Annotated in this window: 53 protein-coding genes and 3 tRNA genes (2 of these 56 only partly in view); 25 read left to right on the top strand and 31 right to left on the bottom strand. The window is 65.6% G+C overall.

Annotation, left to right across the window (positions count from 1 at the left end; all coding sequences use genetic code 11):
* Nucleotides 1-929 carry the 3' portion of a hypothetical protein gene (locus ACNJYD_RS15300; RefSeq protein ID WP_439366807.1) on the top strand. The gene continues 532 nt to the left of window position 1, outside the view, so only the last 929 of its 1,461 coding nucleotides appear in the window; its start codon lies off the left edge, out of view; the stop codon is at nucleotides 927-929.
* 52 nt (nucleotides 930-981) lie between these two features.
* Here the strand turns inward: ACNJYD_RS15300 and ACNJYD_RS15295 are convergent.
* Both ACNJYD_RS15295 and ACNJYD_RS15290 read right to left on the bottom strand, forming a co-directional pair.
* Nucleotides 982-1,055: transfer RNA gene (locus ACNJYD_RS15295), tRNA-Gly, on the bottom strand.
* Nucleotides 1,056-1,387: 332 nt separating this feature from the next.
* Complete coding sequence (locus tag ACNJYD_RS15290; protein WP_439366805.1) at nucleotides 1,388-3,790, bottom strand: ATP-binding protein; 2,403 nt, start codon at nucleotides 3,788-3,790, stop codon at nucleotides 1,388-1,390.
* 329 nt (nucleotides 3,791-4,119) lie between these two features.
* On the opposite strand from ACNJYD_RS15290, the gene ACNJYD_RS15285 reads away from it, so the two are divergent.
* A complete protein-coding gene (locus tag ACNJYD_RS15285) occupies nucleotides 4,120-4,833 on the top strand; it encodes a substrate-binding periplasmic protein (protein WP_172783151.1) in 714 nt (237 codons plus the stop codon).
* A gap of 11 nt (nucleotides 4,834-4,844) precedes the next feature.
* On the opposite strand, the gene ACNJYD_RS15280 is transcribed toward ACNJYD_RS15285, so the two are convergent.
* Both ACNJYD_RS15280 and ACNJYD_RS15275 read right to left on the bottom strand, forming a co-directional pair.
* A complete protein-coding gene (locus tag ACNJYD_RS15280; RefSeq protein WP_212260352.1) occupies nucleotides 4,845-5,048 on the bottom strand; it encodes a hypothetical protein in 204 nt (67 codons plus the stop codon).
* Between the two features lie 28 nt (nucleotides 5,049-5,076).
* Complete coding sequence (locus ACNJYD_RS15275; RefSeq protein ID WP_172783149.1) at nucleotides 5,077-5,262, bottom strand: hypothetical protein; 186 nt, start codon at nucleotides 5,260-5,262, stop codon at nucleotides 5,077-5,079.
* A gap of 213 nt (nucleotides 5,263-5,475) precedes the next feature.
* Here ACNJYD_RS15275 and ACNJYD_RS15270 point away from each other — a divergent pair, with 213 nt between their 5' ends.
* Nucleotides 5,476-5,856, top strand: a complete 381-nt coding sequence (locus tag ACNJYD_RS15270; protein ID WP_172783148.1) for a YciI family protein — start codon at nucleotides 5,476-5,478, stop codon at nucleotides 5,854-5,856.
* 4 nt (nucleotides 5,857-5,860) lie between these two features.
* Here the strand turns inward: ACNJYD_RS15270 and ACNJYD_RS15265 are convergent, their stop codons facing one another.
* The gene (locus ACNJYD_RS15265; RefSeq protein WP_212260349.1) at nucleotides 5,861-6,451 is read right to left on the bottom strand and encodes a TMEM175 family protein; all 591 of its coding nucleotides are present in this window, start codon (nucleotides 6,449-6,451) and stop codon (nucleotides 5,861-5,863) included.
* A 121-nt stretch (nucleotides 6,452-6,572) separates the two neighbouring features.
* On the opposite strand from ACNJYD_RS15265, the gene ACNJYD_RS15260 reads away from it, so the two are divergent.
* Both ACNJYD_RS15260 and ACNJYD_RS15255 read left to right on the top strand, forming a co-directional pair.
* Nucleotides 6,573-8,630: an ATP-dependent helicase gene (locus tag ACNJYD_RS15260; protein WP_439366803.1), complete on the top strand. Its 2,058-nt coding sequence runs from the start codon at nucleotides 6,573-6,575 to the stop codon at nucleotides 8,628-8,630.
* Nucleotides 8,631-8,686: 56 nt separating this feature from the next.
* A complete protein-coding gene (locus ACNJYD_RS15255) occupies nucleotides 8,687-9,667 on the top strand; it encodes an NADPH:quinone oxidoreductase family protein (protein ID WP_439366802.1) in 981 nt (326 codons plus the stop codon).
* A 48-nt stretch (nucleotides 9,668-9,715) separates the two neighbouring features.
* Here ACNJYD_RS15255 and ACNJYD_RS15250 read toward each other — a convergent pair whose 3' ends face one another.
* Genes ACNJYD_RS15250 through ACNJYD_RS15240 form a run of 3 tightly spaced genes read right to left on the bottom strand, consistent with a single transcriptional unit; the run spans nucleotide 9,716 to nucleotide 12,839 of the window.
* A complete protein-coding gene (locus ACNJYD_RS15250; RefSeq protein WP_439366801.1) occupies nucleotides 9,716-10,963 on the bottom strand; it encodes an amidohydrolase family protein in 1,248 nt (415 codons plus the stop codon).
* A 17-nt stretch (nucleotides 10,964-10,980) separates the two neighbouring features.
* Nucleotides 10,981-11,484: a GAF domain-containing protein gene (locus tag ACNJYD_RS15245; protein ID WP_260379759.1), complete on the bottom strand. Its 504-nt coding sequence runs from the start codon at nucleotides 11,482-11,484 to the stop codon at nucleotides 10,981-10,983.
* On the bottom strand, nucleotides 11,481-12,839 hold the full coding sequence (locus ACNJYD_RS15240; protein WP_439366800.1) for an MFS transporter: 1,359 nt from the start codon (nucleotides 12,837-12,839) through the stop codon (nucleotides 11,481-11,483). Before ACNJYD_RS15240 ends, ACNJYD_RS15245 begins: the two co-directional genes overlap by 4 nt.
* Before the next feature lie 113 nt (nucleotides 12,840-12,952).
* Here ACNJYD_RS15240 and ACNJYD_RS15235 point away from each other — a divergent pair, with 113 nt between their 5' ends.
* Complete coding sequence (locus ACNJYD_RS15235) at nucleotides 12,953-13,876, top strand: LysR family transcriptional regulator (RefSeq protein WP_212260339.1); 924 nt, start codon at nucleotides 12,953-12,955, stop codon at nucleotides 13,874-13,876.
* Nucleotides 13,877-14,012: 136 nt separating this feature from the next.
* Complete coding sequence (locus ACNJYD_RS15230) at nucleotides 14,013-15,044, top strand: LLM class flavin-dependent oxidoreductase (protein WP_439366799.1); 1,032 nt, start codon at nucleotides 14,013-14,015, stop codon at nucleotides 15,042-15,044.
* A gap of 24 nt (nucleotides 15,045-15,068) precedes the next feature.
* Here ACNJYD_RS15230 and ACNJYD_RS15225 read toward each other — a convergent pair whose 3' ends face one another.
* Complete coding sequence (locus ACNJYD_RS15225; protein ID WP_439366798.1) at nucleotides 15,069-15,311, bottom strand: GIY-YIG nuclease family protein; 243 nt, start codon at nucleotides 15,309-15,311, stop codon at nucleotides 15,069-15,071.
* Between the two features lie 95 nt (nucleotides 15,312-15,406).
* Nucleotides 15,407-15,492: transfer RNA gene (locus tag ACNJYD_RS15220), tRNA-Tyr, on the bottom strand.
* 207 nt (nucleotides 15,493-15,699) lie between these two features.
* Between ACNJYD_RS15220 and rlmB the strand changes: the two genes are divergently transcribed.
* Nucleotides 15,700-16,533, top strand: coding sequence for a 23S rRNA (guanosine(2251)-2'-O)-methyltransferase RlmB (rlmB, locus tag ACNJYD_RS15215; protein ID WP_439366797.1), 834 nt, complete (start codon nucleotides 15,700-15,702; stop codon nucleotides 16,531-16,533).
* Between the two features lie 60 nt (nucleotides 16,534-16,593).
* Here the strand turns inward: rlmB and ACNJYD_RS15210 are convergent, their stop codons facing one another.
* Complete coding sequence (locus ACNJYD_RS15210; protein WP_212260335.1) at nucleotides 16,594-17,094, bottom strand: hypothetical protein; 501 nt, start codon at nucleotides 17,092-17,094, stop codon at nucleotides 16,594-16,596.
* Nucleotides 17,095-17,135: 41 nt separating this feature from the next.
* The gene (locus ACNJYD_RS15205; RefSeq protein ID WP_212260333.1) at nucleotides 17,136-17,618 is read right to left on the bottom strand and encodes a hypothetical protein; all 483 of its coding nucleotides are present in this window, start codon (nucleotides 17,616-17,618) and stop codon (nucleotides 17,136-17,138) included.
* Nucleotides 17,619-17,901: 283 nt separating this feature from the next.
* Between ACNJYD_RS15205 and ACNJYD_RS15200 the strand changes: the two genes are divergently transcribed.
* On the top strand, nucleotides 17,902-18,372 hold the full coding sequence (locus ACNJYD_RS15200) for a hypothetical protein (protein WP_172783135.1): 471 nt from the start codon (nucleotides 17,902-17,904) through the stop codon (nucleotides 18,370-18,372).
* A 169-nt stretch (nucleotides 18,373-18,541) separates the two neighbouring features.
* A tRNA-Thr gene (locus ACNJYD_RS15195) sits at nucleotides 18,542-18,616 on the top strand.
* Between the two features lie 374 nt (nucleotides 18,617-18,990).
* On the opposite strand, the gene ACNJYD_RS15190 is transcribed toward ACNJYD_RS15195, so the two are convergent.
* The 4 genes from ACNJYD_RS15190 to ACNJYD_RS15175 form a co-directional block, all read right to left on the bottom strand.
* Nucleotides 18,991-19,407: a GFA family protein gene (locus ACNJYD_RS15190; protein ID WP_212260331.1), complete on the bottom strand. Its 417-nt coding sequence runs from the start codon at nucleotides 19,405-19,407 to the stop codon at nucleotides 18,991-18,993.
* 201 nt (nucleotides 19,408-19,608) lie between these two features.
* The gene (locus ACNJYD_RS15185) at nucleotides 19,609-21,441 is read right to left on the bottom strand and encodes an outer membrane protein assembly factor BamB family protein (RefSeq protein WP_439366796.1); all 1,833 of its coding nucleotides are present in this window, start codon (nucleotides 21,439-21,441) and stop codon (nucleotides 19,609-19,611) included.
* Nucleotides 21,442-21,537: 96 nt separating this feature from the next.
* Nucleotides 21,538-22,251 (bottom strand): class I SAM-dependent methyltransferase, encoded by a 714-nt coding sequence (locus ACNJYD_RS15180; protein ID WP_212260328.1) that lies wholly within the window; start codon nucleotides 22,249-22,251, stop codon nucleotides 21,538-21,540.
* Nucleotides 22,252-22,510: 259 nt separating this feature from the next.
* On the bottom strand, nucleotides 22,511-24,208 hold the full coding sequence (locus tag ACNJYD_RS15175) for a methyl-accepting chemotaxis protein (RefSeq protein ID WP_439366795.1): 1,698 nt from the start codon (nucleotides 24,206-24,208) through the stop codon (nucleotides 22,511-22,513).
* 247 nt (nucleotides 24,209-24,455) lie between these two features.
* Here ACNJYD_RS15175 and ACNJYD_RS15170 point away from each other — a divergent pair, with 247 nt between their 5' ends.
* The 3 genes from ACNJYD_RS15170 (at nucleotide 24,456) to ACNJYD_RS15160 (ending at nucleotide 25,846) form a co-directional block, all read left to right on the top strand.
* Nucleotides 24,456-24,659, top strand: a complete 204-nt coding sequence (locus ACNJYD_RS15170) for a hypothetical protein (protein ID WP_439366794.1) — start codon at nucleotides 24,456-24,458, stop codon at nucleotides 24,657-24,659.
* Between the two features lie 268 nt (nucleotides 24,660-24,927).
* Entirely contained in the window at nucleotides 24,928-25,293 is a 366-nt protein-coding gene (locus tag ACNJYD_RS15165) for a hypothetical protein (RefSeq protein ID WP_439366793.1), read from the top strand.
* A 298-nt stretch (nucleotides 25,294-25,591) separates the two neighbouring features.
* Nucleotides 25,592-25,846, top strand: a complete 255-nt coding sequence (locus tag ACNJYD_RS15160; RefSeq protein WP_172783127.1) for a hypothetical protein — start codon at nucleotides 25,592-25,594, stop codon at nucleotides 25,844-25,846.
* A gap of 27 nt (nucleotides 25,847-25,873) precedes the next feature.
* Here ACNJYD_RS15160 and ACNJYD_RS15155 read toward each other — a convergent pair whose 3' ends face one another.
* From ACNJYD_RS15155 to ACNJYD_RS15140, 4 genes are all read right to left on the bottom strand, one after another.
* Nucleotides 25,874-26,116, bottom strand: a complete 243-nt coding sequence (locus ACNJYD_RS15155; protein WP_172783126.1) for a DUF6719 family protein — start codon at nucleotides 26,114-26,116, stop codon at nucleotides 25,874-25,876.
* 266 nt (nucleotides 26,117-26,382) lie between these two features.
* Nucleotides 26,383-27,090, bottom strand: a complete 708-nt coding sequence (locus ACNJYD_RS15150) for an outer membrane protein (protein ID WP_439366792.1) — start codon at nucleotides 27,088-27,090, stop codon at nucleotides 26,383-26,385.
* Between the two features lie 286 nt (nucleotides 27,091-27,376).
* Complete coding sequence (locus ACNJYD_RS15145; protein ID WP_172783802.1) at nucleotides 27,377-27,772, bottom strand: hypothetical protein; 396 nt, start codon at nucleotides 27,770-27,772, stop codon at nucleotides 27,377-27,379.
* Between the two features lie 232 nt (nucleotides 27,773-28,004).
* A complete protein-coding gene (locus ACNJYD_RS15140; protein WP_439366791.1) occupies nucleotides 28,005-28,430 on the bottom strand; it encodes a His-rich protein BRANT in 426 nt (141 codons plus the stop codon).
* 250 nt (nucleotides 28,431-28,680) lie between these two features.
* Here ACNJYD_RS15140 and ACNJYD_RS15135 point away from each other — a divergent pair, with 250 nt between their 5' ends.
* Complete coding sequence (locus ACNJYD_RS15135) at nucleotides 28,681-29,223, top strand: tetratricopeptide repeat protein (protein ID WP_439366790.1); 543 nt, start codon at nucleotides 28,681-28,683, stop codon at nucleotides 29,221-29,223.
* Between the two features lie 106 nt (nucleotides 29,224-29,329).
* Nucleotides 29,330-30,715 carry a serine hydrolase domain-containing protein gene (locus ACNJYD_RS15130; RefSeq protein WP_439366789.1) on the top strand — a complete coding sequence of 462 codons (1,386 nt, stop codon included), beginning with the start codon at nucleotides 29,330-29,332 and terminating at the stop codon, nucleotides 30,713-30,715.
* Here ACNJYD_RS15130 and ACNJYD_RS15125 read toward each other — a convergent pair.
* A complete protein-coding gene (locus ACNJYD_RS15125) occupies nucleotides 30,705-32,258 on the bottom strand; it encodes a S10 family peptidase (RefSeq protein ID WP_373569535.1) in 1,554 nt (517 codons plus the stop codon). The two genes, ACNJYD_RS15130 and ACNJYD_RS15125, sit on opposite strands and share 11 nt — an antisense overlap.
* Nucleotides 32,259-32,670: 412 nt before the next feature.
* Nucleotides 32,671-35,151 (bottom strand): caspase family protein, encoded by a 2,481-nt coding sequence (locus tag ACNJYD_RS15120; protein ID WP_439366788.1) that lies wholly within the window; start codon nucleotides 35,149-35,151, stop codon nucleotides 32,671-32,673.
* Nucleotides 35,152-35,534: 383 nt separating this feature from the next.
* Here ACNJYD_RS15120 and ACNJYD_RS15115 point away from each other — a divergent pair, with 383 nt between their 5' ends.
* From ACNJYD_RS15115 to ACNJYD_RS15100, 4 genes are all read left to right on the top strand, one after another.
* Nucleotides 35,535-37,502 carry an autotransporter domain-containing protein gene (locus ACNJYD_RS15115; protein ID WP_439366787.1) on the top strand — a complete coding sequence of 656 codons (1,968 nt, stop codon included), beginning with the start codon at nucleotides 35,535-35,537 and terminating at the stop codon, nucleotides 37,500-37,502.
* A 161-nt stretch (nucleotides 37,503-37,663) separates the two neighbouring features.
* The gene (locus ACNJYD_RS15110) at nucleotides 37,664-38,443 is read left to right on the top strand and encodes an NAD kinase (RefSeq protein WP_036010536.1); all 780 of its coding nucleotides are present in this window, start codon (nucleotides 37,664-37,666) and stop codon (nucleotides 38,441-38,443) included.
* 118 nt (nucleotides 38,444-38,561) lie between these two features.
* On the top strand, nucleotides 38,562-39,107 hold the full coding sequence (locus ACNJYD_RS15105; protein ID WP_008549760.1) for a response regulator: 546 nt from the start codon (nucleotides 38,562-38,564) through the stop codon (nucleotides 39,105-39,107).
* A 28-nt stretch (nucleotides 39,108-39,135) separates the two neighbouring features.
* Nucleotides 39,136-39,714: an Hpt domain-containing protein gene (locus ACNJYD_RS15100; protein ID WP_172783118.1), complete on the top strand. Its 579-nt coding sequence runs from the start codon at nucleotides 39,136-39,138 to the stop codon at nucleotides 39,712-39,714.
* A 112-nt stretch (nucleotides 39,715-39,826) separates the two neighbouring features.
* Here the strand turns inward: ACNJYD_RS15100 and ACNJYD_RS15095 are convergent, their stop codons facing one another.
* From ACNJYD_RS15095 to folE, 4 genes are all read right to left on the bottom strand, one after another.
* Nucleotides 39,827-41,002 (bottom strand): DUF2336 domain-containing protein, encoded by a 1,176-nt coding sequence (locus tag ACNJYD_RS15095; RefSeq protein ID WP_212260313.1) that lies wholly within the window; start codon nucleotides 41,000-41,002, stop codon nucleotides 39,827-39,829.
* Nucleotides 41,003-41,227: 225 nt separating this feature from the next.
* Nucleotides 41,228-42,247, bottom strand: coding sequence for a lytic transglycosylase domain-containing protein (locus ACNJYD_RS15090; protein ID WP_439366786.1), 1,020 nt, complete (start codon nucleotides 42,245-42,247; stop codon nucleotides 41,228-41,230).
* A gap of 215 nt (nucleotides 42,248-42,462) precedes the next feature.
* Nucleotides 42,463-42,885 (bottom strand): phosphoribosyl-AMP cyclohydrolase, encoded by a 423-nt coding sequence (gene hisI, locus ACNJYD_RS15085; protein ID WP_212260310.1) that lies wholly within the window; start codon nucleotides 42,883-42,885, stop codon nucleotides 42,463-42,465.
* Between the two features lie 26 nt (nucleotides 42,886-42,911).
* Nucleotides 42,912-43,592 (bottom strand): GTP cyclohydrolase I FolE, encoded by a 681-nt coding sequence (gene folE, locus ACNJYD_RS15080; protein WP_172783114.1) that lies wholly within the window; start codon nucleotides 43,590-43,592, stop codon nucleotides 42,912-42,914.
* Between the two features lie 252 nt (nucleotides 43,593-43,844).
* Here folE and ACNJYD_RS15075 point away from each other — a divergent pair, with 252 nt between their 5' ends.
* Nucleotides 43,845-44,300 (top strand): iron-sulfur cluster assembly scaffold protein, encoded by a 456-nt coding sequence (locus ACNJYD_RS15075; RefSeq protein WP_172783113.1) that lies wholly within the window; start codon nucleotides 43,845-43,847, stop codon nucleotides 44,298-44,300.
* A gap of 141 nt (nucleotides 44,301-44,441) precedes the next feature.
* Here the strand turns inward: ACNJYD_RS15075 and ACNJYD_RS15070 are convergent, their stop codons facing one another.
* Nucleotides 44,442-45,335 (bottom strand): hypothetical protein, encoded by an 894-nt coding sequence (locus tag ACNJYD_RS15070; protein ID WP_439366785.1) that lies wholly within the window; start codon nucleotides 45,333-45,335, stop codon nucleotides 44,442-44,444.
* 255 nt (nucleotides 45,336-45,590) lie between these two features.
* Between ACNJYD_RS15070 and yidD the strand changes: the two genes are divergently transcribed.
* On the top strand, nucleotides 45,591-45,929 hold the full coding sequence (gene yidD, locus ACNJYD_RS15065) for a membrane protein insertion efficiency factor YidD (protein ID WP_212260308.1): 339 nt from the start codon (nucleotides 45,591-45,593) through the stop codon (nucleotides 45,927-45,929).
* A 90-nt stretch (nucleotides 45,930-46,019) separates the two neighbouring features.
* Complete coding sequence (locus ACNJYD_RS15060) at nucleotides 46,020-46,226, top strand: hypothetical protein (protein ID WP_212260307.1); 207 nt, start codon at nucleotides 46,020-46,022, stop codon at nucleotides 46,224-46,226.
* On the opposite strand, the gene ACNJYD_RS15055 is transcribed toward ACNJYD_RS15060, so the two are convergent.
* On the bottom strand, nucleotides 46,227-47,441 hold the full coding sequence (locus ACNJYD_RS15055; RefSeq protein ID WP_439366784.1) for a hypothetical protein: 1,215 nt from the start codon (nucleotides 47,439-47,441) through the stop codon (nucleotides 46,227-46,229). It abuts the gene before it with no gap.
* Between the two features lie 2 nt (nucleotides 47,442-47,443).
* Entirely contained in the window at nucleotides 47,444-48,811 is a 1,368-nt protein-coding gene (locus ACNJYD_RS15050) for an APC family permease (protein WP_260379778.1), read from the bottom strand.
* A gap of 331 nt (nucleotides 48,812-49,142) precedes the next feature.
* Between ACNJYD_RS15050 and ACNJYD_RS15045 the strand changes: the two genes are divergently transcribed.
* Nucleotides 49,143-50,465 (top strand): alpha/beta hydrolase, encoded by a 1,323-nt coding sequence (locus ACNJYD_RS15045; RefSeq protein ID WP_172783107.1) that lies wholly within the window; start codon nucleotides 49,143-49,145, stop codon nucleotides 50,463-50,465.
* Between the two features lie 25 nt (nucleotides 50,466-50,490).
* Here ACNJYD_RS15045 and ACNJYD_RS15040 read toward each other — a convergent pair whose 3' ends face one another.
* Entirely contained in the window at nucleotides 50,491-50,868 is a 378-nt protein-coding gene (locus ACNJYD_RS15040; protein ID WP_172783106.1) for a hypothetical protein, read from the bottom strand.
* Between the two features lie 89 nt (nucleotides 50,869-50,957).
* On the bottom strand, nucleotides 50,958-52,133 hold the full coding sequence (locus ACNJYD_RS15035) for an MFS transporter (protein ID WP_439366783.1): 1,176 nt from the start codon (nucleotides 52,131-52,133) through the stop codon (nucleotides 50,958-50,960).
* Between the two features lie 187 nt (nucleotides 52,134-52,320).
* Here ACNJYD_RS15035 and thrS point away from each other — a divergent pair, with 187 nt between their 5' ends.
* Both thrS and ACNJYD_RS15025 read left to right on the top strand, forming a co-directional pair.
* Nucleotides 52,321-54,363 carry a threonine--tRNA ligase gene (thrS, locus tag ACNJYD_RS15030; protein ID WP_212260299.1) on the top strand — a complete coding sequence of 681 codons (2,043 nt, stop codon included), beginning with the start codon at nucleotides 52,321-52,323 and terminating at the stop codon, nucleotides 54,361-54,363.
* Between the two features lie 93 nt (nucleotides 54,364-54,456).
* Nucleotides 54,457-54,689, top strand: partial view of a nitroreductase family protein gene (locus ACNJYD_RS15025; protein WP_212260297.1) — the 5' end (the start) only. It continues 331 nt past the right edge of the window; the window shows 233 of its 564 coding nt (coding positions 1-233); its start codon is at nucleotides 54,457-54,459; the stop codon falls past the right edge of the window.

Genomic DNA, 54,689 nt, shown 5'->3' with positions numbered 1-54,689 from the left:
TTCCCAACGAGGCGGCGGGATGGTGGACCCGCCGCAATCTCTACATCTACCAGTGCGACAGCACACGAAGGCCGCTCAATGTCTCCTATCTGCCGGTCTATTTGAGTCCCTACCAACTGAGCATCTGGTTGTCGGTCGCGATCGTGGTCGCGGCCTATTTTCTCTCCGCGAAAGCCTTTGCTCGTTTGAACGACGTGACGCTGAAGGGCCTCAAGGCCTGGAATCCCATCCGGATCACGGCCGGTTCCGACAATCGCGGGAGCCTTTCGGCCTTCCAGGTATTCTTCTTCACGATTCTGGTTTTCGCGATGCTCGCCTATGTCCTGCTTCGCACCGGCGTGCTCTCCGACCTTTCAACCACAGTCCTGGAATTGCTCGGGATCGCGGGCATCGGGGCGGCTGCGGCCAAGGGAGCAGAATCATCAAAGACCACGCTAGACCCCACCAATCAGGCATGGCTCATGAACAAGGGCTGGTTCGACAAGAGCTCGACCCAAGCTGCGACCGATCCAAGCTTCTACGACTTGATCTCGAGTGACGGCAGCTTTGATGTTTACCGCTTTCAAAGCCTGATCTTCACCGGTGCAGTGGGCCTTGCCCTCTTCGCCGGCGGCGTGTTCCAGCTTGCGTCCTTCACGGTCCCGCAGAACATCCTCGGCATCTTGGGCCTCAGCCAGGTGGTGTACATCGCAGGAAAGCTCGTGACCTCGAACAACGCGACGCAGCTGAATGCCGTCATAACCGACCTGCGCAACGCAGAAGCCGCTTATCGCGAAGCGGCCCACACCACCACCGAGACCCAGGAGGCAAAGGACAAGGCCGCCCGTGCAAGAGCGGCCTACCTCGACAAAGCGGGAGGAGCGGCCAAGCTCTTCACCGACGTCACCGGGCGTCCGGTCGCCGCTGACAAGCTCCAGGCACCGATCTGACGGCGCGTCGCGGGACAAATCTCGCCGACGATGCACCAATCAAACCGCGGATTGGAGCGGGTGAAGGGAATCGAACCCTCGTATTCAGCTTGGAAGGCTGCTGCTCTACCATTGAGCTACACCCGCGTCGGGCGATCCCCTAACACGGCTCGGCGGCGGTCTCAACTGCCGGGACGGCGGCTTTCGGCAGCTTTCCGGGGCTTTGCGCAGACGGCTGGTTCCGACTTGGCCGCCCCGCCCCTTAACAGCGGCGGGATCGCCGCCTATATTGGAGACTTCCGCAACCAACGAAAGGAGGTGATCCAGTGTCTTGTCTCAAGCGCTGTCACCTCGCTGGGATCGCCCGCTAGGCTTTGATTTGGGCTTGGCATCGGGGCGCTCTCAGCCCTGGACCAGCGAGCAAGAAATCGGGCGCGACGGGGCCTCCCCGCCGCGCCTTTTTCGTCTGTCGGCGCGGCTCAGGCGGGCGGCTCGCCGGCAAGCACCTCGCGAATCTTCTGCGACAGCTCCGCCTTCCGGTATGGCTTGAACAGCAGCGCCACGCCGGGATCGAGATGTCCTTCGTGGACGATGGTGTTGTCGGTGTAGCCGGAGGTGTAGAGCACCCTCACGCCCGGCCGGCGGCGCCTGACGGCTTCGGCCAATTCATGCCCGTTCATGCCGCCGGGCATGATGATGTCCGTGAACAGGAGATCGAATCTGGCGCCCTGGTCGACCAGCGCCAGCGCGGACGCGCCGTCGCTCGCAGCGAGCGTGCGATAGCCGAGGCCGCCGAGTTGCGCGATGACATAGCCCTGGACCAGCGGATCGTCCTCCACCACGAGTATCGTCTCCTGCCCGCGCGGCGTGGCGGGCGCCTGAACCGGGGCCGTCCTGGCCACCGCCTCGCCCTTTGCCCGCGGCAGGAACAACCGCATCACGGTGCCGCGCCCCTCCTCGCTTTCGATCGCGACGGCGCCGCCGCTCTGGCGGGCAAAGCCGTAGACCATGCTCAGTCCCAGCCCGGTGCCGCGGCCGACCCCCTTGGTGGTGAAGAACGGCTCGAATACGCGCTCGCGAATGTCGGCCGGAATGCCGTGACCGGTGTCGCCGACCGCAACCATCACGAAGGCGCCGCGCACGCCCTCGCCGGCGGTCTCCGTGCCGTCGAGCTCGCGGTTCGCGGTCTCGAGGGTGAGCTTGCCGCCGCCCGGCATCGCGTCGCGCGCATTGACGGCGAGGTTGACGATCGCGGAGGACAGTTGCGACGGATCCACCATCGCGGACCAGGCCTCGTCGGCGAGCCGCGTCTCGATCTCGATTTGCTCACCGAGCATCGGCTTCAGCAGCTTCGCGGTCTCGGCCACGAGGGCGTTGACGTCGATCTCGCGCGGCTCCAGCGGCTGGCGGCGCGCGAAGGTCAGGAGCTGCGAGGTGATCTCCGCCCCGCGCGCGGCCGCATCGTCGATCAATTGCGCGATCGCGGCGAGATCGGGCTTGTCCGCAAGCCCCTCCTGGATGATCTCGATCGTGCCGGTGATGACCGTGAGCACGTTGTTGAAATCGTGCGCCACGCCGCCGGTGAGCTGGCCGATCGCATCCATCTTCTGCGATTGACGCAGCCGCTCCTCGATCTCGTGCTGCGCGGTGAGGTCGGTCGCGGAGCCGCGGTAGCCCAGGAAGCGTCCATCGGCGTCGAAAACCGGCTTGCCGTTGACGCTGAAATGATGCATCCGCCCGCGCGTGTCGCGTCCGCGATATTCGAATTTGCGGAACGGCTCGTGACGGTCCAGCGTCGCCAGATGCGCGCGCCATTTCTCGGGCTCGGTATCGCGATCGAGCGCCGTATCGGTGCGACGCGTGCCGAGCCGCACTTTGGGATCCATGCCGAAGGCAATCACCCGGTCAGAGAGGTAGGTGAAGCGGTGGTCCGGCCCGGTCTCCCAGAACCAGTCGGAGGCGGTCTCGGCATAGTCGCGGAAACGCTCTTCGCTCGCCCGCGCCTCCGCTTCGGCGCGCCGGCGAATGGTGAGGTCGCGCTCGAGATTGGCATTGGCCTCGCGCAGCTCGCCATAGGCCTGCTGGAGGTTCGCGCACATCGCGTTGAAGGCCTCGATCACCTTGTCGAGCTCGTCGGCATCGGAGGGCGCCCGGCGCTCCAGCCGTAACGGCGGCGGCGGCCGCGCCAGGTTGTACTTGCTGACGAACTCGGCGATGGCCACCAGATGCCGCGTCACCAGCAGATGGACCATGTAGATGATGAACAGCGAGACCAGGAACGTCTTCGCGGCCTGGCTCGCCAGAATGACCAGGGCCCGGTTCAGCAATTGCTGATAGACCTGGCTCAGCGTGGCCTCGACGTGAAGCACGCCGATCGGGCGCGCGGTCCCCTGCACGATGGTGTTCAAGGGATAGTCGCGCGTGACGATCGAACGCGTGCCCGGTTCGCCGACCGCGATGCGGATCGGATTGGGACGATCGGCAATCTCGCGCACCTCGGCGGCACGGATATCGGGCAGCCGCAGGATACCTTCGAGCTGGAGCTTGAGCTGGTTCTGGTCGAGATTCCACAGGCTTTCGCCGAGACTGCCGGTCGTGCTGCGGCCGATCTCGTCGAGCCGCGTCTCGATGAGACCGACTTCGCGATTGTAGTCGAGATAGAGCTGCAGCGCGGTCAGCGTCAGCGTCACGGCCGAAGAGAACAGCAGCACGGCCGCGAGCAGCCGCGGCCCGACGCCGCTGCGCGACCAGTTGATGAAGCGTGCCGGCAGCGATGAGAGCATCGACGGCGCAAGCGCGCCGATGTCGGTCAGACCCGGCTTCGCCGCCATCGGCGAGATGGCGTGGCTGCGCTTGGCGTCCTCGTCACCTGCGTTGGCCATGCACCATGTCCCCGAAATGGCGGCTCGCTGCTGCGGTCGAGCGGTTGCAGTCTCGAGCAATCCATGAGACGCCCGTCTCGTCACCCGATGCAAGCGACATCCCGTCGGCCCGCGAGCCCGAGGTCGGCAAGTCACGTCTTCCGCCCCGCAGCGGGACCGGTGGGCAAGCTACCACTGCCCGTGCTAGAATGACATCGGTGAAAGTCCGGTAAGCTCGCGGCACGAGCGGGCCGCGATCGTTGCGGCCGGCGTGCAGGCGCCAACTCCCGGTAGATCGCGCCGGCATCCGGATGCCTGGGGTAGCGATGCACGGCCGAAGGAGACGCCTGATGTGGCGGCTAGCCGTCGCCTGCCTGTCGCTGCTCGCCGCTGATCCTGCGTTGGCGCAGGACACGATCCGGCTGGCGCGCATCGCCGACATCCCCGATCAATATGTCGGCGGCGAGATGCTGCGGGCCGTCTACGCCAAGCTGAACATCAGGCTGGAGTTCGAGGACGTGCCTGGCAAGCGCGCGCTCGCATTGTCGAGCGCCGGCGAGGTCGACGGCGAGATCCAGCGGATCGGAACGCTCTCGCGCGAGTACCCGACGCTGGTCCAGGTCACGCCGGCGATCAACTACATCGAGCCGGCGGTGTTCGCGACCAAGCTCCGGTTCGAGGTCGCAGGTTGGGATTCGATCAAGGATTACAGCATCGGCATCGTCCGCGGCGTCGGCTCCTCGGAAGCCGGCACACGCGGCATGGCCCGCGTCACGGCGACTAGCAGCCTCGAGAACATGGTCAGGATGCTCGATGCCGACCGTTTCGACGTGATGGTCACCGACCTCTTCAGCGGGCTCGCCACGGTGAGGAAACTCAATCTGCAGGCCAGGATCTACCCGCTCTCCCCGCCGCTCGAGCGCATCCACATCTACCACTACCTGCATGAACGCCATCGCGATCTGGTGCCTGAGGTTGGCAAGGTGATCGCTCGGATGCAGGCGAGCGGCGAGCTGGCCTCACTGCGCGAGGCCCTGGTCAGGCAGGTCTTGAGCGGGCAATGACGAATGCCGCGTTAGCCGGTGCGAAGCCGCTCGCGCAGCGCGACGGCGGCGATCAGCATGCCGACGCACCAGGCCACGACCGCGCGGTGCGGCTCCTCCCCGAGCAGCACCGTGAGCAGGCTCGTCAGAAGGCAGGGGACGATGGCCTTGCAGGTCCGGCTCGTCAGCGCGAGCAGGAACGGCATCGCCGCGATCGATATCTGCAGCACGTCCATTTCGAATGCCGGTCTTGCCGGGAGGGCTTCAGAAACCGAAGATGCTGAGCACGCGCCGCCGTTTGCCGCGCCGACTCTCGACGATCCGCTCGCCGCCGTTCTCGGCGGAGCTCCCGTAATAGCGGTGATGGCCGGCCTGATCGTGCAGATCGGCCGGCTCCGACTGTCCCGCCCGCCGCGCGTCGCAGATGATCTTGATGGTTTGACCCGACATTGCCGCCTCCAGCAAAAGCTTGTTGTTCGTGGTTCATCAGTCGCGGCCTGTTCCGGCGGCGTTCACATGGCAAGGCCGCAATTGGGTTTCAGGATGGTTTCGCCGCTTGCCGGCCACGCAATATTCTGCTTCGGGAGTGTCGGCAGGGGCTGCCGTGCTGCGTCCTTGGGACTTGGATAAAAACCACGCGCAAAAGAAAAAAGAGAGGTGACGATGCTCTACGCGATCCTGGCCTACCACGTGGAAGACGAAGTCCTGTCCTGGACACCGGAGCAGGACGCCGCGGTCGTCGCCAAAGTCATCGAGGTTCAGGCGCCCCTGCGCGCCAGCGGCCAGTTTGGACCGGCGGCCCGGCTGGATGAGACCCGGAAGGCCCGCACCTTGCGTGGCCCCGGCGCGGGAATGGTGCTGGACGGGCCGTTTGCCGAGACCAAGGAGCAGCTTCTGGGCTTCCATTTGATGCAATGCGCCACCGAGGAGGAGGCGATCGCAGCGGCGCGGAAGCTGCGTGCGGTCAATCCGACGGCGGTGTACGAGATCCGCCCGGTCAAGCTTTACGTGCCGGCCGATGGGTTCGGCGCGACATCCGGCTAAAGTCCTACGCGCCCGGCTCGGTCCGGTTGGGAAGGAAGCGCTGGATCACGATGCCGCCGAAAGCGACGAACCACAGGAAGGGTGCGGCCTGCGGCGCGAACGCCGCAACGATCGTGCCCGGAATGAACACCAGCAGCGGAAACAGCGAGGCCATGATTTCGTTGCGCCAGCCGCCGAGGATCGTCCACCACAGCCAGGCGTTGAGGCCGGCGATCGCGGTCAGATGCAAGCCGTAGAGCACGGCGACGGCGTTGCTCATGCCATAATTGGTGTAGAGGCCGTTTGTGACAGGCAGCAGCACGATCGAGAGCAGGAAGAACAGGTTGAGGATCACGTCGCCGCGGCTGCCGATCGGCTGGCGTGCCAGCCGGCGGTGATGGCTGATCCAGAACACGCCGGAGATGATGAAGCTCAGCGCCAGCCCGGCCAGCTTGCCGGAATAGACATGGGCGAGCTCGCTCCAGCCGGGGGCGCTGGTGAACACCGCCGCCTTCGGCAGGTCGTAGGCCAGCAGCGTCATGGCGACACCGAAAATGGTGTTGCTGAGCGATTCCAGCCGCCGCATCTCGAACTGGTCGGGCTTGAGCTCGGTCATCTCGCCATGGGGTGCTGGAACCTAAGGGCCTCTTCCCCCTAAATCCTAATTCCAGTCCCGTCCAGCCACATTGCGCTTCGCGCCGGGATCGCCGAGTCTCTTCCTTTCACCGGGGCGATTCGTGGCGACATATCTGGACACGCTCAATGCGGAGCAACGCCGCGCCGTCGAGCATGGCGTGGCCGAGGGCTCGACCGTGGGCGGCCCCCTGCTCGTCATCGCCGGTGCCGGCTCCGGCAAGACCAACACGCTGGCCCACCGCGTCGCGCATCTGATCGTCGCGGGCGCCGATCCCCGCCGCATCCTGCTGATGACGTTCTCCCGCCGAGCCGCCGCGGAGATGGCCGGCCGGGTCGAGCGCATCGCCCGCAAGGTGCTGGGCGAGAACAACGCCGCGATCATGCGCGATGCGCTGACCTGGACCGGCACCTTCCACGGCATCGGCGCGCGGCTGCTGCGGGAATATGCCGAGCGGATCGGCGTCGATCCCGCCTTCACCATCCATGACCGCGAGGATTCCGCCGACCTGATGAACCTGGTCCGGTACGAGCGTGGATTGTCGAAGACCGAGAGCCGCTTTCCCGCCAAGGGCACCTGCCTGTCGATCTATTCCCGCTGCGTCAATGCCGAGATGGAGATCGAGAAGGTGCTCGCCCAGCATTATCCCTGGTGCGCAGGCTGGGCCGCTGAGCTGAAGGGCCTGTTCGCCGCCTATGTCGAGGCCAAGCAGGCCCAGCACGTGCTCGATTACGACGATTTGCTGCTGTACTGGTCGCAGATGATGAGCGATGCGCTGATCACTGAGGAGATCGGCGGCCGCTTCGACCACGTGCTGGTCGACGAATATCAGGACACCAACCGCCTGCAATCCTCGATCCTGCTGGCGCTCAAGCCCAATGGGCGCGGCCTCACCGTGGTCGGCGACGACGCGCAGTCGATCTACTCGTTCCGCGCCGCCACCGTGCGCAACATCCTGGACTTTCCGCAGAGCTTCTCGCCGCGCGCGGAGATGATCACGCTCGACCGCAATTACCGCTCGACGCAAGCAGTGCTGTCGGCGGCGAACGGCGTCATCGGCCTCGCCCGCGAGCGCTTCACAAAGAATCTCTGGACCGACCGCACGTCGGGCAGCAAGCCGCAGCTCGTCACCGTGCACGACGAGGCCGACCAGGCGCGCTACATCGTCGAGGCGGTGCTGGCGAACCGCGAGCAAGGCGCGCTGCTCAAGCACCAGGCGGTGCTGTTTCGCACCTCCTCGCATTCGGGTCCGCTGGAGATCGAGCTGACCCGCCGCAACATCCCGTTCGTGAAATTTGGCGGGCTGAAATTTCTCGATGCCGCGCATGTCAAGGACGTGCTGGCCCTGTTGCGCTTCGCCGAAAATCCGCGCGACCGCGTCGCCGGCTTTCGCATCCTGCACCTGCTTCCGGGCGTCGGCCCGGCGACGGCGCAACGCGTGCTCGACCAGATGGCGGAGAGCACCGACCCGCTTGCGGCGCTCGGCCGGCTGCCGGTGCCGGCGCGCACCGGCGAGGACTGGACCAGCTTCGTCCGCACGGTCGAAAACCTTCGCTATTCGGAATGGCCCGTCGACCTCGAACGGGTGCGGCTCTGGTACGAGCCGCATCTCGATCGCATCCATGAGGATGCCGAGACGCGCCGCGCCGATCTGTTGCAGCTCGAGCAGATCGCGAGCGGCTATGCCTCCCGCGAGAAATTTTTGACCGAGCTCACGCTCGATCCGCCGGATGCGACCAGCGACAAATCAGGTCCACCCTTGCGCGACGAGGATTATCTGATCCTCTCCACCATCCACTCCGCCAAGGGCCAGGAGTGGAAATCGGTGTTCGTGCTCAACGTCGTCGACGGCTGCATGCCGTCCGATCTCGGCGCCGGCACCAGCGCCGAGCTCGAGGAGGAGCGCCGCCTGCTCTATGTCGCGATGACCCGCGCCAAGGACGATCTCCACCTCGTCGTTCCCCAGCGCTTCTTCGTCCACGGCCAGGCCGCCAAGGGCGACCGCCACGTCTACGCCTCGCGCACCCGGTTCATCCCGGAGCAGCTGGTCTATTTGTTCGAGCGCACCGCCTGGCCGAAGGCAGCGGCGGGCGCCGCGCGCACCGCGGCGCAGGGGCCGAAGATCGACATCGGGGCAAGGATGCGCGGGATGTGGCGGTAGACGCAAGAGGCTAGTGTCGGGACCTGTCAGGATATCTGGAACAACCGAGGTCCGACATGAAAGCCGTCGTCGTCGAGCAATACGCCCCCATCGATCAGATCGAGCTGAAGGACATCCCGCCCCCGTCCATGGAGCCCGGACAGTTGCGCATTCGGGTGGAGGCAGCGGGAATTGGATTTGTCGATGGCTTAAAGATTCAAGGCCTCTATCAAACCAAGGACCCCCTTCCCTTCATCCCCGGAACGGAGTTCGCAGGGATCGTGGACGAAGCCCCGGGCAGGCCGGGAGGTTATCAACCCGGCATGCGCGTGATGGGGATGACGCGCTCGGGCGCGCTTGCCGAAGAGATCGTCGTCACCCCCGCGGCGCTCTATCCCCTGCCGGACGGCGTCGCGGCCGAGGTCGCCGCCTCGTTTCGCGCCAATTACCTGACCGCGCTCTATGCGCTCAGTGCACGCGCCTCGCTCTGCGCAGGCGAACAGCTTCTGGTGCTGGGCGCCGCCGGCGGTACGGGAGTCGCGGCAGTCCAGATCGGCAAGTTGCTCGGCGCCCGCGTAATCGCAGCGGCATCGACACCGGACAAGCGCGAGTTCGCGCAACAACACGGCGCCGACGCTGTGATCGACTACACGCAGACCGGCTGGCGCGACAAGCTGAAGGAATTGACTGGAGGACACGGCGCCGACGTGATCTTCGACCCCGTCGGTGGCGACGTCTCGGTGCAAGCCTTTCGCTCCATCGCCTGGCGCGGACGCCATCTGGCGGTTGGCTTCGCCGCCGGTGCCATCCCCGCGCTGCCGTTCAATCTGCCGCTGCTGAAAGGTGGCGCCCTGCTCGGCGTCGACCTCGCGCAGCTTCCAACGCGCGAGCCCGAGTTGCAGAAGCGCCTGATGTCGGAGCTGACGAGCTGGCTGGCCGAGGGCAAGCTCAAGCCCGTGGTCGGTCGCGTCTTTGCGCTGGACGATTTCCGGGAAGCGTTCAGGACCATGCAGACGCGTGGGGCGCTCGGTAAGATGGTCGTGCGCATCTCGAGATAGGAGCCGAAGATCGACATCGGTGCGAAGATGCCCGTGATGCGGCGGCAACTACGCGCCCAGCCGGTCGAACTGGACCTTGCCTGCCTTCATCACCAGCGGGATGTGCTCGCCCTGACCGAGCAGGCAGGCGACGTCGCGCAGCGGATTGCCGTCGACCACCAGCAGGTCCGCGATGGCTTCGGGTGCGATCCGGCCGAGCTTGCCCTCCATGCCGAGCACTTCGGCGCCGATCAATGTCGCGCTGGCGATGACGGCGCGCGGGCCGAGGATCTCGGCGCGAATGCGGAACTCATCGCTCTGCAGGCGCTGCGACGGCCCGAGCAGGTCGCTGCCGAACCCCATCTTCACACCGGCGTCGCGATAGATTGCGAGCGAGCGCAGCCCGGCGTCGCGGACATCGGCGATCTTGGCGACGCTCTCCGGCGGCAGGCCATATTGGGCGCCCTCGTTGGCCAGCGCCTCATAGGTGACGAGCGTCGGCACGACATAGGCGCCCTTCTCGGCCATGAAACGCGCGGTCGGCGCATCGACCAGATTGCCGTGCTCGATGGTGCGCACGCCGCAGCGGACCGCGCGTTCGATGGCCGCAGCGGTATAGGCGTGGGCGAGCACATAGGTCTGGCGCCCGCGCGCCTCCTCGACGATGGCGCGGATCTCGTCCTCGGAGTAGCCGAAGGCGCCGACCGGATCGGTCGGCGAGGCGACGCCGCCGGAGGCCATGATCTTGATCTGGTCGGCTCCCATCTGCAGCTCCTCGCGCGCAGCCTTGCGCACGCCGTCGACACCGTCGGCGACGCGCGCCAGCGCGCCGACCCGCACGCAGCAGGGACATGGCGCATCGCTGGCGAGGTAATCCGAGCGTGCCCGCATGTCGCCGTGGCCGCCGGTCTGGCTGAGCGCGCGGCCGGAGACGAACAGCCGAGGACCGTCGGTCAGGCCGGTGTCGATCGCCTGCTTCAGCGCGTGGCCGGCGCCGCCCGCGTCGCGCACAGCGGTGAAGCCCCGCCGCAGCATGCCGCGCAAGAGCAGCGTCGAGCGCAGCGTCACCAGCACGTTCGGCATATGCACCTGCTGCGCCAGATTGAGCTCGACGGCGATGGCGTGAACATGCAAATCGATCAGCCCGGGCATCAGCGTCTTGCCTTTGAGGTCGATGATGCGATCTGCGCTGGCCTGGAGCGGCCGGTGCGAGACCTCCTTGATCACATCGTCCTCGACCAGCACGTGCTGTCCCTCCAGCAAATCCGGCTGGAGCGGGTCGAGCAGAGCGGCGTTCTTGAAGAGGATGCTGGTCATGGTCGTTTCCTGTCAGGTCAGGACGAAGTCGCTGTCAGCAGCGCGGGCAGCGCGAGCTGTGCAAAGGGAAGGCACGCGGCGACATCATCTTCGCCGTACCAGCCCGCCTCGTGAAGCAGATTGAGCGAGCCGAGCGTGCGCCCACGCCAGCGCACGGGGATGTTCAGCACGCTCTCGCAGCCGAGCGAGGCGATCAGCTCGTGATCGGAGAACACGGTGCGCAGATCATCCCGCGTATAGCCGATATAGGCCTCGCCGCGGTCCAGCACGGCCTCGGTCCACGGGCCCGGTGCAAGGCACTTGCGTCCGCCAGCCGGGTACGCACCAGGCAGATTGGAGTAGAGCCGCGCCAGTTCGCTGGCCGCCTCGTCATAGGTCAGGACCGTGAACAGCTTGTGCCCGATCGCCAAGTTCAAGCCTTGGTCGAGCGCAGCGAATAGAGCATCCGGCTGGTCCACCCTGCCCTGCGCCGCCGCGACGGCGCAGAGCAGCGGATCGGCCTTAAATTTCGTCCGCGTCATGCCACCTCGCCCGCCGCGATCTCCTCCAGCGAACGGCCGCGCGTCGGCACGCCCATCAGCACGACGGTGACAGCCCCGAGCAGCAGCACGGTGGTTGTGACGCCGAACACGCCGGCAAAGCCGAAGTTCGGATAGAGATAGCCGACCAGGATCGGCGAGACGATCGCGCCGATGCGACCGATTGCGGAAGCGAGCCCGGCGCCCGTAGTCCTGACCGGCGTCGGGAACACCTCGGCGGTATAGGCATAGACGCCCGCATAGGTGCCGTTCATGAAGAAGGACAGGAAGATTCCTGCCGCCATGATTTGTTGATCGCTTTGCGCGAAAGCGAGCCCGAGCGCGCTGATACCGCCGAGCACCATGTAGGTCGCGATCGTCGCCTGCCGGCCGATGCGCTCGTTGAAATACGCGGCGCTGAAATAGCCGGGGATCTGCGCACAATAGATCGCGATCGAATAGGCGAAGCTCTTGGTGATGCTCATGCCGTTCTGGACCAGCAGGCCCGGGATCCAGACGAAGAAGGAGTAATAGCTGAAGGTGATCGCCAGCCACATGATCCAGGTCATGATGGTGATGCGCGCCTGGCGGGGCGCAACAAGCGCCGCGAAATTGGCCAGCAGCGTGCCAGCGGTCCCGGGGGGTGCCGCGACTTCGACGACCGGCGGTGGCAGGACACGGCCTTCACGCGCAAAGCTCGCCTCGATCCGGTCGAGCACGGCTTCGGCTTCCTTCTCCCGTCCCCTGCTCTCCAGCCAGCGCGGCGATTCCGGCAGCGCCCGGCGCCACCACAACAGCATGACGACGGGCACCGCGGTGATCACCAGCACGATGCGCCAGCCGTTGTCGGAGGTGGGAACGATGAAGTAACCGAGCAAGGCCGCGGCAACGAAGCCGAAGGAGAAGAAGCCCGCGAGCGCCCCGGTGAAGCTGCCGCGATAACGCCGCGCCACGAACTCCGCGAGATAAGGCGCGATGATCGCGCTCTCCGCGCCGGTGCCCATGCCGGCCACGACGCGCGCGGCGAAGAAGGATGGCCATGTGTCGACCATCGCGCTCACGATCGATGCGGCGCAATACAGCGCCAGCGCCGACATCATCACCGCGCGGCGGCCGATCAGGTCGCCCAGCGTGCCCGCCAGCAACGCCCCAAACAGAAAGCCGATATAGGTGCTGCTGCCGAGCACGCCGATCTGCACGCTCGTCAGATTCCACGCCGTGCGCAACACCGGCAGGATGAAGGCCAGCACCGCCGCGTCCATCGCGTCGAACATGTAGCCGAGCCCGCCCATAAGCAGCAGGTGGGTGTGGAAGCGTGCGAAAGGAAGGCGCTCGATGCGCGCCGATATCATCGACATGAAAGTCCCCCTCTGATGTCACGGGCCCCGGCGCGCCGCTCGGGAGGGAACCATAGACAAAGTGACATTATCGTCATAATTTATAATCATGATCTGATATATCACGATGGTGAATGTCCGTGTCGTTCCGCGCGCTCGACCTCAACCTCCTGAAAGTGTTCGAGGCGCTGATGACCGAGGGCAGCGTCACGCGCGCCGCGAATGCGTTGCGGATGACCCAGCCCGCGGTCAGCAACGCGCTCGCGCGGCTGCGCGATGCGCTCGGCGATCCCCTGTTCGTGCGGGCCGGCACCGGCATCCGCCCGACCCAGCGTGCCGTGGTGCTGTGGGAGCCGATTGGCGAGGCGCTGGAAAGCGTGCGCGGTGCACTCGACGAGCAGGTGTTCGATCCCGCCCGCGCGCAGACCGAATTCAGCCTGTCGATGTCGGACTACGTCTCCTCGCTGGTGATGCCGAACCTGCTCGGCCATCTCGGCAAGGTTGCGCCGAAGTCGCGCGTCCACACCGTGCCCAATACCGTCGTCGAGATCGCCGACCAGCTCGAGGACAACAGGGTGGACTGCGTGCTCAGCGTCTATGTCAACGAGGCGCAGCAGCCGGCCGCCATCCGCTCGCGCTCGCTGTGGACGGTCGACTATGCCTGCTTCATGCGGCGCGGCCATCCGCTCGCCGCCCAGAAACGGCTGAGCACGCGCACCTTCCTCAACGCTGGACATGTCGACGTGAGCCTCGCCGGCAAGACCATGCCGTCCTACGATCTCTTCCTGGCCTCGCGCGGGCTGTCGCGCAATCTGGTCGCCACCGTCAATCATTACAGCGCCGCCTACGAGGTCGTGCGGCAATCTGACCTGATCGCGGTGCTGCCGAGCGATCTGCGCTCGCAATCGAGGCACGCGCCGCTCCTGCATGCGATGCCGCTTCCCCTCAAGGCGCCGCCGCGCATCGTCAGCCTGTTCTGGCACCAGCGCAACGACACCGTGCCGGCGCAGCGCTGGCTGCGCGAGACCCTGGTCGATATGTTCGCCAGATCCGATTGAGCCCACAGGTTCGATGTAGAATCGGAAACGTTGCCTTTCCCGGATCAGCATTGTCGAAGCCGCCTCCCCGCCCTAGCTGCACCGCAACTATTTCCCTCCCATAAGGGGCCTGTCGCGCCCCGCAGAGACCTCATCGATGACCACACCGCTCGAATTCGGACTGGATACCTTTGGCGACGTCACCAAGAACACCTCAGGCGCCCTGATCTCGCACGCGCAGGTGATCCGCAACGTCGTCGATGAAGCGGTGCTGGCCGACGAGCTCGGCCTCGACTTCATCGGCCTCGGCGAGCATCATCGCGCCGATTTCGCGATCTCCTCGCCTGAAACCGTGCTCGCGGCGATCGCATCGCGCACCAAACGCATCCACCTCGGCTCGGCGGTGACGGTGCTGTCCTCGGACGATCCCATCCGCGTGTTCCAGCGCTTTGCGACGCTGGATGCCGTCTCGAACGGACGCGCCGAGGTGATCCTCGGCCGCGGCTCGTTCACCGAATCCTTCCCGCTGTTCGGCTTCGACCTGCGCAAATATGAAGAGCTGTTCGAGGAGAAGCTCGATCTGTTCGCCGCGCTGTTGTCGCAGCAGCCGGTCACCTGGCAAGGCAAGCTGCGTCCGCCGCTGCGGGATCAGCTGGTCTATCCGCCGGTCGAGAACGGCACGCTGAAAACCTGGATCGGCGTCGGCGGCAGTCCGCAATCGGTGGTGCGCGCCGCGCATTACGATCTGCCCCTGATGCTCGCGATCATCGGCGGCGATCCCGCCCGCTTTGCGTCCTATGTCGAGCTCTATCACCGCGCTTTCAAGGAGTTTGGCCGGCCCGCACAGCCGATCGGCGTGCATTCGCCGGGCTATGTCGCCGAAACGGATGCGCAGGCGCGCGAAGAACTCTGGCCCGACTACAAGGCGATGCGCGACCGCATCGGCAAGGAGCGCGGCTGGCCGCCGATGGGACGCGACGAGTTCGTCCATGAGGCCGAGCATGGCTCGCTCTATGTCGGCGCGCCGGAAACGGTGGCGCGCAAGATCGCGAAGACCGCCAAGGCGCTCGGCATTTCGCGGTTTCAGTTGAAGTATTCGGCCGGGCCATTGCCGCACGAGAAGCTGATGCGGAGCATCGAGCTCTACGGGCGGAAGGTGGTGCCGATGGTGCGGGAGATGATGGGGTAGTGGAATGTTCGTCTTCGCTTTCGCTCACCAGAGTCTCTTCTTCGCGAACGCGTGGCCCGAACCCGACTTCAAATAACGCTCGAAGGCTCTCGCCTTGTGCAAATCCGAGAAGGCCACATAGGCCACCAACTTCCAACGCATGAATTTGGAGGTATGCGATGATTTGCCTGCGTTATGATCCGCTAGCCGCTTTTTGAGGTCCGTAGTCAGGCCAATGTAACGCTGGCCTCCGAAAGCTTCGCTCTCCAGAAGATAGACATAGTGCATGGACGCCGCCCTCCTTCGCCAAGGCTTCGGAGGGCATCCTGCTTCGCGCAGTGGAAGGCTGCAAATCCTGCGAAGCGCGTTAGCGCGAAGCAGGATGGTGGGGGAGGCAGGACTCGAACCTGCGAAGCCATGAGGCGGCTGATTTACAGTCAGCTCCCTTTGCCACTCGGGACACTCCCCCGCTCGACGGCAGCACAATCGGGCCGGACCTTGCCGGCGGACCGAAGACGGCCATGGAACGTGAAGGCCGCGACAACCCGGATCGGGGCGCGACCGGGCGCGTTTATGGGCGAAGCGGTGGGGCAAAGTCAACCGAGGCAAGCAGCTAAAATCGCCCTCACAAGCACCGAAATTGCCATATTCCGGAACCCGTGACAGAAGCGAGCCCATGAAGGATCGAAAATTCGGCCCCAAGGGGGCTCGCGGCGGGGCTAAGCCCTTCAACAGACCCGGAAAATCGGCCGGCCGACCGGCTTGGCGCGACCGTGATTCGCACGGCGACGGCCCGGTCATTCTCTACGGCTGGCACACCGTCACCATGGCGCTCGCCAACCCGCGGCGGCGGATCCGCAAGCTGACGCTGACCGAGAACGCCGCAAGGCGCCTTGCGGAAGAGCACATCGAGACGCGAGTGGCGCCCGAGATCGTGCGGCCCCAGGAGATCGACCGGCTGCTGTCGCCCGACGCCGTGCACCAGGGCCTCCTCGCTGAGGCCGATCCCCTGCCCTCGCCCGAGATCGAGACGTTGACGGAGGACGGCATGGTGCTGGTGCTCGACCAGATCACCGATCCCCACAATGTCGGTGCCATCCTGCGCTCGGCCGCCGCGTTCGCGGTGAAGGCGATCGTCACGACCGCGCGCCACAGTCCGGAAGCGACCGGCGTGCTGGCGAAGGCAGCCTCCGGCGCGCTCGAGCTGGTGCCTGTTGTCACCGTGCAAAATCTCGCCCGTGCGCTGACGGCGCTGAACGAGCGCGGGTTCCAGACTGTCGGCCTCGACAGTGAAGGCAGTGAGGATATCAGCGACGTCGCGCTGCGCGAGCCGCTTGCGCTCGTGCTGGGCGCCGAAGGCAAAGGCCTCAGGCAATTGACCCGCGAAACCTGCAGCGTCGTGGCGCGGCTCGACATGCCCGGCGAGATCAAGAGCCTCAACGTCTCGAATGCTGCAGTGCTCGCGCTCTATGTCGGCGCGAGCCGGCTCGGGCTGATGAAGCGCTCCTAAAACGAAACGCCCGTCCGCATCACGCGGACGGGCGCCTCGCTAGTCTCAACCGATCAGAGATCAGTAATAGCGGCGCAGCACGCGGTGACCGCCATAATAGTACGGCGCGGCGCGGCGGGCGTAGCCGTAGCGGGGACCGTAGTGTACGCGCGGCAGGTAGCCGTAGCGGGGGCCGTAGCCGTAGCGATACGGACGGAAGTACGGGCGGCGATAGGGATAAGCGGCCGGCGGCGCGACCGCAGCGGCACGATAGCCATAGCCGTAGCCGTAATTGGCGGGCGCGACGACCGCGTCCTCGCGGTAGGTCGGATACGGCGCGAAGGCGCCCGGACCGGTATAGGTCGGGCCCTGGTTGACGTAGTAATACTGCGTGGTCGGCTCGGCGAGACGCTCATAGGCGGCGTAGCCGTAGCCGTAGCCATATCCGCCGCACCCGGTGTTGCAGCCGGTATAGACCGGCGCCACCGGCGCGCACGTGGTGAAGCCGCAGGCCGCGGCCGGCGCGGTGGCGGCGAACATCACGGCAGCTGCCGCGACCAGTCCCGAAATCATCTGACGCATTATACTCTCCTGTTGATTTCCGTTTTTGGTTGTCACGTTTCTCAACCCGGCGGCCTGCCGGGTATCTCTGTGCGCGGCCGCGGCCGCGGAGGCCGAGGACGGTCGTTGATCTCGGGCGCGTAGATCACCGGCGGCGGATCGACGGGCGGGTCCATCTGCGCCGGCAGCGGCGCGGACGAGGCGCCCCAGCTCTGGTGATAGCTCTCGGCGGGCTTGGGCAATTTGCGGTTCGCCGGCGGCTCGACCTCGAGCCGGCCGTAGCCCGGCCGCAGGCCGAGCGTCGGATAGTAATGACCGACGTCGTCGGGCTGCCGCTCGGCGATATAGCGTCCGCCATAGATCGTGGGCTGCACCTGCTGGCCCTTGCCGAGACCCCAGGTGCCCTCGACGACGGCATAGGACGCGTCGATGTTGTTGATGATGACAGGCACGCCGGGACGGCCGGGCACGACGATCTCGAAGCCGCCGGCAAACGCCGTCGCAGGCAGTCCGATCAGAAAGGCGGCGAGCGCCACGGCACGCATGAGGAGACCCCGGTTATCCGGGCGCAACCTAACCGATCGCGACGCAGAGAGGGTTAAGGCCTGCTCACCAAATTCCGGTAAGCCTAACGTGCAAGGATTGCACGCCGCTCAAATGCTGTACGGCGAGCTAGCGAAGCGTTAACGGCGCGGAACCGCGCGGCTGGAACAGCGCACGCTGCTCACATCGGTTTGACGGTTCGCAGTCGAAAAATCCCAGGGTTGCATCGGAACGTCCTGCGCCGTCGGCGTTTAGCTCCTGTCAACAAAATGGGAGCGAACAACCATGACCATCAAGCTTCTCGGGGCCACGGCGATCGCAGCGACCATGCTGGCAGGCTCTGCCATGGCGCAGACCGCCGTCAATAATCCACGCTGTTCGGCGCAATTCCCCAACGCCAACTGCCAGACCCTCGGCCCCGCAAAGGCATCAACCGATAGCGGCTACCGCCACCGTCGCATGTCCTATCGCCAGACCAACCGCGATTGGAATAACGACTGGAACAGGAGCCCCACCGGGTTCTGGCCGACCGACGTCGCGGCCGGCGTCGCCGGCGCCGCCATCGGCACTGCTGGTGCGATTGCCACCGCCCCATTCCGCGCTTGGGACAATTCCTACGCCTATGACAATTCGTGGGACCGCGGCTGGAACAATCGTAGCTGGGACACCCGCACCTATGCCCAGCGCAACGGCTTCGTCTGTACGCCCGGCACCTGGTTCAAGGGCGCAGACGGCCGCCGGCACATTTGCCAGTAAGGCAGCTTGATCCGAACGCCACACATCGGGCGGCCGCGAGGCCGCCCGATTCACGTCTTGCGACGGTGACCTCCCGGTTCTGGCACTTTCCGATCAAGTCTGGTATTGCGGCGCGCACGGGTGGACGGCCCCGGCGCAAGCCGAGCTCCGCCCCTGCCTCCCAGGCGTCGCCGGCTTAGCTCAGCGGTAGAGCAGCGGTTTTGTAAACCGAAGGTCGGGGGTTCAATCCCCTCAGCCGGCACCATTGGTTGAGCCGACACCCGTCATGGCCTGACGCAAGAACCAAATCGTCAGTTCGGCGTTTCCTCGTTCACCATAGAGCCTTCTCGCGGAGGTCTAGCGATGGACCCGAATGATCGGACAGCCTTAGTCTTAGCCGCTGTCGGCTTGGCCATCGCCATTGTGGTTGCATCGACAGTCACGCTAGAGCACGTCAATACCCGTACGGCCAGCAGCGACGCACCTCCCGGAACGGTAGGACTCGCCAGGCCTCACCCGCCGCTGGACCGTGCTCCTGGTGAGGCGATACAGACATCAGGAGCGCCGTCCAACGCAAGTCATCGGCAGCGGCCTTGACCGGACACCGGCCGCGCCGAACCAGCGCTCGAACCCTGTGCCTCAGCCTGAACTCTTGCGCGCGCTGCTCTGTTCGAAATGCTCGACCGAGCCGCCGATCTCGACCCAGGCATGTTTCGACTGCTCGAACACCGATCTCGTCGGCGCCGGAAAATCCGGATCTGCGATCGCGCCAACGGCAACGCCGATCATGTCAGGCAGATTGTCGGCTTGCCAGTAGACCGTCGAGCCGCAGTCGGGACAGAAATATCTGCAGACCTCGCCGCCGCTCATCGCGGTTCGGACATACGACTTGGATACTCCAGAGATCGTGACGGTCTCTGCGGCATAGAAGGCACCGACGCCGAACGGCGCGCCGGTTCGTCGCTGACAGTCGAGGCAGTGACAGGCAACGACGAGGCGCGAGGGTCCCGGAAGCGACAGCGAAAGCGCGCCGCAGCTGCATCTGGCATCGATCATCGAATCTGATCTCCCTCATTGGCTGGCTGCGAATTGAAAAGGTTACGTTCGCGCTCAACCTCCGTCATTGCGAGCGCAGCGAAGCAATCCAGACTGCCTCCGCCGAATGCTTCGCTGCGCTCGCAATGACGCGTTCGCGGCGGTAACCTCAATCCGTCTGCAAACGCGCTGCAGCGCGTCCGGGACACCGCGGCGAGATTGTCACTCCGTCCCGGCCTCGAATGCCAGCAGCACGTTGCCGGCGACGCCGCTCCACTGGCCGTAGCCGGAATTGGTGTAGAGCATGCCGCCGGCGATGACGGGACCGGGGCCGTCGATCGCGCCGCCGCGGGCAGGGACCCCGTTCACCGCCTTGAAATCCCGCGCGGTGTCGAACTCCCAGAGCAGCTTGCCGTCGGTGGCGTAGGCGCGCAGGAAGCCGCTGACGCTGCCTGAGAACACGACACCCGGGATCAGGCTCACCGCCGCCGAGAGCGCGGGGCTGCATTGCGGGCGATCGCCGCAGGCGACCGGCGGCACCTCCATCACGACTCTGCCGCTGGCAAGGTCGAGCCCGAACAGGCCACCGCCTTGCGTGGAATCGAGCTGCCGCGAGCCGTCGCGTTTGAAACGCACGTCGGAGTTGGCGACATAGATGCGCTCGCCGTCCGCAGCCGAACCCCATTCGCTGCCGCCGAGCGCACCGCCCTTCCCGATCCGGGTCTGCCACAGGATCTTGCCGCCATCGTCGGGATCGAGCGCGTGCACGACGCCGGATTTCTGCGCGATGGCGAGAATGCGCCTGCCGTCGCGCAAGGTGACGAGGATCGGCGACTGGCCGAAATCGTGATCGGGCCCGGGCTCGTCGGGACAATTGGTCTTGTCCATGCTGAAGCAGGCGACGACGAAGGCGTCCTTTGGCGTCGCCTGCTGCGTCCAGAGCAGCTTCCCCGTTGCAAGATCGAACGCAAGAATCGCATCGGCGGTCGCGGCCGGCGGATTCGAATAGGAATTGCTGGTCGCCACATAGACCGCGCCCCGCTGCGCATCGATCGTCGGCGCCGACCAGATGGCGGCGCCGGATGGTCCGAACAGCTGCGTGCCCTTGGCATTCTTGCTGGTCGGATGAGGCATCTCGGGGATCGTGTACGCCTGCCAGATCATCTTGCCGGTCGCGGCCTGCAACGCCACCACGCTGCCGCGGAAGGTGCAGCATTCGTAGGAGGCTTGCGAGCCGGCGGCTTCCTCGAGCGAGGACACCGGCACGTAGAGCACGCCGGAATGCAGCGTCGGCGCGCCGGTGATGCGTGCGGCGGCATGCTCCTCCACCTTGGCCTTCCAGATCAGCGCGCCCGTCAGCGCGTTCACCGCATAGGCATTGGCGCGCAAATCGCCGAAGAAGATCGCGAACTGATCGGAGCCCGGAAGCGGCGCAAAGCTGATCGCGGCGCGCACCGCCGCATCAAGCGCCAAGGTCCACAGCGTGCAGCCGCTTCGCGCATCGAGCGCGTGAACCTTGCGATCGGTGCCGCCGATGAACAGCATCCCGCCCACGATGGTGGGCGGCGCAAACGACACCGAGGCGCCGGGAAAGGCATAGGCCCATTTCAGCCGCAAATGCGGCACCTGCACCGCGGTCAACCCGGCCATGTCGGCCGGCTGGAAGCGGCTGTTGCTGGCGTCAACGCCCCAACCGTTCCAGCGCGGACCGTCGAGGGCTTGCGGAAAGCCGCCCGCCTGCTGCACGCAGCGGCCCTCCGCGTCGGCGGCGGCGCTGCCCGTCGGCATCTTGCCGGTCACGAACGAGGCGATCGCGCGGCGTTCGGCATCGCTGCGGTCCTTTGCCATCGCCGCCATGCTGCCTGTCGTCAACGTCCCCAGCACGTGGTCGAACGACATCGCCTGCAGGGCGGCGCGACCCGGCATGCGGGTCTGGGCATCGCCGTCGTGGCATTGCGCGCAATGCGCGGCATAGAGCGAGGCGCCCTCCTGCTGCGCCAGCGCCGGCGCGCTGCACCAGATCAACAACGCGGCCAAGACGGCACGTATGCTCATGGTGGGCTCCGGCGATGCGAGGGGAGATCGCTTCACGCAACCAGAAGTCTATCCCCGGCGCGATCGTGGATGCAATGGACGTTGTGCCCGCCGCTGTCAGATATCCGCGGCCATGCGGACAGAATCCGGCAATTCCTGCAGCCGCCACAGCCCGAGGCTCTTGTCGCGCCAGCCGCCGCCGCCCTCCTCGCAACGCTCATCGATCAGCGCGTGCGGCGCCGGCCAGCCGAACGGCGCCTTCTCCAGGTTCAGCGCCCGCCAGTCGCCGTCCTCACAATCGTGGTTGTCGTCCCATTCCGGAAAGGTCGTGACGAGCAGATATTGCGCGCCGCTCTCGCGAAAGCGGGCGGTGGCGCGGGCGATGTTCTGAAAGCTCAGATGCACCAGGCAGTCGCGGCACAGGATCAAATCAGCGCGCGGCAGCGCATCACGCGTGATGTCCGCAACCAGGAATCGGCCGGCGAATTCGCCGTCCGTCACACGCCGGTTGTTGGTGGCGATCAGCGAGGGCACGATGTCGATGCCGATATAGTCGAGGTCGAGCTTGACGCGGCCGATCCAACCCGCATCGCCGCAAGGTGCATCGAGCAGCGAGCGCACGCCGAGCCGCTGCAGCAATGGCGGAAGCGCGTCCTGGATGGCCGCGGTGGCAAGGTCCTCCGAGCCGAGGCCCGATACCGAGCCGGCAGCGCCCCAAAGGTTCGTACGCTCGATCCGCTCGAACCGCGCGGCGAGATCCAGCCCTGAGAAATTGTCACGGTCGGCGACGAAGCGCTCGTGGGCGAGCACGGGAGGACGATCGGGGATCATGGGGCGAGCCTTTTCCGGTGCAGGCACAGTATACAACCCAGGCGAACTGTTCGAAATTGCCTGGCAGCAAACCTACGAAGCGTTATTCGTCCCGTCCAGATCCCATGCACTCCACCACTCCCAAAGAGAAGGCCAAGATCGTCGCCGGCGCGGTGACGGCCGTCGTCATGACGACCATGCTGTTCGTGTTCGCGCTCGGCCTTGTGCTGCCGCATTAAGCGCGGTCAGCGCCGGCGGACGAAAGCCGCGGTACGACGGCTTACGCCGAGCGCACCATGCGCAGGAACTTTCCGACCTCGTCCTTCAACCGGGTGCTGTCGCTCGCCAGCATCTTGGCGGTCGAGAGCACCTGCGAGGAAGCCGAGCCGGTCTCGGCGGCGCCGCGCTGCACGTCGGTGATGTTCGAGGAGACCTGCTGGGTGCCGTGCGCGGCCTGCTGAACGTTGCGCGAGATTTCCTGGGTCGCCGCGCCCTGCTCCTCGACGGCCGCCGCGATGGTCGAGGACACCTCCGAGAGCCGCTCGATCGTGGCGGAAATGTCGCGGATGGCGTTCACCGATTCCTGGGTCGCGGACTGGATGCCGGAAATCTGCTGGCTGATCTCGCCGGTCGCCTTGGCGGTCTGCTCGGCCAGCGTCTTCACCTCGGAGGCGACGACCGCGAAGCCGCGGCCGGCCTCGCCGGCACGCGCCGCTTCGATCGTGGCGTTCAGCGCCAGCAGGTTGGTCTGGCCGGCAATGGTGTTGATCAACTCGACGACATCGCCGATGCGCGTGGCCGCGACCGAGAGCTCGCTGACGCGCTCGGTCGTGGTGCGGGCCTGGGCGACGGCTTCGCCCGCCATCCGCGCCGATTCCTGCACCTGGCGGCTGATCTCGTTCACAGAGGAGGACAGCTCTTCCGTCGCGGTCGCCACCGACTGGACGTTGCCGGTGGCTTCACCGGAGGCAGCGACGACGACCGAGGTCAGCTCCTGGGCGCGTTGCGCGGTGGTCGCCAGCGTCGAGGAAGACGCCTCGAGCTCGGTGGAGGCCGAACCGACCGTGTCGATGATCTCACCGACCGCGCGCTCGAAACCGTCGGCAAGATTGATCATGTCGCGGCGGCGCTGCTCGGCCGCCTGCTTCTCTGCTTCGGTCTGCGCGGCCTTGAGACGTTCGACCTCGAGCCCGTTGGTCTTGAACACCTCGACCGTCCTCGCCATGTCGCCGATCTCGTCGCCGCGATCCTTCTCGGGCACCTCGGTCGTGAGATCGTTGCGGGCGAGGCCCTCCATGGCGAGCTTGAGCCGGGCGATCGGATGCGACATCGCCTTGAGGCCGATGAACAGCGCGATCGCGATGCCCAGGATCAGGCCGCCGGCGCTGACGCCGATCACGGTCCAGGTCGCGGCATGAGCGTCGCGGTTGATGGCATCCTTGCGCTTGGCAACGGCCTGGCCGGTCTCGGTCGTGAACTGCGCGATGCGTGCCAGGGCCCCATCGAGCAACGGATCGCACTCCTTGTGCGCCCGCTCGGCGGCCTTGGCGTTCTCTTCCGTGGTGCTGGCCTGCGATCCGGCCTTCAGCACCGGGTCGCAGCCTGCGAACGCCGCCTTCAGCTGGTCACCGATGTTCTTGATCTGGCTGGCGCGCGCCGGATCATCCTGCTCCGCCGCATCCAGGTATTGACGGATCTCGTCGCGGTTCTGGTTCGCGATCTTCAGGCGGGCGGCATTGCCAGCCTCGGTCGCCTCGGTGAAGACGGCATAGAGCGCGGCGTGATAAGTCTCCGCGCGGCGCTGGGCGCGCGCGAGGCTGAGAGCGGAGGACTGCGCGGCGGCGAGTTCGCCGAAGCCGTCGACCGTCGCGGATAGCTCGCGCAGGCCGAAGCCCGCAACTGCGATCATCGCGCAGCCCATCACCGCCACGATCAGCGCCACCTTCCACACGATCTTCAGATTATTCAAAAAGCTCATTTCAGCCGCCCAATGATGTCCGACTCGCAGCACCGCGAGCAATTCCCAGCGGTGGGATTGGAACCAGCGGACGTTAAGAATTGATACCAAGCGACAGGAGTAGTCTTACGGAAAAATAACGCTTTGGCACCCCGTCGTAAGCTTGGCGTAAGCTTCAGCCTGTTTTCGCGTCGGAGAGCGCAGGCCCGGAACCGGCTCCGGCGTCAACCGTTGTCGGCGCATGCGGATCCAGGAAGAAAACCGAAACATGATTCTGCTGGCGACGGTGACGCTGTGCTGTAGCGCCGTGGCCGGGACGTTGGCGCTGTTCGAGCCAATGCGGGGACAGGCACCCGATAAGCCGGTCGCCGATCGAGCCGTGATCGACCTCACCACGCGCATGCCTGCTCAGATCCCGGTTCGGGTGGTCGGCGCGCCGTTCGAGCCCAACGTCAATCCGCGCGAGCGGTAGCGCTCACCTCGGCGAAGCCTTCGCGCCCTCCTCGGGCCGGCCGTGAACACGTGCCAATTCCTCGACAAACGCGATCACCTCCGCCCGCTTGTCGGGCGGGAGCGTCAGGAACGCGCGGATGAGCCTCAGGCCCTCCGCCGCGTTCGGGCGTTCTTTCGATGCATCCATCTGCCCAGTGTCGGACCACCGGGAAAATTATGCAATCCCCTGCAAACTGCCTTGATTCGAAGCAGCCGCTTTGCTGGAATGCGCGCGGCTGAGGTGGATCATGAAATGGATCAGGGAGCGCGACGCACTGATCGCGCAGACACTGTCGTTCGTCCAATCGGTGACCAGCAGGAAGGATGACGTCCTTCAGCCGGAGACGCCTGCATCTGGCCCCGCCGTTGCAGTGGAGATCGTCACCGTGGAGGCGGTCGAGGTCGAGCCGCCGCAAGCCTCCCTTCCGCCGCGGCCCGCGCCTCTGCTGCCGCGGACCAGCGGCGATTTCCGCAGCGAGATGCAGGCCCGCATCGCCAATTTCCGCAAGCACCAGGAACGTTTCGAGCGCGAACGTGAGGAATATTGTGCGGCGACCCTGACCAAGTTGCGTGCCGCCATCCGCGACGCCTCCGGCCCACCGGCCGAAAAATAAGGCCCGCCCAGGGATCTACAGCCAGGACCAGACCAGCCAGAGATTGGCCGCGCAGGCGCCGAACAGCGCCAGCGTGAGCGGCAAGAGCATGTGCCCGCAGGATGTCTTCAGGTCGCTCGTCATGGCGGAAAACATCCGCTGATTCCGGCCGACGAGTCCCAGGGATTCTTTTTTCCGGGATTCAGGACTCGTTAAGGACTCACGGCCGCCCGCCACGATCACGCCCCCGTGATCGGCCCGATGGCCGGAACCCCTCACCCCGTGAGCTCGTTAACGGGCTTTCCTGGAGTCGGGATGGATGCCCTACGCCCTGTTCTGCAACGACGCCCAGATCAGCAAGGCCTATCCGAGCGAGGCCGACGTCTGGAAGCTCGCCGAGCGAAGTGGTCTCGTCGTGGACGTGACGGCGGACGAGGAGCGGCCGGGACCGCGCCGGGTGCTCGACAACGACTACAAGATCGAGCCCTGCCAGGCGGCCCAGGGCGAGGACCCCGCCAAGAACAAGGCGGAGGCCGATCGGCAGTCGAGGATGGAGCTCGAGCTGAATTCCTGAGCTCCGGCACGGAGCCGGAGCGAAAGCTCAGGGGGTGGCGGCCGCAAGCGAGGCCTGCTCGCCCGGCATCGGCACGCACGCCTTGCGGCGGTGCAGCCCGCGGATGGCGCCGGTGACCTTCAGCACCTTGCCGGACGGACAGGAGGCGTCCTTGACGAAGGCCACCTCATACGGTGCCAACATCAGAGGCTCGGATTTGAGGATTGTCTGTGCAGAGCACGGCAGGCAGGAGAAGCACGAGAGCGCCACTGCCGACACCAAGATACGCATGTCCGTCGTCCCACCAGCCCGGTAATTGTCATATAACGCGTTCCGGAGCGCGAGTTCCGTAAATCGCAAAAATTATTTTTGCTTTACACCGGCCCCATGACGCGCGTGAGAATGCGCGCCAGCATCGTTTGCAAGCAAATGACGCGCCAAATGGTTCACGGAATGCAAATGAAGGCGCTGCCGGGGTGCAGATCGGCAAACGAAAGGCCGGCGCAGCCGGCCTTTGTCAGGTCTTGGATGTTCAGGTCTTGGATCAGCGCTGTCCGTCAGTACCGCGAGGCGGCCGGGCCGCCCCAGCCAAAGCGGTAATTCACACCGGCCTTGACGGTATGCTCATCCTCCCGACCACGAACGCCGACAATGTCGACCGGGCCGGAGGTGAAGGTGGTGCTGCCGAAATTGTAATACTGGTACTCGGCCTTGGCCGACCAGTTCGGCGCGAACATGTATTCGAGGCCGGCGCCGACGGTATAGCCGTCCTTGTTGTTGCCGGTGGTGGTGAAGGCCTGCGGCACCCCGGCGATGTTCACGCTAAGGCCGTTATTCCGCCAGGCATAACCGCCCTTGGCGTAAAGCAGCGTCGGTCCCCAGGTGTAGCCGACGCGACCGGTCACCGACCCGATCTGTTCGGTGTTGGAGGTCACCTGGGTGCCCAGCGGGAAGGTGACGCCGTTGTTGTTGGTCGGCAGCCAGGAATACTGGGCCTCGATACCCACCACCCAGTTGGGCGCGAACTGGTAGTCGAAGCCGCCCTGCACGCCGCCCACGAAGCGGGCGTCGCTCGAGCGGAAGCTGTTGTCGCCGGCAAACGCGCCGCCGACATGGCCGCCGATGTAGAAACCGGTCCAGTTGTAGATCACCTGGGGCGGCGTATAGGCCGGCGCCTTGGTGTAGGTGCGCGGCTGCACGTCTGCGGCTGCGGCCGGCGCGGCCAGCGCAAGCAGAGCTGCTGCCCCCAGCAAGATCGATTTCATGATCATCCCCGTTCTTTCATTAACGACACTCGGGAAACAACGTGGCGTGAATTGGGTTGCTTCGCGGCAATGCCGGAACGTTGATCGTTCGTGACTGTGACGGGTCGGCAACAACGCGATTTTGTTCCGTCACGTCGCGCTGCACCGGCTGTTTTTGTCGCCCGCGCAAGGCTCGCCGTTACGATTTGTCGCAAGTCGAAACCACCCCGTTCAAAGCTCGCCGAAATGTGATCCAGCGGCTCCGGCTGCTTCTGTCTAACACCGGGCGATGAAGGCGGGCTTTGCGCTACCGCGTCATCTTTTCCAGTTCCGGAAAGGGTGCGTAAACCGCACCGGCGCAGAGATCGCCGGTCTGGTCCACCACGCGATCCGCACGGCCGTTGACGAAGATCACGGCCCGCTCGCGCACGCCCTTGTAGCTGCCATCGGTCTCGCGCGGGGTGAAGTGCAGGCAGCTCACATAGAACTGCCGGCCGCCGACCTCGCGCTGTACCGGCTCGGCCATGCCGGCATTGCGCACGCCGACCGGATTGTTGAGGTAGGCCCGCATCAACGCCACCGTGTCGCTTCGGAAATTGTCGGGAAACGGCTGCGGCCCGCCGGCCTGGGTCCCGCCCATGAAAGTCGGACGGTCACCGTCGCTGCCGAAACATGCCGCAAGCGCCAGCGGCAACGCCAGGATCACCGCACATCTCGCCAATCGCCCCACAGGCCGCGCTCTCCGCTCGAACAGATCAGGAGACGTTCTAGCCCCTGGCCTGCATGAAGGGAATTCGCTTGCAGAGGCTTAAAACAGCGCACCGGCCAGCCGCCGACGCCTCGGGCTTGCGCACGAGGCGTGGCAACGGGCCAGGCCTGACGTCCGCGCGCGGCGGCGGGGCAATGCCAGGGATGCCGCCGCGCGGGATCAGTCGTCAGTTGCGCTTGTCTGACGTCGCGGGCTTGGTGATATCCGGCTGCGCCTTCTGCGCGTCCTTGGCCGTGACCTGCTTGTGGTGATGGCGATGCTTGCGCACGGTCTTGTGCTCGTCGGCGGTGACAGCGGCGTTCGCGTTCAGCGCCTTCGACTTGCCATCCACCTTGGCGTCCGCCTTGACGTCGGGAGCCTTCACGCCCGTCGTCTTCACGTCCGTCTTGGCGTCGGTCGTCTTGGTGTCGGTCGTTTTGGCGTCGGCCTTGACGCCGGCTTCCGGTTTCGTGGCGGTGGTCGCCGCCTTGGTCTGGCTCTGGTCGGCCTTGATCACCGGGGCGGTCGTGGTGGTTTTGCCGGCCTCGGCAGCGAAGGCCGGGGCTGCGATCACGGACGTTGCGAGCAAGGCTGCAGAAATGGTCTTCAACATGGTGGTCTCCTCTTGGAAGGATCTTCAGGCGGCGCCCTCTCGCCTACCCATCGATCATGGGTGGGAGCCTAGGCGGGGGGCACTGAACCCAGTCTGAAGCCCTCAGCAGGCTTCCGTTCATCTCGATGACAAGTTTGTCATCCGCGGCCGGGCGAATAGATCGTGCGAAGCGGGAATGTTTTTGCCCGAGAGGTGTTCCGGTCTTCGGGCAATCGTGTAGGATCGCCACGTTCCAAACCGGAGAACTTGAATGCGCAAACTCTCAACGCTCGTTGTGCCTGGACTCGTCGCCGTGACGCTCGCGGCCGCGCCGGTGCTGTCCAATGCGTATGCTGCGGCCGGCGACTCCCCTTCGTCGCCGCCGAGCTCGGACTCCTCGACCAAGAAGGGCAAGAAGAAGAGCTCTTCCGTTAGCGACCCCAAGTTCCTCGCGGCCTATCGCACCGCCTACGCGGCGATCTACGACAAGCACGATTACACGGGCGCGATCGACCAGCTGAAGTCGCTGCGGCGTGACGACGTCGCCGATGTCGCCAACCTGATCGGTTACTCCTACCGCAAGCTCGGCGACTACCAATCGTCGAAGGTCTATTACGAGCTGGCGCTGAAGGACGATCCGAACCACGTCCGCACCTGGCAGTATTACGGCCTCTGGCAGCTCGAGCAGGGCAACCGCGAGCAGGCGCAATATCACCTTGGCAAGATCGCCTCGCTCGCCGGCACCGGCAGCTCGGAATATCGCTCGCTGGCCGAAGCGCTCGACAAGCCGACCGGCGCGACGCTCGTCTACTGATCATTGCATCTTTGAACGAAGCGAACGGGCACAACCTCACGGTTGTGCCCGTTCTGCGTTTTCGGCTAGCCTCGCGCACCAACCTCCCTCGCAAACCGGTAGCGCAATGGACACGTGGCTGCGATCCGCGATCGACTACATCGGCACCTGGATCGACTACCAACTGACGACGATCCAGCAGCCGGGCGTCATCGTCGCCTTCGCCCATCGCGGCGAGGTCGTCGCCGAGCATGCGTTCGGCCTCGCCAATCTCGATACCGGCGAGAAGCTCACCCCGCGCCATCGCTTCCGCATCGCCTCGCACTCCAAGAGCTTCACCTCGGCCGGGATCATGAAGCTGCGCGAGCAGCGCAAGCTCCGGCTCGACGACAATGTGGGCCAATATGTCGGCGGCCTCAATCCACGCGTCGCCGAGACCACGATCGCGCAAGTGCTGTCGCACAGCGCCGGGCTGACACGCGACGGCGCCGATTCCGGCCAGTTCATCGACAGCCGCCCCTATCTCGGCGCGAAGGAGTTGCTTGCGGAATTGAAGCTGCCGACCGCGATCGAGCCCGGCACGCGCTTCAAATATTCCAATCACGGCTTTGGCCTGCTCGGCCTCGTGATTGAGGCTGTTGCAAAGGAGCCCTACTCCGCCTGGATCAAGCGCGAGATCATTGCGCCGGCCGGCCTGCGCGAGACGGAGCCGGACGCACCGCTTCCCAAGGGCGCCTCGTTCGCGCGCGGCCACACGCGAAAGGTGCCGTTTGGAGAGCGCTGCGTGATCCCGGGCGACAATCCCGCACATGCGATGGCATCTGCCGCAGGCTTCGTCGCCACCGCCGCCGACACCGCCCGCTTCTTCGCGCAGCTGGCACCCAACGCGAAGAAGAGCGTGCTGTCGGCTGCGAGCCGCCGCGAGATGACGCGAAACCATTGGCGCATCCCGCAGAGCTTCGAGGCCTATTATGGCTTGGGCGTCAATGCCGGCAAGACCGATGGTTGGGACTGGTTCGGCCATGGCGGCGGTTTTCAGGGCTATATCTCGCGCACCTGCTCCATTCCCGCTTGCGAGCTTTCGATCAGCATCCTCAGCAACTCGATCGACGGCGCGGCGCCATTCTGGATGGACGGCGCGATGCAGATCTTGCGCATCTTCCAGACCCGCGGCGCGGCTGATCGTCGCGTGCGCGACTGGACCGGGCGCTGGTGGACGATATGGGGCGCGACCGATCTCGTCCCGGCGGGCAACCGCGTGCTCGTCGCCAACCCGCAGTTCAACAACCCGTTCATGGATGCCGCCGAGATCGAGGTGACCGGCCGCGACACGGGCAAGCTCGCCTGGGCTGCCGGGTATTCCAGCCATGGCGAGCCGGTGCGCCGGATCCGCGACAAGCGCGGCAAGATCAGCGACATCTGGATCGCCGGCGCGAACGTGAAGCCGGAAAAAGTCGTCGCACGCGAGATCGCGCGCCGGTATCCGCCCCGCAAGCGCCGGCCTACTCCCTGATGAGCGCCTCGACCTCGCTGCGAAGCGCCTGCCGTGAGCCGTCGCGCGAATAGAACATGTGGCCGCCGGGATAGACCACGAACTTCACCCGCTGCGTCGCGAAGGCCGGCAGCTGGTCGAGCACCCGCTTCGTTCCGAAATAGGGCGTGGCAAGGTCGAACAGGCCATGCGCGACCAGCACGTTCAGCTTGGCATCGGTGGCCAGGATCTGGCGCAGCTCGGACACCGATTGCGGCGGGTTGATGCCACGGCCGAAATCCCAGTGACCTTCGACGGCGCCGTTCAGGACTTCATAGGAGCCGTCGGGCCGCCAGTTGAGCTTGCGCGAGAGCACGTCGACCGCGGCGCTCGTCAGCGGCGCCTGGAGCGCATCGCCGGAGGGATCGCCGAAGCGCGAGCTGCTGGAATCCGGATAGGGATCGAAGCCGCGCACCGAAGCGTCGTAGCGTCCGGTCACCTTGCCGTTCTTGCGGTCGAATTCGCGGCGGAATTCGCCGACGTCGAAGCGGCCGGCGAGGCGGCGGCTCACCGCCTGGTCGATGCCGGTGAGCTCGGCGACCTTGTCGGCCAGACGATTGGTGGCCTCCTTGTCCGCCTCGCCCTTGACGAGATCGGCAAGAAACTCGCCGCGCGCGTAAGCCTCGACGTCGGCGAGGTCGGCGCGCTTGACCGGGCCTTTGGCTTCGCGCGCCACCGCCACATAGCTCGGCAGTGTCGCGACATATTGCAGGAGGCTCGTTCCGGTGAACTCGCGGAAGTCCAAGAGCGGCGAGACCAGGATCAAGCCCCTGACGCCGACGCCGTGCTGGAGCTGCAACTGACGCACGACCTTCGGCCCGCGAATGCCGCCATAGCTTTCGCCGGCGACGTATTTCGGCGAGGTCAGCCGCTCGTGCCTTTCGAGCCAGCGGCGGATCACGAGCGCGATCGAATTGACGTCGCCATCGACGGAGTAGAACGACTTGCGCGCGTCCTCGCCGCTCGCCACGAAGCGGCTGTAGCCGGTGCTGACCGGGTCGACGAAGACGAGATCGGTGAAGTCGAGCCAGGTCTCCGCGTTCGGCTTCACCTCGGGCGACGCCGACGGCGACAGCGCCTCGCCGTCGAGCGGCAAGCGCCACGGCCCGGCCGCGCCGAACTGAAGCCAGGCCGAGGAGGCCCCAGGTCCGCCGTTGAACAGGAACGTCACCGGGCGCGTGGCGCGATCGGCACCGTCGAGCTCATAGGAGGTGACGGCGATGTCGGCCAGCGGTTCGCCCTTGCCGTCGAACACGCGGATCGAGCCGGCGGTGGCCGTGAAGTTCAGCGTCCGGCCGGGCAGATCGAGCGTCTGCTTCGTGGTCGAATCCGGCGGCAGACGGTGCGGCTCGGCCGCGGACGACGACGTCTGCGCCGCATTTTGCGCGCCGCCGCCGCGCCCACCCTTCTGTCCGGCCGGCGCGGCCGCTTCGGAGCGCGGTTGCGGTTCATCCGCATGCGCAAAGCCTGCGAGCACGAACAAAGCGAGTGCCAGACCTACGCGACGCAGCGCCGATCGACGCATCACCATGACAGCTCTCCCTGTTCGGCGGCGCTCGACCGCAGCCTCGATCGCACGCGAGACCATAGCCGGCAATTGCGACGCTTTGGGGGATCGGAGCCCTAAAAGCCGATGCCGAGTATCAACACGAAATCGCGACATCCGCGGCAGGAGGAATCCATGGGTATCGAAGCAACACGGGTCGGTGGGCGGACGCGCACGATCGCCGGCCGACCGGCATGCAAGGCCCGATGCCCCGATGTGATGGGCCTGGCGATGCGTCCTTCGCCTTGATCAGCAGCAGCAGGCGCTGCCGCTGACATCGTGACCGCCGCCGAGGCGGCCGCAGCAAGCGTCAGCGAATGAAACCGATTCATGTCCCGCTCCGTCCCTCACCCCAACACCAGCCAGCTAACGCCGCCGGCCGCCGATCGTTTCAGAACCCGACGCCGATCATGGTGCTATGACCGCCGCCGCCACTCACGATGCTCGGACGTGCGACAGCCTGCTGCCGGGCACGCGGCGCATCATTCTCGGGCCTCGCACGCCTGACCGGCTCGCGGTCGGCTTCGCGGCTCGTCTGCTTGCGGCGCGGCTTGTCCTCGTCCTCGTTCTTGCGCGAGGCGGTCGCCGCCGGCGCCGGTTTCTCATTGGCAACGCAGAGGTCGCCCTTCAGCGTTTCGTCGCCCTTGCACTGGATCGGGCAGACGCGCGTGGCGCGCTTGGCGAGCTCCCCGACGAGATCCTGAGTCACGCTGACCTTGTCGGCCTCGGTGGGCTGCCCACCGATGCTGAAATAGCGGACGAGCGCGGCCTTGGTCGGCTCGCTCAGCTTGCCGTCGGGCTTGCCGGTCAGGCAACCCAGCCGGACCAGCTCGGTCTGCGCCGAGGTGACGAGCTGCGGCGAGTTCGGCAGGGTCGCCGCCCGCTTGGCGGCCTCTGCATTGAAACGATCGATCGCGGCGACGACGAGCGGCCCGAGCCGGTCGCAGGTGACCGTCCTGGAGAATGCCTTGAGGTCGTCGACGCCCGTGCCCTCGCTGCCCTTGGCGATGATCGCGTCGAGCTTGCCCTGCTGTTCTTTACAAGCGGCTTCCCTGGACGCGGCGAGTTCGGCCGCCTTGCGCGCCTCCTCGGCCTCCCTCGCCTGCTTCTCGGCCGCCGCCTTCGCGGCAGCAGCTGCGGCTGCCGCACGATCGCGCTCGGCCTGCTCCGCCTTCTGCCTGGCCTCCTGCGCCTTGCGCTCGGCCTCGGCCGCCTTGGCGAGGCGCTCGGCTTCGGCAGCTGCGGCGCGGCGTTCGTCCTCGAGACGCTTCTTCTCGGCTGCGCTGGCCTCCTTGGCGGCGGCGATCTCGGCCTTCTTGCGCGCATCCTCCGCATCGCGTGCCTGCTTCTCCGCGGCGGCCTTTGCTGCAGCAGCCTCCGCCGCAAGCCGGTCGCGCTCGGCCTGCTCGGCTTTCTGCCTGGCTTCCTGCGCCTTGCGCTCGGCTTCGGCCGCTTTGGCAAGGCGCTCGGCTTCGGCCGCAGCGGCGCGGCGTTCATCGTCCTGGCGCTTCTTCTCTGCGGCAGCAGCGGCCGCAGCCGCCCTCGCCTTCTCGGCCGCCTCGGCCTCGCGGGCGCGGCGCTCGTCGTCCTCGCGCTTCTTCTGTGCGGCGAGCTCGGCCTTCTCCGCGTCCGCCTTGCGCTTGGCCTCCTCGGCTGCCTGGCGCGCCGCCTCGCGTTCGGCGCGCGCCTTGTCCTCGCGTTCCTGGATCGCCTGTTTCAACAGATCGACGCGCTGCTGCGCGGTGATCGCGAGCGGCGCGTCGGGAAAACGCCTGATGAAACGCTGCAGCACCGGGATGTCGACGCTGTCCTTGATCTTGTCCCACTCGATCTGTTCGCGGGTGGGCGGCGCATCGCGGCTTGGCGGCGCCGACTGTGGATAGGCGGCAACCTGGATATTGGACGGCGGCGCTTGCGGCTGGCTCGCCAATGCCTCGATCTGCGCCCGCGCCAGCTCGGCATAGAAGCCGGTCGGATGGGTCGCGAGGAAGACCTCCCATGCCCGCCGCGTGCCGATCTTCTGCACCAGGTCGTAATCCGCCTTGACGTCACTGACCGGCGCCTCGCGCGGCACGGCCGGCGCCGGTACCAGCGAGATCGTGCCGCCGCCGAGCGCGCCGTAAACATACGGCTCCTGGCGATTGGCCGTCGCCTTCAAGACTTCATCCCTGACGCGGCCGAAGGCAAGGCGAATGTCGAGACCAGGGACGGGAAGATTCTTGAGGATCGACGTGGTGAACGGACTGTGATCGCCATCGCCATCATCCGCCGTCGAGCCGGCCTTCGCCGCGTAGGCGATCAACGTGTCGGTCGTTGTGGGCTCGACCTTGCCGAGACCGCCGCTGACCGCGCGGGTCGGAAGGTTGCGCCGCTCTCGCTTCATCGTGCCGACGAACGGATTGTCGCGGCAAGCATCGAGAATGATCAGACGAAGCCGCCTTGCGCCATCCGCCGAGGAGACAAGCCGCTCCAGCGGGATGGCCTCGTCGTCGGCGTCGCGGTCGGAAGCCAGCCTCGCATCAACCGGGATGAGATAATTGGTGCCGCCGATCTCGAGCCCATGTCCGGCATAATAGACGACCGCGATGTCGGCCTGGTCCGCCGTCGTCTCGAACTTGCGGATCCCGCGCTTGAACTCGAGGTTGCCGACATTGTTCAGCGTCTCGACGGTGTCGAAGCCGGCATCGCGAAACATCTGCGCGACCGAGACGGCATCGCGCGATGGATTGGGCAGTTGCGGCACGGATTGATAGAGGGAGTTGCCAACCACCAGCGCCACGCGCCGCTCGGCGAACGCGCACTCGCTCGCCAGGACCACGGCCAGGAGGGTCCCGCCGATCATCGCCATCGCTGCGATCAGACGCCGGAGCATCATAAAATCCACGCCGAGCGTGCGCTAATGCGCCGATCCTGATCCCCTGCAAGGGACTCGGCATTCACGCGCTGGCCCGAAAATCGCTAAATCTATTCATGTTTTATCGCCGCAGACCGCCGCGATCAATGCGCTGGGGCGGCTGCTCACAAAAGGTATTCGGAGCATCTTGGTCCCTGCGTGATGCCCATCACAGCCTGCGTGGCCAGACCTGCGACATCCCGCCACATGTGGCGGCTCCGGTACAGCCGATTGGAAATCGCCGCCGATCACGTCGAATGCGCGCCGCTACGCTTCCGGTGCAAGCGTGGCTCCTTTAGCTTTGTTTCCGAGTGTTGCTGCGTCTGTTGATTCCTTGATTTTTGAATTGTTGGGGGCTGGGAATGAGGCAGTTTGTGCTCGCGCTGACCGGGCGGATCAGCAGCACGAAGCTCTTGTCCGGTGCCGTGGTCGCGCTTTCGCTGAGCTCGTCGGCAGCCTTCGCGCAATGCACCGGTGCGGTCACAGGCGCTGGTGCGGGATTCTTCGGGGCACAACTCGCGGCGATCTCGGCGGCGACAGGCGCGGCCTCCGGGTCAGTCGCCGGTGCGCTCGGCACCACCAACACCGCATTCCTCACGCAGCAAGGCAGCGCATTCGTCTCGGCGCCCGCCGATCCGAAGCCCGAGCAGCCCGGTGGGGGGATCTGGATCCGCGGAGTCGGCGGCGAGGTCACCAACAAGTTCACCTCGACCTCGACCGGCACGGTCAACGCCGGCATCTTCAATCCGGTGCTCGGTGCTGCATCGAACTTCAACTGCGCCGGCTCGGTTCATCAGAGCTTCGGGGGTGTTCAGGTCGGCCAGGACATCTCTCGCCTTAACTGGCGCGGCTGGAACGTTCACGTCGGCACAACCGCCGGCTATCTGTCGTCCAAGGCCACCGACAACGCGGGTGGCAGCACGAATTTCGAGGTTCCCTTCCTCGGCGCCTATGTCGTCGCAACTTACGGCCGCTTCTTCGCGGACATCATGGTGCGCGAAGAGTTTTACCGCGCCGACCTGACCAATGTCGGCGTCGGGCTGTTCAACCAGCAGATCGGCGCGCGCGGCACCTCCGTGTCGGCCTCGGTCGGCTACAACTTCGCCTTGGCCAACAATTGGTTCATCGAGCCGTCCGCGGGCTTCACCTGGTCGCGGACCAATGTCGACGACTACACCTTGAGCGGCGGCGCCGTCTCGCAAGGCATCGTCTCGACCGTGACCACTTCGCCAATCGAGAGCAAGATCGGGCGCCTCACCCTGCGTGGCGGCACGACGATCACCTCAGGCAACCTGATCCTGCAGCCCTTCGCCTCGGTCAGCGTCTTCCACGAGTTCGCCGGCGACGTGACCTCGTCGGTCAACAGCCTGAACGCCAGCGTGTTCGGCGTCATCCCGATCGCGATTTCGCAGAACACCAGCACGAGCCGGGTCGGCACCTACGGTCAGTACTCGCTCGGTGTTGCCGGCCAGCTCGCCAACACCGGCTGGCTCGGCTTCGTCCGCGGTGACTATCGCAACGGCGAAAACATCGACGGCTGGACCGCCAATGCCGGCCTTCGCTACCAGTTCACGCCGGAACAGATCGCCTCGATCATGCCGCTGAAGGCCCCGGCCAAGGCGGCAGGCACCGTCATTGCGCCGACCAACTGGACCGGCGTCTATGTCGGCGGCTCGCTCGGTGTCGAATACGGCAAGACGGACATCCGCTTTGCCGGCGATCCGATCGACGGCAACAATCCGCGCGTGTTCGGCGGCCTCGGCGGCCTCCAGGTCGGCTATAATTACCAGATGCCGAGCAACTGGGTGCTCGGCATCGAGGGAGACATCGCGGCGACGAATTTGCGCGGATCGCGCACCTGCACCACGGTCCAGAACCTCGCGTTGCTGCTCAATTGCCAGAACTCGTCGGACTGGATCGCGACCCTGTCCGGCCGCGTCGGCTATTCCTGGAACCGCACCCTGATCTACGCAAAGGCCGGCGGCGCCTGGGCTCAGGACCGCACCAACGTCAATTGCGTGTTCGGCCCGCTCAACGGCGCCGTCGTCGGCGTCTTCCAGCTCGGTCCCTGCGTCAACCAGTTCGGCGGGGCCACCGACGGCTTCAGCAGCAGCGGCTATCGCAGCGGCTGGCTGATCGGCTACGGCACCGAATTCGACCTTGGCAAGAACTGGTCGGCAAAGGCCGAGTACGACTATATCGATCTCGGCAGCCGGACGTCGCTGATGAGCGACGGCGTCACCACGATGCGCGACAGTGGCAGCCTGTCCCAGGTCAAGATCGGCGTGAACTATCGCTTCACCCCGGGCGCCGTCATCGCAAAATATTGATCCGCGGCAATCGACCCTGTCTTTACCCTGAATTGAACCGGGCGGCCGCTCAACTGGCCGCCCGGTTGCTTTGCAACGGGTCATCCTCGACAATGCAGGCCCACCTCGTATAGACGAGCCCGGCGGAACCTTCCTCGAGCCAGCGGCCCTGCCGAGATGCCATGACCAAGCCCGCGAGATACGACCGGATCGCCTTCGTCGCCAGCCCGAGCAACGAGGCGCAGGCCGCCTTTGGCCAGCTGACCAGGGACTATGGCAATTGCGATCCCGACGAGGCCGACGTGGTCGTCGCGCTCGGCGGCGACGGCCTGATGCTGCAGACGCTGCACCACCACATGCGCACGGGAAAGCCGATCTACGGCATGCACCGCGGCACGGTCGGCTTCCTGATGAACGAGTACTCGACGCATGATCTGCGCCAACGGCTCGAGACTGCGCATGAGTCCGAGATCAATCCGCTCTTGATGCGCGCGACCGACGTGAACGACCGCGTCCACCTGCACCACGCCATCAACGAGGTCTACCTGTTTCGCCAGACCTCCCAGGCGGCGCGCTTGCGGATCCTGATCGACGAGCGCGAGCGCATGCCGGAGCTGATCGCCGATGGCATCATCGTGGCGACGCCGGCAGGCTCGACTGCCTACAATCTGTCGGCGCAGGGCCCCATCCTCCCAATCAACGCCGCCCTGCTGGCACTGACGCCAATCAGCGCCTTCCGGCCGCGGCGCTGGCGCGGCGCCCTCCTGCCCAATACCGCCTATGTCGTGATCGAGGTGCTGGAAGACGACAAGCGCCCCGTCGCCGCCGTCGCCGACCACGAGGAGGTGCGCAGGGTCCGGCGAGTCGAGGTGCTTTCGGACAAGAGCATCTCCATGCGGATGCTGTTCGACCCCGGCCACAGCCTGGAAGAGCGCATCCTGCGGGAGCAGTTCGGCTACTGAGCCTCCTGCCTCCTGCCGCCCTCCTGCCGCCCTCCTGCCGCCCGCCTGCCGGCAACCCTTCGTTAACCCACGCCACGATATGGTTAACGAAGGTTGACCCGCTTTTGGCCCGGGCGTCATGTTCCGTATCGACTTCAACAAGCTGCGCTTCCTCGTCTGCGACGACAATCCGCATATGCGCCGCATCCTGCGGACGCTGCTGCATTCGTTCGGCGCGCGCGAGGTCTACGAGGCCGAGGACGGTGCCACGGCGCTCGAAATGTACAGCCATTACGTGCCCGACATCGTCATCACGGACTGGGCCATGCCGATCTTCGACGGGCTCGAGCTCGCCCAGATGATCCGCCAGCCGGAATCCAAGGGCAATCCTTACGCACCGATCATCATGCTGACCGGCCATTCGGAGAAGCGCCGCGTCACGGTCGCCCGCGATGCCGGCGTCACGGAATTTCTGGCCAAGCCGATCTCGGCCAAGGGGCTCTATCAGCGCATCCTCAACGTCGTCGCCAATCCCCGCCCCTTCATCAAGACCAAGACCTATTTCGGCCCCGACCGACGCCGCAACACCAACTCCGCCTATATGGGCCCGGAGCGCCGCGTCGGCGAAAAGCACGAGGTGCTGCAGCAGCCCTCGCTGCTCGACAAGGCCCGCTCCTCCATCTAGCGCAACCTCTTCAGACGAGGCAGGCATCATGGCGAAGAACAGCGCAAAGGACATCGAGGTCAAGGCCTTCGCCACGCACCAGGTCATCACGCAGCCGAATCCGCTGCGCAAGGTCCTGCGCCGTGTCGAAGACAAGGACATGGACGACCCGATCGCCCGCGCCGAGCAGGCGCTCGCGAGCCTCTCCGGCGAGTTCAAGGACTGGATGGCGATCGAGGTCCAGAGACTGTCCGCCGCCTGGACTGCCGTGCAGAAGGACGGCTTCACGAAGAAACTGCGCGACGAGCTGTTTCACGCCGCACACGACATCAAGGGCGATGCGGCGACGTTCGGCTTTCCTTCGGCAGCGGGCATCGCCGAAAGCCTGTGCCGCGTCATCGAGCACGCGCCTGATCTGGACAAGGTGCCGGCCGAGCTGTTCACGCACCACATCAACGCCATTCTCGCCATCGTGCACGAGAACACGAGGCTCGACAGGATCAGCGTCTCGGCCGAGCTCAGCCGCCGCCTGCGCAAGGTTGCGGACGATTATCTTGCCCACGTCAACCGCGACCGCCCCGAGCATCTCGAAGTGATCCTGGCGCCGAGCATCGCGCCCGTGGAGTAAGGCTTCACTCACTCCTCGTCATTGCGAGCGCAGCGAAGCAATCCAGAATCCCTCCGCGGAAACAGTCTGGATTGCTTCGCTGCGCTCGCAATGACGGAATTTGCGGATCCATCTACGCCGCGATCAGATCGTCGTAGACCGGATCGATCACATCATCCGCGACAATCTCCTCGCAGAACAGCCGCGCCTCTTCGCGCGCGGACTCGGTTGCGAAGCGGCGCAGCAGGACCATCAGGGGCTCGGTGGCGCCGCGATCGGACTCGCAATGGGTCAGCACGCGTTCGACCATGCGCCGGCGCAGCCGCACCGCGCCATCGTCGCTGTCGACGAAGCCCTGCTCGTGGCAGGCATCGAGCGCGACCTGGAACGCCGCAAACGTCGCCTCCGGAAGCCCGGCGCGACGGAGCAGCGCGTGCACGCTGTTGCCGCCGCGGTCGTGCAGCAACGCCGAGACGCGCGCCAGCGGCAGGTCGGCGAGTTCGGCGAGTGCGGCGTCGAACAAGCCCAGATTGCCCGACAGCAGTGCGCGCAGGATCAGGCCCGCGGTCAGCTGGCCGGTGATGCGCAAGTGCCGGACCAGGCCCTGCATGTCATCGCCGCGCGAGCGCGCCGCAATGTTCATGGTGGAGCGGTCGCGCGCTTCGACGGTGATGCGGTCGGCGCGGTCGGCGCTCAGCCAGTTCCGCGCCACGACGAATTGGGCCAGCGTCTCGGAGAGCTTTGCCACCAGCGCCGCACGCGTTGCGGCCGGCAGATCCTCCAGCACCAGCATCGCCTCGCGGATGGCTGCGAGATGGCCGTGGCGCTCGACGATCCGGTCCCACGAGAACGGGGCGAGCTCGGCGTGGGGATTTTCAATCAGCTCCAGCGCGGCAGCCGCGCAGCCGACTTCGGCGATCGCGGCGCACACCGAGACCGGCAATGCGATGCGCCTGGCGACCGCGCACTGCACCTCCTCGCTGCCGGTCGCGACGATGTCGACGAGATCGGCGTCGATCAAGAGCGGGGAATGTTCGAGCACCGGCAGCGCGACCGTCGGCTGATCGGCCGACAGCGCCCGCACGATTGCGGCCGGCGCGTCGAGGCTGCGGGCAAAGGCTTCGGCCATCGCCTGCCGTACCAGCGGCGAGGGATCGTCCAGCAGCATCAAAAGCGCGCCTTCGGCGGCGGTGCGGTCGTCTGCAGAAAGGTCCGAGATCAGCCAGGCCCGGGCCAGCGCCCGTGTTGCCTCGGCCCGCTCGCCTGCGGGCGCCGTCCTGATCCAATTGATGAACTGCCGAACAATCATGCTGCTTCCGGCTTACACAACAAACGAAAAACGGTGACGGCTCGTCACCTGCAACACAAAATAAACCACGACGCTTAACAAAGCGTTCACCATAACTGGCTGGTTTTATTGATGATTTGTTAAGGGAACAAAGCCGCCTCAGCTGTGTGCCCCGGACGCAGCGCAGCGACCTCGTCAGGCGAGGCGCTGCAGAGCCGGGCCCAGGCCTCGAACACGCGAACTCGGCTAGCTCGAGAACGTCCCGCTGCGATCGCTGAAGAGATCGAGCGGCTGCGGCGGCCGCACGTCCGGCGTCACTGAGGCGACCGAGGTCAGCGAGGCATTGTTGCCCCAGAGTTTCTGCACCGTGGTCGAGACCGGCTGCGTGGCATCGCCGGGCTGATAGATCGAACGAAACACCGGCGTACTCGCCGCATTGTCCGCGACCTGTGTCGACGACGTCGCGCTGACGGGCGTCACTGTGCGGGTATTCGGGAAGGTCTGGAGATAGGCGGCGTTGTCCATGACAGGTGCAGTGGGCACGACTGCATTGGCACTCGCGACCTGCGTGGTCGACGGCGTGCCGCCATACATCGCCATCGCACTGCGCGTGACTTTCGAATTCGCGGCGCCGGCATAGCGGGCGTCCAGGACCGAATAGACTTCGGAAACGCTGCGGGCGCGGCCGTCCTTGGCGTAGAAGATCGGGCGGTTGGCGGCCGCCGCGTTGGGAAACAGCCGCGCCCCGACCGCTTGCGGATTGTCCTCGGCGTTGGCGATCAGCTTTGCGGCGCCGCCGACGCCCATGAAATGCGCCATGTAGAGCTCGCTGTCGCTCGGCCTGCGGCCGAGCAGACCGGTGAGCTTGAAGCTGTTCGACTGCGTCAGCGCCGCCGCCATGGCGGAAGCGGCTTCGGGGTCGTCGCGCAGCTTCATGATCGACCGCTTCTTGACGGGATCATCGACGCTGTAGGTGCCCGACGACGTCCTGGTGATGGCGTCGGCATAGCTGCCATAGCCGAGCTGGGCGCCCGCCTGCTTCACCGTGCCGAGCCAGGTCTGGTCGATGAACTGGTAGAGCCCGTGCGCGGACGAGGTGGTGGCCCCCGCCGTCGGATCGAAATCCGATTCCATCTTGGCGGTGGTCAGCATGTACTGGAAGCTGACGCCCGTGATGTTCGAGGCCTGCTTGATCGCACCGGCAACACGCGCCCGCAACGGATCGAGGCCGGCCGTCTGCGTGGCACTGAAATTGTCGATCGACATGATGAAGTGCCCGCCCCGCGCGGCGTTGAGCGACGCCGGCAATTCGGCGCCCGTCGTATCACCGTGGGACAGGTATGGTTAATGGGGGGTTAATTCGGCTGCCCTCGTCATTCCGGGGCATCGCGAAGCGATGAGCCCGGAATCCATTGAGCCGCGCGTGATGCCTTGCGATGGATTCCGGGCTCGCGCTCCGCGCGCCCCGGAATGACAGCTTGCTATTTCTTATAGACCTCGTCCGGATCGAACAGCCGCTCGGCGTCGGTGAAGACCAGCTTCGCTCCTCCGCCCTCGGCCTCGACCTTGCGGTAGAAGCACGACCGCCGGCCGGTGTGGCAGGCCGCGCCGATCTGCTCGACGCGGATCCAGACCGCATCCTGATCGCAATCGGTGCGCATCTCGACCACGCGCTGGGTCTGACCCGACGTCTCACCTTTTCGCCACAAGGCATTGCGCGAGCGGCTGAAGTACCAGGCCTCGCCGGTCGCAATCGTCTTGCGCAGCGCCTCCTCGTTCATGTGCGCGACCATGAGTACGTCGCCGGTAGCGGCGTCGGTGGCGACGACCGTCACGAGGCCAGCGGCATCGAACCTGGGCAGGAAGGCGAGGCCCTCCTCGATCTCATGGGAGTGAGCGGACACAGCAACTCTCGCCGGTTTTCGCGAGGTCAGCGCGTCGTGCCTCGCACCAGGGACAGGAAACGGGCCTGCTCCGCCGGATTGTCGCGGAACATGCCGGTGAAGCGGCTGGTGAAGGTGGAGGCGCCGTGCTTGGCGACGCCGCGCACCGACATGCAGGTATGCTCGGCCTCGATCAGCACCGCAACACCGCGCGGCTTGAGCACCTCGTCGATCGCGGCGGCGATCTGCGCGGTGAGGTGCTCCTGGGTCTGGAGCCGGCGGGCGAAGATGTCGGTCAGGCGGGCAAGCTTGGACAGGCCGACGACGCGCTCCACCGGCGTATAGGCGATGTGCGCCTTGCCGTAGAACGGCATCATGTGATGCTCGCATTGCGAGGTGAACTCGATGTCGCGCACCAGGACGAAATCGTCATAGCCTGCGGTCTCGCCGAAGGTGCGGTCGAGCACCTCGGCCGGGCACTGGTGGTAGCCCTGATACAGCTCGTCGAAAGCCTCGACGACGCGACGCGGCGTGTCGAGCAGGCCCTCCCGCTCGGTGTTCTCGCCGATATAGGCGAGCAGCGTCTTCACCGCCGCTTCCGCCTCGGCGCGCGCAGGGCGCGGCTGGTCGGCGCGGACGGCGGCCGCGAGGAATTCGGCAGGATCAAGCTCGGCCGGGCGGCTCTCGGGCTGCTTGTTGGGGCGGATCGGCTTGATTGTAGCGTCCATGTCTACTCCGTTCGACGGCCTTGTGGCCGGAGTGTCACCGGCAGACGGGGCGGCAAGCCGCCAGACGCCTGAAGAGAACAGTTTTGGCGAAAAGGCCCTTTGGTCACAACGTCGATAGTGCAGATCTGGATCGCAGGCGACGCACCGCTGGACTGTTTTTCCACCAGTTCCGCCCCTATATAGGACCGTGGGCGGCGCCCGCCAAGGCCGATCCGGCCCGGTCGCGGGTGTGGACGTGTTGGACTCCATCACATGCTGAACGACATTTATAACAAGCGGATCATCGAGCTGGCCGGGAATATTCCGCGCCTCGGGCGGCTGTCGGCCCCCGATGCCAGCGCGACCGCCCACTCCAAGCTGTGCGGCTCGACGGTGAAGGTCGATCTCAAGATGGACGGGGACACCGTCACCGACTTCGCCCATGACGTGAAGGCCTGCGCCTTGGGCCAGGCCTCTTCATCCATCATGGCAAGTCACGTGGTCGGCTCGACTGCGAGCGAACTCCGTGAGTTACGCGAAACCGTTCGCAAGATGCTGAAGGAGAACGGCGCGCCTCCTCAAGGCAAATGGGAGGAGATCAAGTTCCTCGAGCCGGTCCGCGACTACAAGGCGCGCCATGCCTCGACGCTTCTCACCTTCGATGCCGTGGTTGATGCCATCGGCCAGATCGAGGCCAGAACCAAGCAGCCGGCCGCAGCGCAGGGCTGAAGCCCCTCTCCGTCATTCCGGGGCGATGCGCAGCATCGAACCCGGAATCGCGAGATTGCAGCGCGAGATTCTCAGGTGCGCACTTGCGCACCATGGTTCGCGCTGAGGCGCGCCCCGGAACGACTGCCAGGATTTAAGAGCTTACTTCTGCGTCGCCGCAGCCGGCGTGGCAACGCTACCGGTCGGCACCACGGCCTCCGCCGTCTTGGTCGACTTGGAAGCCTGCTCCGGTTCCGCGCCGAACCTAGCCTGCGTCTTCGCTGCAAGCTCCGCCATTGCCGGCGCCGAGATGTCCACGTGCGGGAGCACGTCAGCTACGAGATCGGTCGTGACCAGATTGGTGAGCTTGAGCTCGCCGGCGTCAAGCTCGTGCAGGTCCTCCCAAGGCGGGACGCTGAGCGCAAGCGACAGCAGGTCGCCGGCCCCGCCCATGTCGAAGGTGTACTTGGCGAGGCGGCCGATGTCGCGCTCTACGATCATCAGGTCCTGCGCGCTGTAGCTCGCCGCCTTGGCATCGTCGGCGCGGTCGCCCATCCAGATCTGGTGAACCCGGACATGGGCGGCTTCCGGCACGTAGCGCTTCTTGCCGGCCAGCAGCAGGAACACGCACATGGATTCGCAATAGGCTTCCGGCGCGACCGCCGGGCGCGTCGATGGGCCGCCACGGAGGCTGACGCCGACCGTGGTCAAAAGCCCGAGGTTACGGAAGCGCCGGCCGAGCGTGATCGCGTCATTGACGGAACCGCCGCTGGAATCGAGCACCACCGTGGCGCCGCCGAGCTGCCGGCCGCGCGAAAACTCTTCGAATTCTTTGGGCGTATCGGCCGTGATGATGCCGACTGCGCTGACCCAGCCGCGGCAGTTCGGCTCACAGGCGACCCAGTTGAACTTCATCGGCAGCTTGCGCTCTTCGAGGGCAACGCCGGCGCGGGCCGACGATCCGAATGTTGCGACGGCGCCAGCCAGCGCGACTCCACATACGGCTGTTCCCACCAGCAACCAGCCGCGAAGATTAAGGGAGTTCAGAAGTCTCAATCTGGTTCCTTCCCCAAGCCCCAATGCCACAAGGTCCCCAAACAATCCCCGGTAGCGCTATCTGAGTCCATCATACAGGCGTATGTTTCTACACACGGCCGTCATAAAAATGGTATCCGGGCGAATACAGATCGTCCACAGATACTTGCTGCACTGCTCCCAAAAAGCATGCAAAATATGGCGTGGAAACAACAGCTTACAGTTCCCTGCGCCGGAACCGGGCAACACCTCGCTCAACATTGCAGCATAACGCACATGAAGCATTCAGCCTGCGAGCATTGTTCCAGTTCCGGCGATGGTGCGCTCCGGCTGCCGCGCAGATTCGGCCGCGCGCTGATCTGGCTGTATCGCCATACGCTGTCGCCTCTGGTCGGGTACAATTGCCGGCACCTACCGACCTGCTCCGTCTATGGCGATGAGGCGATCGACCGGTTCGGGCTCTGGGCCGGCGGCTGGATGACGCTCGCGCGCCTGCTCCGCTGCAATCCCTTCGGCACATCCGGCATCGACAACGTGCCTCTCACCGCGCCGCGAGGCGCACGCTGGTATCTGCCCTGGCGCTACGGCCGCTGGCGCGGGGTCAATGCATCCTGACGTTGCCGCGCACTTATGCGGCGCTGCCTCGACCGGAACCTTGAAGTTTCCACTTGCGTTGTTTTGGTGCTCCCACGGGAGGAAACAACAATGCGCTGGAAAATCAGCCCGCACTTTCACGTCAAGCCTGGTCCGAATCTCGATCACAGGGGCCACGATCCGAGAACCATCGACCTGCTCGCCATCATCGCTTTGCTTGCGCTCGTCCTCGGCTCCGGCTGGTATCTGACGAGGAGCCTTACGACACAACCGAGCACGACGACCTTCATCGTGCCAAGCCAGAGCGTGCATTGGTGATCACCGGAACCAGAAAAAACGTCCCTGTGACGGCGGGACCGATTCCGGCGGCCGTAGCCGCTTCGGGCGCGGCGGCTTCGGCGCCGGCTCGGCCGCCGAAGTGGTCTCCATAGCCGGTGCGGCGTCGCTGCCCGGCACCTTCACCGACAGCAGCAAATTCGATTCATGCATGCGCCAGCGATAGCCGACGCCGAAATCGATCGGCTGGGCCCGCGTGAACAGCTCGGCGTAGCGCTGCTGGTGGCGGCCGGGGAATTCGTCAATCGGACCGAGATAGCGGCCGAACGGAAAGAACCGCCATTGCCGCGCATTGTAGTTCGCGAGCGGGATGCCGGAATCGTCCTGGACGATGGTGGCGCTGTTGGCGAGCAACCAGTCCCGAACGACGGTGAAATTGCCGGAATGCAACAGGTAGGACGCACTCTTGAGCAGGCTGTTGCCGGGTCCGAGCGTCTCGCAGAACTTCAGGAAGCCTGCGGCACGTGCGCCGGAATTGGAGAGGTCGGTCGAGAAATAATACAGCGTGCGCGTTTCCCCGTCGCTGCCGGCGAAGGTGATGCGGACGCCGCGCGTGGCGTTTCGTCCGGGATTGTCGTCGCCGACATGTACTCCGCCCTTGTCGTCGAGCGCGACCATCTCGACATTGCGGATGGTCTTGCCGGAGCGGGCGAGGAAGACGTAGAGGATCGGCAAGGTGCCGTTGACCTGGTTGGCGTGCAGGTCGACCTTCATCTGCTTGGTGATGAAGAAGGAGAAGCTCAGGATCGAGCCGAGCGAGCGTTCGACGTTGTAGAGCGCAGCGCTGACCGAGCCGCGCGGCAGCCGCGTCAAATCGGGCACCGCGCCGACCGGCTCCAGCGCGCCGAGCACGTAGGTGCTGGCCTTGGAATAGAAGGCATTGGCGTAGAGGAAATCGGGGCCGCTGAACATGTAGAACATGGTCGGCCGCGGCGCGGCGAGATTGAGGTCGGCCCAGCTGCGGATCTTGGAGAGCTGTCGCTGCTCGAGCTGAGCGAAGGCGCCGTCGAAGAATTTCGCGTGACGCTGCCAGGCCGGGTCCCTGGTGAGCGGCACCAGCGGCGAGTCCGCCGAAGGCTGCATGCCCGCAAGGAAGCGCGCCGTGTCGTCGAAGGTGACGTCAGCGGCACGCGCGAACGAGACGGCCGCAGCCAGGAGGGCGAAGGCAACGGCCGCAATTCTCAGGGGGCGGAGCATGTCTATTTGCGATGCGGTGAGGCGGCAGCAGCAGCGGGCCGCCTGCGGAAAACAGCGTAAATCAAAAGGCCGGAGAGCATGACCAGCATTCCCGACAGCGACTGAACCGGCCGCTCCGTCAAAAGGTAGTACATCATGAATGCGGTCACGAGCAGGAAAACGAGCGGCGTGAACGGGTATCCCCAGGCGCGATAGGGCCGCGGCAGATCGGGATCGGTGATACGCAGCTTGATGACGCCGGCGACCGTGAAGAACGAGCAGAACAACAGCGCGAACTGGATGAAGTCGAGCACCGCCTCGAAGCTGCGCGTGAACAGCAGGAGATTGGCGACGGCCAGTTGGAACAGGATGGCATACGCCGGCGCGCCGCTTACCGACCGCTTCGAGAAGACGCGCAAGGCAGGAATGTCCTCTCCCATCGTCATCATCACGCGCGGGCCGATCCACATCATCGCGCTGATCGACGAGATCAGACCGAAGCAAATCATGGCGCCGACGATCCGACCGCCGAGACTGCCGAAGATGGCGGTGCCGGCGACACTGGCGACGTCGAGCTGGCCGGCGAGCGCGCTGACCGGCGTGGAATGCAGAAAGACCGCGTTCAGCGCGACGTACAGCACGAGCACGATCAGCGTGCCCGCGAGCAGCGCGCGCGGCAGGCTGCGCTGCGGCGTCTTCATCTCACCGATGATGTAGGTCGCCGCATTCCAGCCCGAGAACGAATACATCACGAAGACGAGTCCGATCGCGAACGGCGCGCTGACGATGTGGGCGATATCGCCCGGCTGCGGCGTGAAGGTGATCGGCTGCGGCACGGCGATGACGAAGCCGGCGACCAGGAAGGCGACGATCAGCACGACCTTGAGGACCGTCGAGATCAGCTGGAATGTGGATGAGTGCCTGACGCCGGTCAGTTGCACGAGGGAAACCAGCCACACGACGCCGATGGCGAGCGGAATCGCCGGCAGATCGGGTACGACCGACTTGGCATATTCGCCGAACGCCATCGCGGCGAGCGCGACCGGCGCCGCGAAGCCGACCGTGGCCGACACCCAGCCGGCGAGGAAGCCGAAGGCCGGATGAAAGGCGCGGCCGAGGAAATTGTACTCGCCGCTCGAGCGCGGAAACATCGCACCCAGCTCGCTGTACGCGAACACCCCGCACAGCGCGACGATGCCGCCGACCGTCCAGAGCAGGAGGATGGAGAAGCCGGACGGGATGTCCTTGACCTGAAAGCCGAGGCTGGTGAAGACGCCGACCCCGATCATGTCGGCCACGACGATGGCGGTTGCGACCGGAACGGAGACCCCGGCCCGGCTCCCGGTCAGCCGGTCCGTCCAGGGCGGGGTACCCGCATCTGATGCCGTCATCGGGGTCCTTAACCTCAGGCGCGTCGCCTCGTGGGCCCATCGTGCACTTTGGCCCAGTCAATTCAAGCAGGGTTAACAAGGGTTAAATGAGGCAAGGGAAGCAGGTACCGAAACACCGTAAACGCGCGTTTTTGGTCTACGGCACTGGATTTACCGGGATTTGCCCGTTTCCCTTCCCCACAATCAGGACACGATTGCATGGTCCTTTTGAGCGTTCCGGATGTGGGGAGTTTCTCCGGACGCTTAACGTCGCCTAAACGCCAGTCGGCTCAATTGTCTCAAGATTGCCGATGGGCGTGTGACTTGGGTCGTGACTTGGGGTCATGGGTGGATGGTCGGGGCCGCTCCGAAACTGAGAGCTGATGATCGTGCCGATCGGACACCGTCCGGTCGGCATGGTCGTGCGCTCCGGGCCGGTCTGATCTCAACCCTGGTGCCGCTGTCGCTGACGCTGGTTCAATGCGGCAAGGCGCCAGATCCGGCGGCGCTGGCGGCGAACTCCCAGGCGAATGTCCAGGTGGTCGCCAAGACCAATTCACAGACGGCGAACGCGCGCGTGGCAGGCGGCGACACGTTCGAGGATCGCTTCCCTGCCCCGCAGTTCAAGGAGCGCTTTCCCTCGGCGAGTGAAGGCTTTCTGCAACGCCAAATGTCGGACTTCTCGCCCAAGCGCGCGGTCCAGCGACAAGGGCCGGAGCAGGCGCCCTACAAGGTCGCCTCGCTCGAGCCGCAAGTCCCCTACAAACGCCCCGCGCGCGAGGACCTGACGACACTCGTCAGCATGAAGTCGTCGGCCTTTCCCTATTTCGGCAACAACCCTGCCTCCGACGCGCCCTTCCTCAACATTTCCAAAGGCGACCGCCGCGGCCACCGCAGCTATTCCGGCCGCGTCTACTGGCAGGACGAGACCTACAGCGACAGCCGCGTGCTGGTGCACGTGCCCGAGCATTTCGACCTGCGCAAGCCGGGCGTGATCGTGGTGTTCTTCCACGGCAATGGCGCAACGCTCGAGCGCGACGTCCGCGACCGGCAGATGGTGCCGAAACAGATCACCGATTCCGGCGCCAATGCCATATTGCTTGCGCCGCAGATGGCGGTCGACGCCGCCGATTCCAGCGCCGGCAAGTTCTGGCAGCCGGGCGGCTTCAAGCGCTTCATGGCGGAATCGGCTGACCACCTCGCCCGCCTCACCGGCGATCCCAGCAGCGCGCGCGCCTTCGCCAACATGCCGATCGTGATCGTCGGCTATAGCGGCGGATTCCTGCCGACGGCCTGGAGCCTCGAGGTCGGCGGCATCAGCGACCGCGTGCGCGGCGTGGTGCTGCTCGATGCCGTCTATGGCGAGATGGACAAGTTCGCGTCCTGGATCGAGAGCCACCGCTCCGGCTTCTTCGTCAGCGCCTACACCCGCTACACCGCGCGGCGCGACCGCGAGCTGATGAGCATGCTGAGGCAGAAGGGCATCAGCGTCGCCGAGGACATGGACGGGCCGCTACGGCCCGGCAGCGTGGTGTTCGTGGAGACCGGCGAGGGCATCACCCATCGCGACTATGTCACCCGCGCCTGGACGCGCGATCCGCTCAAGGACGTGCTGGTGAAGATGGCGGCGACGCCGTCGCTCGCGCTCACGCGCGTCGCCTCCACAAATCCCTAGCCGGCGCAGATATCAGTTCCAAATATTAGTTTTTGGGCAGCTTCGGAATGCTCTCGGCAAAGCCGTTGAAGCAGGACAGACGCTCGTCCTCTTCCTTGAAGAAGCGACAATCGGCGTAGCCCTTGGCCTTGGCTGGCTTCGGCTTCGGCGCCGGCGGGATGACGGCGTCGTAGCAGTTGAGGCGATCCTTGGTACCGTCGTCGATCTCGAGGCAGGCCTGGAGGCGGACGGCGACCGATTGCGGCTTGCCCTTCGCCGCCGCGGCGGGCTTGGCCGCTGCCTCCTTGGTCCCTTTGGGCTTGACCTGCACGAGCGGCTTGTCCCCCACCATCGGTGGCTTCTCGGTCTGCGCAAACGCGGAGGCTGAATAGAGCACCGCGGCAACCGCCAGAATCATCCTCATCTCAGTCAACTCTCTTTGATCCCCACGCCGGCCTTCTACCGCTCCGGCGCGAGGTTTGCCAAGCGCCTTGCGCATACGACCTGCAGCGTTCAGGCGGTGGCGGCAGCCGCCCGCCGGGGCCGGGTCACGACCACGAGGATCAGTGCCAGCACGACGAAACCGACCGCGACGAAGCCGAGCGTGTGCAGGAGCTCGCGGGCGAACAGCAGCCCGCCGACGGCGGAGCCGACCGCCTGGCCTATATAGAGGACGGACGTGTTGAGCGCGACGGTGGCCGAGGCCAGCGGCGGCGCAGCCGCGACCAGCCGGACCTGCTGCATCGAGTTGGTCGAGGCGAAGCCAAGGCCCCAGACTGCGACCGCGCCCGCCATCATGACGAGCGAGCCGGCACCGAGCGCCCAGCCGCTCATCCCGGCAAGCAGCAGGCACGTGAACAGCAACGAGGTGCGGTAGGGCCCCGAAGTGTCGACGATGCGGGTCGCGACGACGACGCCGAGGAAGCCGCAGATCCCGTAGAGCGCGAAGACCGAGCCGATCGCATCGGGGCCGGCGCCGGTGAGCTTGTTGAGCAGCGGCCCCATATAGGTGAACACGACGAACTGCCCCGACATTTGCAGCATCGTGATCGCAAGCAGCAGCAGGATCGTCCTGCTTCGGCCGACGGCGGCCCATGTCTTCAGATCGACCGGTGCGCCCTTCAGGCCGCCCGGCAGACGCAGCAGCAACAACAGCAGGCTGGTGCAGCCGAGCGCGCCAATCCCGCCATAGGCCGCGCGCCAGCCATAACGGCTGGCGATGAAGGTGATCAGCGGCAGGCCGATGGCGGCTGCGAGCGACCAGCCGAGGAAGATGTACGCAATGGTGCTGCCGCGCCGTTCCGCCGGCACGATCAGTGCAGCCGTGCCGGCGGCCTGGGGCGTATAGAGCGCGCCGATTGCGAGCATCACGAGGCGAATGATGAGCAGGCTGGTGTAATCAGGCGCAAACGCGGAGGCGAGATTGCCGAGAGCGAGCACCGCCAGCGTCGTGGCGAGCAGGGTCCGCCTTTCGATGCGGCTGGTCAGCCACGCCGTCAGCGGCGAGCCGACGCACAGCGTCACCGCCCCGAAGGTGATCAGGAGCCCCGCCGCGTGGATGCTGATCCTGAGCCCAGCCGACAATTCGGGCAGCATGCCCGCCGGTGCCAAGACCGAGCAGCCGGTGACGAGATTGCCGAGCATCAGGGCGGTCGGCGCGAAACGACCGGCGGCGGGGGCATTTTCCATGCAAACGCATGTAGCGGCGGCCTGCGGCAGGTTAAAGGGTACAACGTCAAATAGTTGCGGGCTCCGCCCCGGGTTTTGCGCGCCACTTTCTTGGAAATGCCGGATTGCACAGGCCGAATCGCCTGATATATCGCTCGTTCCCGCTTACCTGCGCTCGTTCGCAGGAGTGAGCCTCAGGAGAAAAGCAATGTCCGACCAGCCCAAATCCGAGTCCGGGTTCCAGTACAGCCTCTCCAATTTGAAGCCCGTGACCCCCGCTCCCAAAGTCACCCTCACCTTCCCCGACGGCGCCCAGCGTCAGTTCGACAAGGGCATCACCGGCCTCGATATCGCCAAGGGCATCTCGCCCTCGCTCGCCAAGCGCACGGTTGCAATGGCGCTCGACGGCGCGCTCGCCGATCTCAACGATCCAATCGAGGCCGACGCCAGGATCGAGCTGGTCAATCGCGACGATCCGCGCGCGCTCGAATTGATCCGCCACGACTGCGCGCACGTGCTGGCCGAAGCGGTGCAGACGCTGTGGCCGGGCACCCAGGTCACGATCGGCCCGGTGATCGAGAACGGCTTCTATTACGACTTCTTCCGCAACGAGCCGTTCACGCCGGAAGATTTTGCCGCGATCGAGAAAAAGATGCGCGAGATCATTGCGCGCGACAAGCCCTTCACCAAGGAAGTCTGGGACCGCGAAAAGACCAAGCAGGTGTTCCGCGACAAGGGCGAGGCCTTCAAGGTCGAGCTGGTCGACGCCATTCCCGGCACCGAGCCGATCAAGATCTACTACCAGGGCGACTGGTTCGACCTGTGCCGCGGCCCGCACATGACATCGACCGGCAAGGTCGGAGGCGCCTTCAAGCTGATGAAGGTGGCCGGCGCCTATTGGCGCGGCGATTCCAACAACCCGATGCTGACCCGCATCTACGGCACGGCCTTCGCGAAGCAGGAGGACCTCGACGCTTACCTGAAGCAGATCGAGGAAGCCGAGAAGCGCGACCATCGCAAGCTCGGGCGCGAGCTCGACCTCTTCCACTTCCAGGAGGAAGGTCCGGGCGTCGTGTTCTGGCACCCGAAGGGCTGGACCATCTTCCAGCAGCTGATCGCCTATATGCGCCGGCGCCTCTCCGGCGACTACAGCGAGGTCAACGCGCCGCAGATCCTTGACAAGGTGCTGTGGGAGACCTCGGGCCATTGGGGCTGGTACCGCGAGAACATGTTCGCGGCGCAATCGGCCGGCGACGAGGCCGAGGACAAGCGCTGGTTCGCGCTGAAGCCGATGAACTGCCCGGGTCACGTGCAGATCTTCAAGCACGGCCTGAAGAGCTACCGCGACCTGCCGCTGCGCCTCGCCGAGTTCGGCGTGGTGCATCGCTACGAGCCCTCGGGCGCCATGCACGGGTTGATGCGCGTCCGCGGCTTCACCCAGGACGACGCGCACATCTTCTGCACCGAGGATCAGCTCGCCGAGGAGTGCCTGAAGATCAACGATCTCATTCTGTCGACCTATGCCGACTTCGGCTTCACCGGCGACCTCACGGTGAAGCTGTCGACCCGGCCGGAGAAACGCGTCGGCACCGATGCGATGTGGGATCACGCCGAGCGCGTGATGGCGACGGTGCTGCGCGAGATCCAGTCGCAGAACAATCACATCAAGACCGAGATCAACCCGGGCGAAGGCGCGTTCTACGGGCCGAAGTTCGAGTACGTCCTGCGCGATGCCATCGGCCGCGACTGGCAGTGCGGCACCACGCAGGTCGACTTCAACCTGCCGGAGCGGTTCGGCGCGTTCTACATCGACCATGACGGCGGCAAGAAGCCGCCGGTGATGGTGCACCGCGCGATCTGCGGCTCGATGGAGCGCTATATCGGCATCCTGATCGAGCACTATGCCGGCAACTTCCCGCTCTGGCTCTCGCCGGTGCAGGCGGTGGTCACCACCATCACCTCGGAAGGCGACGAATACGCCAAGGTGGTGCTGGAGCAGGCGCGGCGCGCGGGGCTTCGGGTCGAGATCGACCTGCGCAACGAAAAGATCAACTACAAGGTCCGCGAGCACTCGCTGGCCAAGATCCCGGCCCTGCTCGTGGTCGGCAAAAAAGAGGCCGAGACGCATTCGGTCTCGGTCCGCCGGCTCGGCAGCGACGGCCAGAAGGTGATGACCACCGCCGAGGCGATCGCCGCCCTGGTCGACGAGGCGACGCCGCCGGATGTGAAGCGGGCGCGCGGCGCCGTCTGAGCCCTGAAATCGATCTAAATTCGCTTCCGGTTGCGGGCGTGCATGCTTATCTCGGCATGGCACGCCCGCCGACCATTTGAAGAGGATATCGCAGTGCCCGATGCCATCGAACTCCTGAAGACCCGCCGCTCGGTCAAGCCGCGCGAGATGACGGGGCCCGGCCCCTCGCCGGCCGAGCTCGAGACGATCCTCACCATCGGGGCGCGCGTGCCCGATCACGGCAAGCTCGCGCCGTGGCGCTTCATCATCTTCGAGGGCGACGCCCGCGCACGTGCCGGCGAGGTGATCGCGAGGGTCTTCGCCAGGAAGAATCCCGGCGCGCCTGC

It is taken from the genome of Bradyrhizobium sp. SPXBL-02, assembly GCF_051853065.1.
In the GTDB taxonomy this organism is placed as follows: domain Bacteria; phylum Pseudomonadota; class Alphaproteobacteria; order Rhizobiales; family Xanthobacteraceae; genus Bradyrhizobium.
The sequence above is the reverse complement of the archived record's forward strand: the minus strand, read 5'-3'. Positions and strand labels throughout refer to the sequence as shown.

Excerpts from the sequence above, each read along its gene's own strand:
- ACNJYD_RS15290 (WP_439366805.1), bottom strand. The coding sequence starts at position 3,790 with ATGGCCAACGCAGGTGACGAGGACGCCAAGCGCAGCCACGCCATCTCG.
- ACNJYD_RS15285 (WP_172783151.1), top strand. The coding sequence starts at position 4,120 with ATGTGGCGGCTAGCCGTCGCCTGCCTGTCGCTGCTCGCCGCTGATCCT.
- ACNJYD_RS15280 (WP_212260352.1), bottom strand. The coding sequence starts at position 5,048 with ATGGACGTGCTGCAGATATCGATCGCGGCGATGCCGTTCCTGCTCGCG.
- ACNJYD_RS15275 (WP_172783149.1), bottom strand. The coding sequence starts at position 5,262 with ATGTCGGGTCAAACCATCAAGATCATCTGCGACGCGCGGCGGGCGGGA.
- ACNJYD_RS15270 (WP_172783148.1), top strand. The coding sequence starts at position 5,476 with ATGCTCTACGCGATCCTGGCCTACCACGTGGAAGACGAAGTCCTGTCC.
- ACNJYD_RS15265 (WP_212260349.1), bottom strand. The coding sequence starts at position 6,451 with ATGACCGAGCTCAAGCCCGACCAGTTCGAGATGCGGCGGCTGGAATCG.
- ACNJYD_RS15255 (WP_439366802.1), top strand. The coding sequence starts at position 8,687 with ATGAAAGCCGTCGTCGTCGAGCAATACGCCCCCATCGATCAGATCGAG.
- ACNJYD_RS15250 (WP_439366801.1), bottom strand. The coding sequence starts at position 10,963 with ATGACCAGCATCCTCTTCAAGAACGCCGCTCTGCTCGACCCGCTCCAG.
- ACNJYD_RS15245 (WP_260379759.1), bottom strand. The coding sequence starts at position 11,484 with ATGACGCGGACGAAATTTAAGGCCGATCCGCTGCTCTGCGCCGTCGCG.
- ACNJYD_RS15240 (WP_439366800.1), bottom strand. The coding sequence starts at position 12,839 with ATGTCGATGATATCGGCGCGCATCGAGCGCCTTCCTTTCGCACGCTTC.
- ACNJYD_RS15235 (WP_212260339.1), top strand. The coding sequence starts at position 12,953 with ATGTCCGTGTCGTTCCGCGCGCTCGACCTCAACCTCCTGAAAGTGTTC.
- ACNJYD_RS15230 (WP_439366799.1), top strand. The coding sequence starts at position 14,013 with ATGACCACACCGCTCGAATTCGGACTGGATACCTTTGGCGACGTCACC.
- ACNJYD_RS15225 (WP_439366798.1), bottom strand. The coding sequence starts at position 15,311 with ATGCACTATGTCTATCTTCTGGAGAGCGAAGCTTTCGGAGGCCAGCGT.
- rlmB (WP_439366797.1), top strand. The coding sequence starts at position 15,700 with ATGAAGGATCGAAAATTCGGCCCCAAGGGGGCTCGCGGCGGGGCTAAG.
- ACNJYD_RS15210 (WP_212260335.1), bottom strand. The coding sequence starts at position 17,094 with ATGCGTCAGATGATTTCGGGACTGGTCGCGGCAGCTGCCGTGATGTTC.
- ACNJYD_RS15205 (WP_212260333.1), bottom strand. The coding sequence starts at position 17,618 with ATGCGTGCCGTGGCGCTCGCCGCCTTTCTGATCGGACTGCCTGCGACG.
- ACNJYD_RS15200 (WP_172783135.1), top strand. The coding sequence starts at position 17,902 with ATGACCATCAAGCTTCTCGGGGCCACGGCGATCGCAGCGACCATGCTG.
- ACNJYD_RS15190 (WP_212260331.1), bottom strand. The coding sequence starts at position 19,407 with ATGATCGATGCCAGATGCAGCTGCGGCGCGCTTTCGCTGTCGCTTCCG.
- ACNJYD_RS15185 (WP_439366796.1), bottom strand. The coding sequence starts at position 21,441 with ATGAGCATACGTGCCGTCTTGGCCGCGTTGTTGATCTGGTGCAGCGCG.
- ACNJYD_RS15180 (WP_212260328.1), bottom strand. The coding sequence starts at position 22,251 with ATGATCCCCGATCGTCCTCCCGTGCTCGCCCACGAGCGCTTCGTCGCC.
- ACNJYD_RS15175 (WP_439366795.1), bottom strand. The coding sequence starts at position 24,208 with ATGAGCTTTTTGAATAATCTGAAGATCGTGTGGAAGGTGGCGCTGATC.
- ACNJYD_RS15170 (WP_439366794.1), top strand. The coding sequence starts at position 24,456 with ATGATTCTGCTGGCGACGGTGACGCTGTGCTGTAGCGCCGTGGCCGGG.
- ACNJYD_RS15165 (WP_439366793.1), top strand. The coding sequence starts at position 24,928 with ATGAAATGGATCAGGGAGCGCGACGCACTGATCGCGCAGACACTGTCG.
- ACNJYD_RS15160 (WP_172783127.1), top strand. The coding sequence starts at position 25,592 with ATGCCCTACGCCCTGTTCTGCAACGACGCCCAGATCAGCAAGGCCTAT.
- ACNJYD_RS15155 (WP_172783126.1), bottom strand. The coding sequence starts at position 26,116 with ATGCGTATCTTGGTGTCGGCAGTGGCGCTCTCGTGCTTCTCCTGCCTG.
- ACNJYD_RS15150 (WP_439366792.1), bottom strand. The coding sequence starts at position 27,090 with ATGAAATCGATCTTGCTGGGGGCAGCAGCTCTGCTTGCGCTGGCCGCG.
- ACNJYD_RS15140 (WP_439366791.1), bottom strand. The coding sequence starts at position 28,430 with ATGTTGAAGACCATTTCTGCAGCCTTGCTCGCAACGTCCGTGATCGCA.
- ACNJYD_RS15135 (WP_439366790.1), top strand. The coding sequence starts at position 28,681 with ATGCGCAAACTCTCAACGCTCGTTGTGCCTGGACTCGTCGCCGTGACG.
- ACNJYD_RS15130 (WP_439366789.1), top strand. The coding sequence starts at position 29,330 with ATGGACACGTGGCTGCGATCCGCGATCGACTACATCGGCACCTGGATC.
- ACNJYD_RS15125 (WP_373569535.1), bottom strand. The coding sequence starts at position 32,258 with ATGCGTCGATCGGCGCTGCGTCGCGTAGGTCTGGCACTCGCTTTGTTC.
- ACNJYD_RS15120 (WP_439366788.1), bottom strand. The coding sequence starts at position 35,151 with ATGCTCCGGCGTCTGATCGCAGCGATGGCGATGATCGGCGGGACCCTC.
- ACNJYD_RS15115 (WP_439366787.1), top strand. The coding sequence starts at position 35,535 with ATGAGGCAGTTTGTGCTCGCGCTGACCGGGCGGATCAGCAGCACGAAG.
- ACNJYD_RS15110 (WP_036010536.1), top strand. The coding sequence starts at position 37,664 with ATGACCAAGCCCGCGAGATACGACCGGATCGCCTTCGTCGCCAGCCCG.
- ACNJYD_RS15105 (WP_008549760.1), top strand. The coding sequence starts at position 38,562 with ATGTTCCGTATCGACTTCAACAAGCTGCGCTTCCTCGTCTGCGACGAC.
- ACNJYD_RS15100 (WP_172783118.1), top strand. The coding sequence starts at position 39,136 with ATGGCGAAGAACAGCGCAAAGGACATCGAGGTCAAGGCCTTCGCCACG.
- ACNJYD_RS15095 (WP_212260313.1), bottom strand. The coding sequence starts at position 41,002 with ATGATTGTTCGGCAGTTCATCAATTGGATCAGGACGGCGCCCGCAGGC.
- ACNJYD_RS15090 (WP_439366786.1), bottom strand. The coding sequence starts at position 42,247 with ATGTCGATCGACAATTTCAGTGCCACGCAGACGGCCGGCCTCGATCCG.
- folE (WP_172783114.1), bottom strand. The coding sequence starts at position 43,592 with ATGGACGCTACAATCAAGCCGATCCGCCCCAACAAGCAGCCCGAGAGC.
- ACNJYD_RS15075 (WP_172783113.1), top strand. The coding sequence starts at position 43,845 with ATGCTGAACGACATTTATAACAAGCGGATCATCGAGCTGGCCGGGAAT.
- yidD (WP_212260308.1), top strand. The coding sequence starts at position 45,591 with ATGAAGCATTCAGCCTGCGAGCATTGTTCCAGTTCCGGCGATGGTGCG.
- ACNJYD_RS15060 (WP_212260307.1), top strand. The coding sequence starts at position 46,020 with ATGCGCTGGAAAATCAGCCCGCACTTTCACGTCAAGCCTGGTCCGAAT.
- ACNJYD_RS15055 (WP_439366784.1), bottom strand. The coding sequence starts at position 47,441 with ATGCTCCGCCCCCTGAGAATTGCGGCCGTTGCCTTCGCCCTCCTGGCT.
- ACNJYD_RS15050 (WP_260379778.1), bottom strand. The coding sequence starts at position 48,811 with ATGACGGCATCAGATGCGGGTACCCCGCCCTGGACGGACCGGCTGACC.
- ACNJYD_RS15045 (WP_172783107.1), top strand. The coding sequence starts at position 49,143 with ATGGTCGGGGCCGCTCCGAAACTGAGAGCTGATGATCGTGCCGATCGG.
- ACNJYD_RS15040 (WP_172783106.1), bottom strand. The coding sequence starts at position 50,868 with ATGAGGATGATTCTGGCGGTTGCCGCGGTGCTCTATTCAGCCTCCGCG.
- ACNJYD_RS15035 (WP_439366783.1), bottom strand. The coding sequence starts at position 52,133 with ATGGAAAATGCCCCCGCCGCCGGTCGTTTCGCGCCGACCGCCCTGATG.
- thrS (WP_212260299.1), top strand. The coding sequence starts at position 52,321 with ATGTCCGACCAGCCCAAATCCGAGTCCGGGTTCCAGTACAGCCTCTCC.